Annotated in this window: 48 protein-coding genes (2 of these 48 cut by a window edge); 20 read left to right on the forward strand and 28 right to left on the reverse strand. The window is 54.8% G+C overall.

All coding sequences use genetic code 11. From position 1 onward, the window contains the following. A protein-coding gene (locus tag ACYVHX_RS10480; RefSeq protein WP_460671576.1) for a MarR family winged helix-turn-helix transcriptional regulator crosses the window boundary here: on the reverse strand, nucleotides 1–176 show its beginning. It extends 292 nt beyond the left edge of the window; the window shows 176 of its 468 coding nt (coding positions 1–176); the start codon lies at nucleotides 174–176; its stop codon lies beyond the left edge, outside the window. 127 nt (nucleotides 177–303) lie between these two features. Then, a complete protein-coding gene (locus ACYVHX_RS10485; protein ID WP_460671577.1) occupies nucleotides 304–1,344 on the reverse strand; it encodes an oxidoreductase in 1,041 nt (346 codons plus the stop codon). 175 nt (nucleotides 1,345–1,519) lie between these two features. Between ACYVHX_RS10485 and ACYVHX_RS10490 the strand changes: the two genes are divergently transcribed. The 3 genes from ACYVHX_RS10490 to ACYVHX_RS10500 all read left to right on the forward strand — a co-directional run bounded on the left by ACYVHX_RS10490 (nucleotide 1,520) and on the right by ACYVHX_RS10500 (nucleotide 4,602). Next, complete coding sequence (locus ACYVHX_RS10490) at nucleotides 1,520–2,191, forward strand: hypothetical protein (RefSeq protein WP_460671578.1); 672 nt, start codon at nucleotides 1,520–1,522, stop codon at nucleotides 2,189–2,191. Nucleotides 2,192–2,380: 189 nt separating this feature from the next. Next, nucleotides 2,381–3,670 (forward strand): Gfo/Idh/MocA family protein, encoded by a 1,290-nt coding sequence (locus tag ACYVHX_RS10495; RefSeq protein WP_460671579.1) that lies wholly within the window; start codon nucleotides 2,381–2,383, stop codon nucleotides 3,668–3,670. A 5-nt stretch (nucleotides 3,671–3,675) separates the two neighbouring features. Then, the gene (locus ACYVHX_RS10500) at nucleotides 3,676–4,602 is read left to right on the forward strand and encodes a sugar phosphate isomerase/epimerase family protein (RefSeq protein ID WP_460671580.1); all 927 of its coding nucleotides are present in this window, start codon (nucleotides 3,676–3,678) and stop codon (nucleotides 4,600–4,602) included. 114 nt (nucleotides 4,603–4,716) lie between these two features. Here ACYVHX_RS10500 and ACYVHX_RS10505 read toward each other — a convergent pair whose 3' ends face one another. The 6 genes from ACYVHX_RS10505 to ACYVHX_RS10530 form a co-directional block, all read right to left on the reverse strand. Then, the gene (locus ACYVHX_RS10505) at nucleotides 4,717–6,324 is read right to left on the reverse strand and encodes a M28 family metallopeptidase (RefSeq protein ID WP_460671581.1); all 1,608 of its coding nucleotides are present in this window, start codon (nucleotides 6,322–6,324) and stop codon (nucleotides 4,717–4,719) included. Nucleotides 6,325–6,429: 105 nt separating this feature from the next. Continuing rightward, on the reverse strand, nucleotides 6,430–9,138 hold the full coding sequence (locus ACYVHX_RS10510) for a TonB-dependent receptor (protein ID WP_460671582.1): 2,709 nt from the start codon (nucleotides 9,136–9,138) through the stop codon (nucleotides 6,430–6,432). Between the two features lie 241 nt (nucleotides 9,139–9,379). Next, the gene (locus ACYVHX_RS10515) at nucleotides 9,380–10,372 is read right to left on the reverse strand and encodes an aspartate-semialdehyde dehydrogenase (protein ID WP_460671583.1); all 993 of its coding nucleotides are present in this window, start codon (nucleotides 10,370–10,372) and stop codon (nucleotides 9,380–9,382) included. Nucleotides 10,373–10,486: 114 nt separating this feature from the next. Further along, nucleotides 10,487–11,131, reverse strand: a complete 645-nt coding sequence (locus ACYVHX_RS10520; RefSeq protein ID WP_460671584.1) for a hypothetical protein — start codon at nucleotides 11,129–11,131, stop codon at nucleotides 10,487–10,489. 148 nt (nucleotides 11,132–11,279) lie between these two features. After that, on the reverse strand, nucleotides 11,280–12,914 hold the full coding sequence (locus ACYVHX_RS10525; protein ID WP_460671585.1) for a sodium/sugar symporter: 1,635 nt from the start codon (nucleotides 12,912–12,914) through the stop codon (nucleotides 11,280–11,282). Between the two features lie 146 nt (nucleotides 12,915–13,060). Beyond that, nucleotides 13,061–14,530 carry a TonB-dependent receptor gene (locus tag ACYVHX_RS10530; RefSeq protein ID WP_460671586.1) on the reverse strand — a complete coding sequence of 490 codons (1,470 nt, stop codon included), beginning with the start codon at nucleotides 14,528–14,530 and terminating at the stop codon, nucleotides 13,061–13,063. Between the two features lie 88 nt (nucleotides 14,531–14,618). Between ACYVHX_RS10530 and ACYVHX_RS10535 the strand changes: the two genes are divergently transcribed. Continuing rightward, on the forward strand, nucleotides 14,619–15,008 hold the full coding sequence (locus ACYVHX_RS10535; protein ID WP_460671587.1) for a gamma-glutamylcyclotransferase family protein: 390 nt from the start codon (nucleotides 14,619–14,621) through the stop codon (nucleotides 15,006–15,008). Between the two features lie 146 nt (nucleotides 15,009–15,154). On the opposite strand, the gene ACYVHX_RS10540 is transcribed toward ACYVHX_RS10535, so the two are convergent. Then, nucleotides 15,155–16,603: a S41 family peptidase gene (locus ACYVHX_RS10540; RefSeq protein WP_460671588.1), complete on the reverse strand. Its 1,449-nt coding sequence runs from the start codon at nucleotides 16,601–16,603 to the stop codon at nucleotides 15,155–15,157. 269 nt (nucleotides 16,604–16,872) lie between these two features. Here ACYVHX_RS10540 and ACYVHX_RS10545 point away from each other — a divergent pair, with 269 nt between their 5' ends. Beyond that, on the forward strand, nucleotides 16,873–17,298 hold the full coding sequence (locus ACYVHX_RS10545) for a hypothetical protein (RefSeq protein ID WP_460671589.1): 426 nt from the start codon (nucleotides 16,873–16,875) through the stop codon (nucleotides 17,296–17,298). A 64-nt stretch (nucleotides 17,299–17,362) separates the two neighbouring features. Here ACYVHX_RS10545 and ACYVHX_RS10550 read toward each other — a convergent pair whose 3' ends face one another. The 3 genes from ACYVHX_RS10550 to ACYVHX_RS10560 form a co-directional block, all read right to left on the reverse strand. Continuing rightward, nucleotides 17,363–20,851, reverse strand: a complete 3,489-nt coding sequence (locus ACYVHX_RS10550) for a PVC-type heme-binding CxxCH protein (protein ID WP_460671642.1) — start codon at nucleotides 20,849–20,851, stop codon at nucleotides 17,363–17,365. 2 nt (nucleotides 20,852–20,853) lie between these two features. Beyond that, nucleotides 20,854–22,095 (reverse strand): GDSL-type esterase/lipase family protein, encoded by a 1,242-nt coding sequence (locus tag ACYVHX_RS10555; RefSeq protein ID WP_460671590.1) that lies wholly within the window; start codon nucleotides 22,093–22,095, stop codon nucleotides 20,854–20,856. A 95-nt stretch (nucleotides 22,096–22,190) separates the two neighbouring features. Beyond that, the gene (locus ACYVHX_RS10560; RefSeq protein ID WP_460671591.1) at nucleotides 22,191–24,089 is read right to left on the reverse strand and encodes an AAA domain-containing protein; all 1,899 of its coding nucleotides are present in this window, start codon (nucleotides 24,087–24,089) and stop codon (nucleotides 22,191–22,193) included. A 142-nt stretch (nucleotides 24,090–24,231) separates the two neighbouring features. On the opposite strand from ACYVHX_RS10560, the gene ACYVHX_RS10565 reads away from it, so the two are divergent. From ACYVHX_RS10565 to ACYVHX_RS10575, 3 genes are all read left to right on the forward strand, one after another. Continuing rightward, the gene (locus ACYVHX_RS10565) at nucleotides 24,232–24,672 is read left to right on the forward strand and encodes an SRPBCC domain-containing protein (RefSeq protein ID WP_460671592.1); all 441 of its coding nucleotides are present in this window, start codon (nucleotides 24,232–24,234) and stop codon (nucleotides 24,670–24,672) included. Between the two features lie 65 nt (nucleotides 24,673–24,737). Beyond that, nucleotides 24,738–25,622 carry an NmrA family NAD(P)-binding protein gene (locus tag ACYVHX_RS10570; RefSeq protein WP_460671593.1) on the forward strand — a complete coding sequence of 295 codons (885 nt, stop codon included), beginning with the start codon at nucleotides 24,738–24,740 and terminating at the stop codon, nucleotides 25,620–25,622. 211 nt (nucleotides 25,623–25,833) lie between these two features. Continuing rightward, entirely contained in the window at nucleotides 25,834–27,276 is a 1,443-nt protein-coding gene (locus tag ACYVHX_RS10575; protein ID WP_460671594.1) for a TonB family protein, read from the forward strand. Nucleotides 27,277–27,300: 24 nt separating this feature from the next. Here the strand turns inward: ACYVHX_RS10575 and ACYVHX_RS10580 are convergent, their stop codons facing one another. Next, nucleotides 27,301–28,203 carry a diacylglycerol/lipid kinase family protein gene (locus ACYVHX_RS10580; RefSeq protein ID WP_460671595.1) on the reverse strand — a complete coding sequence of 301 codons (903 nt, stop codon included), beginning with the start codon at nucleotides 28,201–28,203 and terminating at the stop codon, nucleotides 27,301–27,303. A gap of 74 nt (nucleotides 28,204–28,277) precedes the next feature. Between ACYVHX_RS10580 and surE the strand changes: the two genes are divergently transcribed. After that, nucleotides 28,278–29,018: a 5'/3'-nucleotidase SurE gene (gene surE, locus ACYVHX_RS10585; protein WP_460671596.1), complete on the forward strand. Its 741-nt coding sequence runs from the start codon at nucleotides 28,278–28,280 to the stop codon at nucleotides 29,016–29,018. A gap of 66 nt (nucleotides 29,019–29,084) precedes the next feature. Here surE and serS read toward each other — a convergent pair whose 3' ends face one another. The 5 genes from serS to pdhA all read right to left on the reverse strand — a co-directional run bounded on the left by serS (nucleotide 29,085) and on the right by pdhA (nucleotide 34,520). Beyond that, nucleotides 29,085–30,353 (reverse strand): serine--tRNA ligase, encoded by a 1,269-nt coding sequence (gene serS / locus ACYVHX_RS10590; RefSeq protein WP_460671597.1) that lies wholly within the window; start codon nucleotides 30,351–30,353, stop codon nucleotides 29,085–29,087. 86 nt (nucleotides 30,354–30,439) lie between these two features. Further along, complete coding sequence (locus ACYVHX_RS10595) at nucleotides 30,440–31,774, reverse strand: aspartate kinase (protein WP_460671598.1); 1,335 nt, start codon at nucleotides 31,772–31,774, stop codon at nucleotides 30,440–30,442. Between the two features lie 107 nt (nucleotides 31,775–31,881). Then, nucleotides 31,882–32,391, reverse strand: coding sequence for a 6,7-dimethyl-8-ribityllumazine synthase (ribH, locus tag ACYVHX_RS10600; RefSeq protein WP_460671599.1), 510 nt, complete (start codon nucleotides 32,389–32,391; stop codon nucleotides 31,882–31,884). A gap of 196 nt (nucleotides 32,392–32,587) precedes the next feature. Then, a complete protein-coding gene (locus ACYVHX_RS10605; RefSeq protein ID WP_460671600.1) occupies nucleotides 32,588–33,289 on the reverse strand; it encodes a tetratricopeptide repeat protein in 702 nt (233 codons plus the stop codon). A 196-nt stretch (nucleotides 33,290–33,485) separates the two neighbouring features. Next, nucleotides 33,486–34,520, reverse strand: coding sequence for a pyruvate dehydrogenase (acetyl-transferring) E1 component subunit alpha (gene pdhA, locus ACYVHX_RS10610; RefSeq protein WP_460671601.1), 1,035 nt, complete (start codon nucleotides 34,518–34,520; stop codon nucleotides 33,486–33,488). Nucleotides 34,521–34,711: 191 nt separating this feature from the next. Here pdhA and recF point away from each other — a divergent pair, with 191 nt between their 5' ends. Further along, the gene (gene recF, locus ACYVHX_RS10615) at nucleotides 34,712–35,797 is read left to right on the forward strand and encodes a DNA replication/repair protein RecF (protein WP_460671602.1); all 1,086 of its coding nucleotides are present in this window, start codon (nucleotides 34,712–34,714) and stop codon (nucleotides 35,795–35,797) included. Nucleotides 35,798–35,801: 4 nt separating this feature from the next. On the opposite strand, the gene ACYVHX_RS10620 is transcribed toward recF, so the two are convergent. Continuing rightward, nucleotides 35,802–37,343, reverse strand: a complete 1,542-nt coding sequence (locus ACYVHX_RS10620; protein WP_460671603.1) for a YifB family Mg chelatase-like AAA ATPase — start codon at nucleotides 37,341–37,343, stop codon at nucleotides 35,802–35,804. A gap of 200 nt (nucleotides 37,344–37,543) precedes the next feature. Between ACYVHX_RS10620 and galK the strand changes: the two genes are divergently transcribed. The 6 genes from galK to ACYVHX_RS10650 all read left to right on the forward strand — a co-directional run bounded on the left by galK (nucleotide 37,544) and on the right by ACYVHX_RS10650 (nucleotide 43,203). Then, nucleotides 37,544–38,737, forward strand: a complete 1,194-nt coding sequence (gene galK / locus ACYVHX_RS10625; protein ID WP_460671604.1) for a galactokinase — start codon at nucleotides 37,544–37,546, stop codon at nucleotides 38,735–38,737. Nucleotides 38,738–38,751: 14 nt separating this feature from the next. Further along, on the forward strand, nucleotides 38,752–39,618 hold the full coding sequence (locus ACYVHX_RS10630; protein WP_460671605.1) for a DUF58 domain-containing protein: 867 nt from the start codon (nucleotides 38,752–38,754) through the stop codon (nucleotides 39,616–39,618). 24 nt (nucleotides 39,619–39,642) lie between these two features. Beyond that, on the forward strand, nucleotides 39,643–40,638 hold the full coding sequence (locus ACYVHX_RS10635; RefSeq protein WP_460671606.1) for a hypothetical protein: 996 nt from the start codon (nucleotides 39,643–39,645) through the stop codon (nucleotides 40,636–40,638). Nucleotides 40,639–40,647: 9 nt separating this feature from the next. Then, on the forward strand, nucleotides 40,648–41,658 hold the full coding sequence (locus tag ACYVHX_RS10640) for a VWA domain-containing protein (protein WP_460671607.1): 1,011 nt from the start codon (nucleotides 40,648–40,650) through the stop codon (nucleotides 41,656–41,658). Nucleotides 41,659–41,755: 97 nt separating this feature from the next. Then, nucleotides 41,756–42,346 (forward strand): ribonuclease HII, encoded by a 591-nt coding sequence (locus tag ACYVHX_RS10645; protein WP_460671608.1) that lies wholly within the window; start codon nucleotides 41,756–41,758, stop codon nucleotides 42,344–42,346. A gap of 71 nt (nucleotides 42,347–42,417) precedes the next feature. After that, nucleotides 42,418–43,203 carry a hypothetical protein gene (locus ACYVHX_RS10650; RefSeq protein ID WP_460671609.1) on the forward strand — a complete coding sequence of 262 codons (786 nt, stop codon included), beginning with the start codon at nucleotides 42,418–42,420 and terminating at the stop codon, nucleotides 43,201–43,203. A 171-nt stretch (nucleotides 43,204–43,374) separates the two neighbouring features. Here ACYVHX_RS10650 and ACYVHX_RS10655 read toward each other — a convergent pair whose 3' ends face one another. The 7 genes from ACYVHX_RS10655 to ACYVHX_RS10685 form a co-directional block, all read right to left on the reverse strand. Continuing rightward, the gene (locus tag ACYVHX_RS10655; RefSeq protein ID WP_460671610.1) at nucleotides 43,375–43,893 is read right to left on the reverse strand and encodes a DUF2480 family protein; all 519 of its coding nucleotides are present in this window, start codon (nucleotides 43,891–43,893) and stop codon (nucleotides 43,375–43,377) included. Between the two features lie 5 nt (nucleotides 43,894–43,898). Further along, nucleotides 43,899–44,591, reverse strand: a complete 693-nt coding sequence (tsaB, locus tag ACYVHX_RS10660) for a tRNA (adenosine(37)-N6)-threonylcarbamoyltransferase complex dimerization subunit type 1 TsaB (RefSeq protein WP_460671611.1) — start codon at nucleotides 44,589–44,591, stop codon at nucleotides 43,899–43,901. A 92-nt stretch (nucleotides 44,592–44,683) separates the two neighbouring features. Then, nucleotides 44,684–46,345, reverse strand: coding sequence for a S41 family peptidase (locus ACYVHX_RS10665; protein ID WP_460671612.1), 1,662 nt, complete (start codon nucleotides 46,343–46,345; stop codon nucleotides 44,684–44,686). 106 nt (nucleotides 46,346–46,451) lie between these two features. Then, complete coding sequence (rnpA, locus tag ACYVHX_RS10670; protein ID WP_460671613.1) at nucleotides 46,452–46,832, reverse strand: ribonuclease P protein component; 381 nt, start codon at nucleotides 46,830–46,832, stop codon at nucleotides 46,452–46,454. Nucleotides 46,833–46,917: 85 nt separating this feature from the next. After that, nucleotides 46,918–47,085, reverse strand: a complete 168-nt coding sequence (gene rpmH / locus ACYVHX_RS10675) for a 50S ribosomal protein L34 (protein ID WP_111628991.1) — start codon at nucleotides 47,083–47,085, stop codon at nucleotides 46,918–46,920. A 125-nt stretch (nucleotides 47,086–47,210) separates the two neighbouring features. After that, complete coding sequence (locus ACYVHX_RS10680; protein ID WP_460671614.1) at nucleotides 47,211–49,850, reverse strand: ABC transporter permease; 2,640 nt, start codon at nucleotides 49,848–49,850, stop codon at nucleotides 47,211–47,213. Next, nucleotides 49,847–50,185 carry a PadR family transcriptional regulator gene (locus ACYVHX_RS10685; RefSeq protein WP_460671615.1) on the reverse strand — a complete coding sequence of 113 codons (339 nt, stop codon included), beginning with the start codon at nucleotides 50,183–50,185 and terminating at the stop codon, nucleotides 49,847–49,849. Before ACYVHX_RS10685 ends, ACYVHX_RS10680 begins: the two co-directional genes overlap by 4 nt. A gap of 261 nt (nucleotides 50,186–50,446) precedes the next feature. Between ACYVHX_RS10685 and ACYVHX_RS10690 the strand changes: the two genes are divergently transcribed. Next, the gene (locus ACYVHX_RS10690; RefSeq protein WP_460671616.1) at nucleotides 50,447–51,928 is read left to right on the forward strand and encodes a M61 family metallopeptidase; all 1,482 of its coding nucleotides are present in this window, start codon (nucleotides 50,447–50,449) and stop codon (nucleotides 51,926–51,928) included. Nucleotides 51,929–51,949: 21 nt separating this feature from the next. Here ACYVHX_RS10690 and ACYVHX_RS10695 read toward each other — a convergent pair whose 3' ends face one another. After that, nucleotides 51,950–52,204, reverse strand: a complete 255-nt coding sequence (locus ACYVHX_RS10695) for a hypothetical protein (RefSeq protein WP_460671617.1) — start codon at nucleotides 52,202–52,204, stop codon at nucleotides 51,950–51,952. Between the two features lie 161 nt (nucleotides 52,205–52,365). On the opposite strand from ACYVHX_RS10695, the gene uvrB reads away from it, so the two are divergent. After that, nucleotides 52,366–54,393, forward strand: coding sequence for an excinuclease ABC subunit UvrB (gene uvrB, locus ACYVHX_RS10700; protein WP_460671618.1), 2,028 nt, complete (start codon nucleotides 52,366–52,368; stop codon nucleotides 54,391–54,393). 54 nt (nucleotides 54,394–54,447) lie between these two features. Here the strand turns inward: uvrB and prfA are convergent, their stop codons facing one another. Then, nucleotides 54,448–55,521: a peptide chain release factor 1 gene (prfA, locus tag ACYVHX_RS10705; protein ID WP_460671619.1), complete on the reverse strand. Its 1,074-nt coding sequence runs from the start codon at nucleotides 55,519–55,521 to the stop codon at nucleotides 54,448–54,450. Nucleotides 55,522–55,693: 172 nt separating this feature from the next. Here prfA and ACYVHX_RS10710 point away from each other — a divergent pair, with 172 nt between their 5' ends. After that, nucleotides 55,694–56,272, forward strand: coding sequence for a hypothetical protein (locus ACYVHX_RS10710; protein WP_460671620.1), 579 nt, complete (start codon nucleotides 55,694–55,696; stop codon nucleotides 56,270–56,272). A 113-nt stretch (nucleotides 56,273–56,385) separates the two neighbouring features. After that, nucleotides 56,386–57,671: the 5' portion of a Gfo/Idh/MocA family protein gene (locus ACYVHX_RS10715; RefSeq protein WP_460671621.1), read on the forward strand. It continues 79 nt past the right edge of the window; 1,286 of the gene's 1,365 nt are visible here — the first part of the coding sequence; it begins with the start codon at nucleotides 56,386–56,388; its stop codon lies beyond the right edge, outside the window.

The raw sequence follows: 57,671 nt of genomic DNA on the forward strand, positions 1-57,671 counted from the left end.
ATTCCCAGCAGAGGGCCAATTTTGGTGGCGGGGGTTCCCTGTTCGAGGTCGATGTTCAGCAATACGTAGCCGATCGCCATCGTCATGTCGTAGCGGGCTGCGTAGGCATTGTACATCCGTGAGATGGCGTGCCAGCCCGTTTTAATGTGATAGTCAACGGTTTTCTCCTTTTTCATCTCCGTTCCGCGTTGTAAATCACGAACTGTAAAGCTACAATTTTTAATGGGTATTATGCAAGCATACTATCGAAGAAATAGAAACAAAACAGGATAAAACAGCAGCGTTAACGGGATTCGCCAGCCGTTACTTCGCCGTTCCGATGACGGCAATAGCGCCTTTTGCCCCAACGGCCCAGCACTGGCCGCCCGCACAGGAAATGGAGTGGAACGCCGAGTCGTCAATTTTGGTCCAGGTTTTGCCAAAATCGTCGGTATAACCGGTTCCGGATGGCCCGACGGCAATGAGCCGTTTGCCGCCCAACCGGCCAATGCCTTCTTTCAAACCGGGTGGGTTGGTGGGCGCTCCGGCGGTCCAGGTTTTGCCCGCGTCGGTGGTGATGGCCACGTTCGCCCATTCGCCTTTTTCGTTTTTATAATCGCCCCCGACGGCCATGCCGTTCTGCCCCTGCGCATCGAACCACAAGCCGAAAATTCCGGCGGTTGGCCCGGCCGGAATGGGCGTTTCGGCAACCTGCCAGTTGGCATCCTGAGCGGGCACCGAATAAATCCGCCCGTTACCGACCCCGCCCGACGCAATCCAGGCGCGCTGGTAGTTGTACGTTTTCCATTTATACCCCCTGGTAATCAGGCTGGTTCCGCTGGCCGCAAAAGCCGCTTCGCCGGTTTGCAGTAACGGGAGCTTATCGGACGAAACCCGCTTCCAGTTTTTTCCGCCGTTGGTGGTGGTCAGGATGTACCATTTGCCGTTGACCGGATCGCTGAACGCCATGCCTTCCCAGCGGTTCCAGAAGTCGATTCCGTCGAAAAACACCCCGGCCTGGCTCGTCTGGTAAGCCAGTTGCCAGGTTTTGCCGCCGTTGTTGGTTCGGTAAATCCGGGCCTGGCCTTTTTCGGCGGGACCGGCCGCCATCAGAATCGCTTCTTTCGCGCTGAAGGCGTGAACATCCCGAAAATCACAGGTTTCGGCCCCCGGCACGGTTCCGGCCTGCCAGGTCTTGCCGCCATTGGTCGTGCGGACAAACGTGCCTTTGCTGCCGCCCACCCAGACCACCTTCCGGCTCACCGCGCTCACGGCCCGGAAACTGGCGTCGGTGCCGCTGGTCTGGGGTTGCCATTGGGCCATCAGAACGGAAGGGAAAAACAGCAGGAGCCAAAGCAGTTTCATACAGAAAAAGAGCGGTTTTAACGACGGAAAATGGCAATACAGACCGGTTTTGGAAGGGAGAACCGTGCCGACGATCTATTTTTGTAAACGGCATTTCGTAAACGGTTAACCGACTTGCAACCGTTTCATGTATGTTTGTTTTCATTACCCATAACAGCAACGAATTGAACTATTTATGAAAAAGATTTTCGCCCTTATTCTAACCTTCGGCTGGAGCGTACTGACCTACGGCCAGGCCTCGGAAAATACGGTTTCGGCCAAAATTAACGGGAAAGAGTGGCAGGCCAAAGCCCAGCGGTTAAATATCCCCTTTACGGGGGTTAAATACCTGGCCATTGCCGGAATGAATGTGAGCCCGGATGTTCAGACCTGGATTCGCCTTGTGTACCTCGATCAGCTAAAACCGGGTACGTATCCGGTGATTGCCGAAAACGACCGGGAGATGGAAGCGAAATACAAAGAATCGAATGGCAACGTGATCTGGGCGCTGGTCGATTATACGGAAGAATCCAAGGGGCTGGGCCACGCGTTCCGCGACGGTGAGTCGTGGAAAGGAACCGTGACCATCACGAGCGTGACCGACAACAGCATCGAGGGCACATTTGAAGCGACATTGAAAGAAGTCAGTTACAAAAAACGGGCGCTGGCCACCATGTCCGGTTTTGGCCTGCGTCAAAATCTGGAAGACAAAGCCATCACGGCCGCTGGTGGCGGCATGCTCACCAAATCGGGCCCGCACGACCACGACAACACCAAACGCACCGAAGGCAGTGGCGAAATCACCATTACCGACGGCAAGTTCAAGGTAAGCTGGAACGCCAAAGATTCGGCGAAAAAAGGGAAATAAGACTACGAAATGCACACCACCAAACCCGCAGCATGGCTATGTTGCGGGTTTGATGCTTTCAGGCGCTCCGAATCGAAAACCGTATGGATGCAAAGCCAGTTTGGGCTTTTTGTTGACTTTCCCGCTCAGACTGGGTATATTTCAAGCTAAATTGAGCTGATTTTTGTCGAGCCCTAAACCTCCTTTCTTATGAATACTTCCCGTCGAGACGTACTGAAAATGACCGGTATGGCGCTGGCTAGTAGCGTGTTGCCTTCGGTTGCCATTTTACATCCCCAACGCGCTTTTGCCGGCACCAACACCGACACCCTGAAAGTGGGCCTGATTGGCTGCGGAGGCCGCGGCTCCGGGGCGGCTATGCAGGCCCTGAAAGCCGATCAGAACGTGGTATTGCACGCCGTTGGCGATATTTTCAGCGACAGACTGGAGGATTCGCTGACGAACCTGCGGAAAATTCACGGCGATCGCGTCAAAGTGGATCAGGAGCACAAATTCATCGGATTTGATGCGTATAAAAAGGTACTGGATTCCGGCGTCGATGTCGTTATTCTGGCCACGCCACCGCATTTCCGGCCCGAACACCTGATGGCCACCGTTGAAGCCGGAAAACACGTTTTCTGCGAAAAACCGATGGCGGTCGATGCGCCCGGTGTCCGGAAGATTCTGGAAGCGGCCAAGATTGCCAAGGAAAAGAAGATTTCGGTGATGTCGGGGTTCTGCTGGCGGTTTCACGAACCCAAGCGGGCGATCTTTGACAAAATTCAGGACGGCGCGATTGGCGACGTCATCACCGCCTATAATACCTACAACACGGGTACGGTTTGGTCACACCCGCGAAAACCGGAATGGACCGATGCCGAATACGTGTTCCGAAACTGGTATTACTACACCTGGCTGTCGGGCGACCACCTGGTTGAGCAGGCCATTCACAGCGTCGATATGATGTCGTGGGCCTTTGGCGACAAGCTGCCACTCTCGGCCGCCGGAACCGGAGGGCGACAGGTCCGCGTCGAGCCGATTTACGGCAATATTTACGATCACTTTGCCATTACGTACGAATACGAAGACGGTGCCAAAGGCTTCCATTTCAGCCGCCAGCAGGTCAATTGCGAAGGAAGTTACATGTGCGAAGCGCTGGGCACGAAAGGCCGGGCGGTGGCGAACGTGTCGCGGAATGTGCACGAAATTACCGGCCGGAAAAAGTGGAAATACAACGGCGTTGCGAACGATATGTACCAGACCGAACACGATGAGCTGTTTGCGGCCATCCGGAAAGGCGATGTCATCAATCACGGCGAAGCGATGGCCAACAGCACGCTGCTGGGCATTATGGGCCGGATGGCGGCCTATACCGGCCGGCGAATCACCTGGGACGAAGCGATGAATTCGACGGAGAAGTTGGGTCCCGACACCTATAGTTTTGAAATGACCCCGCCGGTTGTGGAAGTCGCCAAACCCGGTATCACCACCTTCTCCTGAAACCCATGCACCGTAGAGAATTCCTGAAAAACGGCTCGCTGGCCGCCGTGGGCGGTTTTGCGGCCGTCGAAGCGGCACCAACCGCGCTGAAACCGTTCGTCCACCCGCCCGCCAAAACCGTTGCCGCCCAGCCGATGGTGAAAAAAAGCCTGAAATGGGGGATGGTGAAGGAGGATTTGTCGATCCTCGACAAATTTAAACTGCTGAAGGACCTGGGCTACGACGGCGTGGAGCTGGATACGCCCAACGACCTCGATATGAAAGAGGTGCTGAACGCCCGCGACAAAACCGGCCTGGAACTGCCCGGCACGGTGAACTCGTTTCATTGGAAATCACCGCTTTCCGACCCTAATCCGGGCGTGCGGACTGCCTGTGTGGAAGCGATGAAAAAATCGTTGCAGGACACGAAACAGTACGGCGGCACCACGGTTTTGCTGGTTCCGGGCGTGGTAAAAGCCGATGTGAGCTACGAAGATGCTTACAAGCGCTGCCGGGAAGAAATCAAAAAGCTGCTGCCCGTGGCCGAAAAAACCGGGGTGAAAATTGCGTTTGAGAACGTCTGGAACAGCTTTCTGATCAGCCCGCTGGAAGCCGCCCGCTTTGTCGACGAGTTTAAGCACCCGATGGTCGGCTGGTATTTCGACGTGGGGAACATTCTGCGCTACGGCTGGCCCGCCCACTGGATCGAAACACTCGACAAGCGGATTCTGAAACTGGATTTAAAAGAATTCAGCCTGAAAAAGCAGCAGGAGGAAGGGCTGTGGAAAGGCTTCGATGTCGAATTTATGGAAGGCGACTGCAACTGGCCGGAGGTGAACAAGGCCCTTCAGAAAATCGGGTATTCGGGCTGGGCTTCGGCCGAGGTCAACGGGGGCGACCGCACCCGGCTGCTCACGATTCGCGAAAAAATGGACGCGATCTTTAAAGCCTGAAGTCGGTGTCCGGTTTTCAGTATTCGCCGGGCCGACGTTTCGGTGCGGTTCTCTGCCGTAAACTGAAACGTCGGCCCAGCGTAAACCGAACACTGAAAACCGTAAACCGAAACCCTATTTCTTCTTCCGAATGGCCTTAAACTCCGAGCCGGTTTTCCAGCCGGGGAAAGTCGTTTCGTTGCTCAGCCGGTAGCCGACGTTGAACAGCAGTTGCATGTCTTCGAGGATGCCCGACAAATCCCAGGATGATGAGTATTCGTCGGAGGGCGCGTGGTAGCGGTTCAGGTTGTGGTCTTCGAGTTGCGCTTTGCCCCAGGCTTCCCCGTTTTTCACCGAATTCACGCCGGTTTTCAGGTACAAAGCCGGAACGCCGACTTTGGCGAAATTGAAGTGATCGGAGCGGAAATAACTGCCCGCCGACGGATTGAAATCGCCCCGGATGGTCCGGCCCTGCCGGGCAGCCTCAGCCGCAGCGTAATCCTCCAGATCGGATTGCCCTTTGCCGACCAGCACCACATCTTTGGTTCGGCCAATCGGAATAAAGGCGTCCATGTTGATGTTGGCAACGGTTTTGTTGAGCGGAAAAACCGGGTGGGTCGCGTAAAATTCCGAACCCAGCAAACCCTGTTCTTCCGCCGTGACGGCCAGAAACAGAATAGAGCGAGCCGGTTTTTTCCTGAGCCTGGCAAAGGTTTCGGCCAGTTCCAGCAAAGCCGCCGTGCCCGATGCGTTGTCCGACGCGCCGTTGTAAATGGAGTCGCCTTTGATCGCTTCGCCTTTGCCCAGATGATCCCAGTGCGAACTGTAAATGATGTATTCGTTTTTACGGGTGGTGCCGGGCAGCAGGGCGAGTACATTTTTCGACATCGATCGGGTGATCTGGTTGTCGATTACGAGTGATGTCCGGATGCCCAGCGGCACGGCCTTGAAACCACGTACGCCCGCTTCCCGAAACAGTTCCGGCGACACGCCCGCGAGCTTGAACAGGCTTTTGGCCGCATCGAGCGTCAGCCAGCCTTCCATGACTGCCTTGGACCGGTTGCCGTCGGCGGTTTCCAGATACAATTTTGATTTCGAGAAACTGCTGCGCACCACCGACCAGCCGTAACTGGCGGCTCTCGATTCGTGGACAATCAGCACCCCGGCGGCTCCCTGTCGGGCGGCTTCCTCGTATTTGTAGGTCCAGCGGCCGTAGTAGGTCATGGTATTTCCTTTGAACAGGGTGCTGTCGACCAGACCCGGATCGTTGACCATCACCACCACGGTTTTGCCTTTTACATCCAGTCCCGCGTAGTCGTTCCACTTGAATTCGGGGGCAACAATGCCGTAGCCGACAAACACCAGCTCCGAGTCCGTCACTTTTGCCTGTTTCTGAACGTGCGGGGAGGTGGCCACGAAATCGTCCAGATTTTTAAGCGAAACCGTGCCGGTTTTACCCGTCAGGACGAGCGGCCCCGCCGGTTTGGAAGCGATGGTCACCATCGGCACGTCCTGAAAATAGCTCGGGCCATTGCCCGGTTGCAGCCCCGCTTTCTGAAAGGCGGTTTTCAGGTACTGGACGGTTTTTTCTTCCCCCGCCGTACCCGGTTTTCGTCCTTCGTACGCATCCGAAGCCAGCACCTGAATGTGTCTGGTAAACGCTTTACCCGCAATCGCAATACTATCGGCGGTGGCAAAAGCGGTTTGCCCGGCCAGCAGAAAACCTAAAGCAAGAAGTCGCATATCCGTATCCACGGACTTTGGTCCGTGATGCCTAATTGGTAAAATGTAGGCCCAATTTAAGCATTTCTGCGATAGAGATTGGCACAACTGCGGTCCGTAGGTGCGTTAGAACTCATTTTCGCCCGGTGTGTCATCCCGTTCGCGGTCCGAATCGCGTTCTTTTTCGCGCACCACCTGCTTGCTCAGCCGGTAACTGAAACCAATGAAACCGATGCGGCTTTCGCGTTTGTTGCGGCTGGTGGACACAAAATTGGGCCCGAAGCTTTCGTTCTGGAACTGTAGCGTGTTGAAAATATCGCTGACGCGCAGGCTAACCGTGCCCCGTCCTTTCAGGATGTTTTGTTTAACGCCCAGATCCACATTGAAGAAGCTCTTGATGGTGCCCTGCGCCACGATGAACGGCGAGCGGTAGTTGGCGGCTACCTGAATATCCGTTCCTTTTTTGGGATTCATGTTCGAGGTCACGCGGGCGGTCCAGCTCCGGTTCGTGCGGGTCAGAATGCCCGGTATATCGGCGCTGGCCTGAATGTTTCGCTGGAAAAACGAAAAGTTACCGTTTACTTTCCACCAGCGCGTAATATCCTGACTCAACACGATTTCCAGGCCGTAATTCTGCGAGCGGTTCAGGTTCAGCGAGGTTTGTTCCGTGATTCCGTCGGGTCGCAGGGTCCGGTAGCGGGTGATTTCATTGTTCGTCTGGCGGTAAAAGAGCGACGAGGTTAGGGTCGTATTTTTGCCGTACAGCAAATGGCTGATTTCAAACGAATTGATCAGTTCCGGGTTCAGGTTTGGATTTCCGAACCGGATGTTCAGCGGGTCCGACAAGTCGATGAACGGGTTCAGGTCCCAGGTCGAAGGGCGGTTGATGCGCCGGCTGTAATTGATCTGCATCTTCTGCGATTCGCTGGCGTTGTAGTTGAGGAAAACGCTGGGAAACAGGTAAATGTAGTCGCGCCGGTTTTGTATGTTCGTCGTTCGCTGGTCGGTTTCGATGGCCGTGTACTCCGTCCGTAAGCCCACCTGATAGCTGAATTTCTGAATTTCGTTGCCAAAGTTGGCGTAAGCCGCGCTCGTGCGCTCGTCGTAAATAAAGTTATTGCTGAAGATTGGATTGGGCGTCCAGGTGCCGTTCAGCAGGTTCTCAAACGTATAATCCGACGCCAGTCGCCGGTACGTGTGTTTCAAACCGGCCTCCAGTTTTTTCTTGTCTTTGACCGGTTCCACAAAATCCAGCTGCAAAACCGCCACCCGGTTTTCCCGGCCATTGTCGGCGCGCTGCTGACCAATCAGAAAGTTGGGGGTCAACAGGTTTTCGGGCAAGGTCGTTTCGTTTGTGAAACTCTGGTATTCCGTGCCCCGGTTATTCGACATAGTTGCGTCGAACGTTAGCTCACGCCCCTGTTTGTCGAACGTTCGGCGGTAGCCAAAGGCGTAGTCCAGCCCGCGCTCCGGCTCGGTTTCTTCGGTGGTCCGGATGGTCTGGCCCAGCGAAACCCGGTTTTCGTTCTGGGTATTAAACACTTCCACTTCTGTATCGCGGCTGTATTCGGGCCGGTACAAAATCGAAGCCGTGATGTTGTCGCGGGCCGACAGCGTATAGTCAAAACCAAACCGCAGGTTGTTGTTCACCCGCCGGCGAATGGCGTCGTTGCGCTGGGCCAGGTAGCTGATGGAATCCTCAAAAATGTTCTGCCGATCCGATACCCGGTATTGAAACCGCTGGTCCGCCCGGAAATTGTAGCTGCTGAACAGGTTCAGTTTCTTAAACCGCGAATTCAGGTTGATCGACGCGTTGTATTTGTCGCGCGTTCCGACGTTGAGCTGCACGTTGCCGTTAAAACCGGGTCCGCGTTCTTTTTTCAAGACAATGTTGATAATTCCGGCGGCTCCGTCGGCATCGAAGCGCGACGAAGGATTGGTAATCATCTCAATGCGTTCGATGTTGCTGGCCGGAATCTGGTCCAGAATGGCCTGGCGGTCGAGGCCGGTCAGACCCGACGGTTTTCCGTCAACCAGCACAATGACGTTGCTGCTGCCGCGCAAACTCAGCGTTCCGTCCACATCCACCGTCACCGACGGCACATTCTGCAGAATGTCAATGGCCGAACCGCCCTGCGCAATCGGCAACTGATCGACGTTCACGATCTTGCGGTCGAGCGAATATTCGTAAGCCTGCCGCTGCCCCTGAACGGTCACTTCCTGGAGTTGTTTGGCGGTTTCGGTCAATAAAATATTTCCCAGATCGACGGTCGGTTTGTCCACGCTGAGCACAATGCGCGGAATCCGCTTGGCGGCAAAACCGAGGCTCTGGATTAGGATGTAATAGGCGTCGGGGGCCAGGTTTGCGATCTGGAAAAAGCCTTTTTCGTCGGTAAGCGCGCCCGTCACCGAACTCGAATCCCGCGAGCGAAACAGGCCAATGCTGGCAAATTCGACCGGCTGATTTTTACCGGCCTGCGGAGTGATCAGTTTCCCGCTGATGCGCCCGCTCCCCAGTACGGTTTCGGTGGTCGTGGGCCGGGTGGTGGCTGGTGGTGTCTGCGGAACCCCGGTCTGCGCCGGGGTTCCGGCGGCCGGAAGTGCGGGTTGCGCGGTGGCGGCCGGGTTCAGCGAGCGAACCGTGTCCGGCCGATCGGCCACATTATACTGGGTCGTATCCGGGCGCGTCGCGGCTGCGGGCTGGGTGGTGTCCGGTTCCAGTCCAATTCCCTGAATGATGGCATTGGAAACCGGTGCGGGCTGTTGGGCATAGACGGTATTCAACACAAAACAACCGGCACAAATCATCAAAAAAGAAACCGAATACGTCTTCATTGTGTGGTAAGTAAAATTGGATCTAATCAATAGGTGTACGCACGTTTTAAAAATTCCGGAAAAAACCGTCTTTTGCCGAAAAGCCGGCTGAAACGGCTTTGCCGGCAGTTTTTTGGAATAACTACGGGAGTTATTCCGAATCTGAACGGATTTGTACGGTGTATTTCTAAGTAGAGGAGACCAGAAACAAAAAAGCCTGTCAGCCGGTAGGCCAACAGGCTTATATGCATATAACTGGATGTTAGACCAAATTGTTTGCCGCTAAATATTCCGCGATCTGAACGGCGTTGGTAGCCGCGCCTTTGCGCAGGTTATCGGCAACGATCCACAGGTTGAGCGTGTTCGACTGGCTTTCGTCGCGCCGGATCCGGCCCACGAACACCTCGTCTTTGCCGTGCGCCGTCAGCGGCATCGGGTAAAGGTAATTTTTCGGATCGTCCTGCACGATGACGCCCTCGGCTTCGCCCAGAATCCGGACGACTTCAGCTACCTCATAATCATTCTCGAACTCGATGTTGACGGCTTCGGAGTGACCGCCAATCGTCGGAATCCGGACCGTCGTGGCCGTTACCTGAATGGCGTCATCACCCATGATTTTCTTGGTTTCGTTCACCATCTTCATTTCCTCTTTCGTGTAGCCGTTGTCCAGGAAAACGTCGATGTGCGGCAACACGTTGAGGTCGATCTGGTGCGGATACACCTTCGTGGTCGATTGATCGCCCGAGCGCTCGGCGAACAACTGATCGACGGCGGCTTTACCGGTGCCGGTGACGGACTGATACGTTGAAACCACGACGCGCTTCACACCGTATTTTTTATGCAGCGGGTTCAGCACCACCACCATCTGAATGGTCGAACAGTTGGGGTTGGCGATGATTTTGTCTTCCGGCGTCAGGGTGTTGGCGTTAATTTCCGGTACGACCAGTTTTTTAGTCGGGTCCATCCGCCAGGCGGAGGAATTGTCAACCACGGTAATGCCCGCTTCGGCAAACTGCGGAGCCAGTTTGAGCGAGGTGCCGCCCCCGGCCGAGAAAATCGCAATAGCGGGTTTGGCCGCGATGGCATCCTCGAAGCTCACGATCGTAACCGGTTTACCCTTGAACGTAATCTGTTTACCCACCGAGCGTTCAGACGCGACAGGAATCAGTTCCGTTACCGGGAAGTTACGCTCTTCGAGCACTTTCAGGATTTCACCACCGACGAGGCCGGTTGCTCCAACTACTGCAATTTTCATTTTTGTACCGAATAATTAAGTGAAACGATGCTTAAAAATTGGGTGCAAAAATACGGAGAAATGCCGAGAGATCGGGGAAAGAATTGTAAAAATATCCGGATAATTCGCTCAGTGTCAAAACCGGGCGACCAGCCCCACGCCCGAATGGGTGGATTCCCAGCGCGGTTCGAGCCGGATCGAAACGTCGTTATTCCGCAGCGATTTGTTGTAGTACTGAACGGAACGGCGGAAATGAAAACCGGGCATGCGAATCAGCGAGCCCACCAGAACCAGGCTCAGACCAGTTGCCAGGGTCGCAACACCACCTTTGCGGACTTCTTTTCGCGGCTCCGAATTCGCGTAAGGATTTCCGTAATAAACCATGCCGTTGCCGTACCAGGCGCCGTTGTAGTAGGTTAGGTTTTTAGGAATGTCGCTTTGGGAGGGCACTTCTTTCGGAATGGCCGTGATGATCATGCCCACCAGCGTGGTGACGCTACCGACCGCCAGCAGACCCGTTCCTAATTCGCGCCCGCCTTTGAACTGGCGGTATTCCCGAATCGCGTCCGGATCGCCGGATGCCAGGATGTACTGGCCTAACTCGGTTGGCCGGCGGACTTCGATGCCGTCGTATAAATAGTTGGATGACGAATGTGTGCGGTACCCGTATTGGGTATAAACCGGAACCGAATTAGTAACGGTTTCGATGGGTTTCAACGGTTGCGATTGTGCCCAGACTCCCACAGGCCACGCCAGTAATAAAAAGTACAGAGTTTTCATCGTCAAGATTTTTTAAGGAAATCTACGTAAGAACGCTGTATATATGATTAAAGTTTGATTATATTTTTATTAGAACGGATTTAATTATGCCGTGGTGTTCGCCAAAAAACCGGTTCGTGGTGATTATCGAGTTTAGCCGTGGAATTAATCACCAGAAGTTGCTGTATAAAACCGCCAGAACCGCCAGGATGACGGCCGAGCCAGCAATGAACGACGGTGTGACGCGAAACATTTTCCGGTCGATTTCCAGGCCCTTTTCGTTGTGGTGGCTGGCCGGATCGGTCAGCGTGACGACCACCATCAGGGCTACATCCAGGCAAAATACCCACATGGTCCGGTGCAAAAACGGAATTTCGCCCGCCTGACCGCCAAACACCGCCATCACTTCCGGCCAGAATTTAAGCAAAACCGACAGCGGAATGCTCAGAATCGCTGCGGTCAGAGCCGCCCGGGTGGTGGTGCGTTTCCAGAAAAAACCGAGCAGGAAAATGGCAAAGACGCCCGGCGAAACAAAATTGGTGTACTCCTGAATATATTGATAGACCTGATCGAACGACCGCAGCATGGGCGCGATAACGATGGCAATGGCAAACGCGACCACCACCGCGTACCGGCCCACCCGCACCAGTTTCTGTTCCGACGCATCTTTGTCGAAAAATTTCTTGTAAATGTCGAGCGTGAAAATGGTCGAGATGCTGTTGCACTTGCCCGCCAGCGACGCCACCACGGCCGCCGTCAGAGCCGCAAACGCCAGGCCTTTCATGCCCGTTGGCAGGAGGTTCATCAAAACCGGGTACGCATTGTCGGGCCGGGCCGCACCGTTGACGGTCATGGCCTCCTGGAACGTGCCGTTTTTGTAGAGCACATAGGCCGCAATGCCGGGAATCACCACAATGAGCGGAATCAGCAGCTTCAGAAAAGCAGCAAAGAGAATTCCGCTCCGGGCGGTTTTCAGGTCGGCGCCCAGCGCCCGCTGCACAATGTATTGATTACAGCCCCAGTACGACAGGTTATTCACCCACATCCCGCCCGTCACCAGCGCCATCCCGGGCAGGGTATAGTAATGCGGGTGGCCTTCGGGAAAGTACATGTGAAAATGTGAATCGGCTTCGGTGCGGAGCGAGAGCAGGCCGTTCCAGACACCCGACAGCCCGAGTTTTTCGGAAACCAGTTGGAGAGCGAGGTAGGTAACAACCAAACCGCCACAAATAAGCACAATAACCTGAATAACATCGGTATAGCCAATGACTTTCATGCCCCCCAGCGTGATGATGATGGCAAAAAGGGCCAGCCCGATGGTGCAGGTGGTGAACGAAATACCGGCCAGCGATTCGATGGCAATGGCCCCCAGGTACAGAATGGACGTCAGGTTGACCAGCACATAAACCACCAGCCAGAAGATGGCCAGAATCGTGCTGACGGTATCGTTGTACCGCTGCGCCAGAAACTGCGGCATGGTGTAAATGTGATTTTTCAGGTAAATCGGGATGAAATAAACCGCCACGATAATCAGCACGGCAGCCGCAATCCATTCGTAGGAAGAAATGGCCAGTCCCATCGCAAAACCGGACCCGGCCATGCCGATGAAATGTTCGGCGGAAATGTTTGACGCAATCAGCGACGCGCCGATTGCCCACCACGTCAGCGATCCTTCGGCCAGAAAAAAGTCTTTGGTATTGGTTTCCGCCGATCTCCGCCGGCGGTAAATCCAGTAGCCATAGCCGGATACAACAATGAAGTACAGCAGGAACACCGCATAATCAGCGGGTTGAAGGTGGTTCATTCCTCGGTGGGTTTATGTCAAAAGAACGGCAAAATAGAACTATTTCCATTCGTTTTCAACCCCTGCCGGTTTTGATCCGCAAAACAGCCCCGCACGTAGTGCGGGGCTATCCATCGTCAACCCCTCCGGGCCTGCGGAGCCGGGGATTACTGCGGAGGAACTGCCGTGGTAGTCTGGAGCTGTGGCAACTCGGGGGTAAAGTCAACTTCGCACGGATAGCCAAACAGGCAATTGTCTTTAATGATCTTGGCAACTCCTTCGGGCACCATCGTTTCCCAGCCTTCTTCTCCGGCCTTCACCATTTGCAGCACCCGGTCGGTCGAAATGTGCAGATTTTCTTCGTTGTAATCGGTGATATCTTCGATTTTGTCGTTTGCGATGAGGTATTGGTACAGCGGTTGCAGGTTAGGCGGCAACTGAAAATCCTGACACCGGTAAATAATACCGTCGGACAGCAGCGTTGGATACACGAATAGTTTCACTTTCCGGCTAAAGAGCGTGGCAAACGATTCCAGAATGCCGCCGGGCAGATTTTTGTAGTGTTGTTCTTCAAAAATGTATTCCAGGTTCGGAATGCCCAGAATCAGGCCGATTTTCAGGCGGGTCAGGCGGGCCAGATAAGCCACCAGCCGGTAATATTCCAGAAAACTCGAGATCATCACGGTCTGGCCCAGTGAACACAGAATGTCGACCCGGTCCAGAAAATCTTTTTCATCGATGCCGTGATCGACGTTGGCGGCCAGGTTGTGCAGCGTTAGTTCGGCAATGGTCACCACCCGGCTCGGGTCAATGTCCGGTTCTTCCAGAAACTGCTTGTGTCCATTGCTGAGCATGTCGAGGTGAACGTTCGTGACGGGCCGCAGACGTCCGCGCAGCAGCAGAATATGGCGTTTGTAAAGCGCTTCCGAGGGCTGCAAAACCTTCCCGTCGGGGCCAAACAAAGCCGCATTCGTAAAACCGTTCCGGACCAGATACAGGCTCATCAGGCGGTTATCCACACTGGGGAAATCCGGACCGTCGAACCGGATCATGTCAATCTCGATTCGGTCCGGCGACAAATCGTCCATCAGCGAGAGCAGCAGCGTTTCCGGCGATTTGTAGTAATAATAACAGCCGTAAATCAGGTTGACGCCGATCACGCCGAGCGCCTGTTGCTGCAAAACGTTCTCGTTGTCCCGCATCCGGACGTGGATGATGACATCATTGTACGGCGCTTTGGGTTCGAGTTGAAACCGCAGCCCAATCCAGCCGTGCGATTCGTTGGTTTTCTGGTAATTAAGCGCCACAACGGTATTCGCAAAAGCAAAAAACGTGGTCGTATCACCACGTTGTTCGGCCAGTCGCTTCTCCATCAGGCTGTATTCTTTGCTGAGCATCTTCACCAGCCGCGATTCAACCACGTAGCGACCACTTTCTTCGTGGCCGTAAATCGCGTCGCTGAACGTCATATCATAGGCCGACATGGTTTTGGCAATGGTGCCCGACGCCCCCCCAGCTTTAAAAAACATGGCTGCGGTTTCCTGGCCGGCCCCGATTTCGGCAAAGGAGCCGTAAATCCGCCGGTCGAGGTTGATGCGCAGCGCTTTCTGTTTGGTTCCAATGGTTTTATCGTACATAGGTTGGTGAGTCTACAGGCCCGGCGTAGTGACCGGAGCTGCTTATTAAGTTAAATTTACAAAGATCATTCCGAATATTGCGTATCGAATGGCTACTTCTGAAACGCCTGCGCCCCGTCTTTTTGTTTACGGAACCTTATTAAGCGTCTCCCGACACCCGATGGCGCAACACCTTCGCCAGCACAGCCGGTGGGTTGGACCCGGTTTTTTGACCGGTCGATTGTACGATCTTGGCGCGTATCCGGGGGCGGTTTTTGACCCTACGGCCCAAAACCGGGTGCACGGTGAGGTTTACAGGCTCGAGGAATCCGGTGCCGAACGGCTGCTACAGACGCTGGATGCGTATGAGGGAGGTGAGTACGTCCGGCGGGTGGTGCCGGTGCAAACCGCTTATGGTCTGCTGGCCTGTTGGACGTATCTGTTTCATCAGCCGACCCACGCACTGCCGCTCATCGCATCCGGCCGTTTTTTTGATTAATCCGAAAAGCAAAAACCGTCCTTCGCCGACGGTTTTAAACAGAGAATGGATACCTGCAAAATGCTGAATGCCAAATGAAAAAGTAGGCTGGCGCGTTCCAAATACTTTTCCATTTGGCATTCAGCATTGTTTTAAATCCAAAACCATCAAAAGTTTACCTTTTTAAGGTCATCAAACATGTTGCTGCCTCCGGCCCGGCGTTCCACCGAGGAACCGATGGCGGGCAGTTGCGGACCGGAATCGGCCGGAAGCCGGGCGGCTCCGACACCCACAATCTGCGCCATGGCGGTACCCAGATACGTTTCTTCAAGATCGCCCAACGCTTTGACTTCCAGCGGTTCACTTTTGGCAATCGTCGGTTTGAAGCCGGTCGAATAATCCGACTGATTCTGGGCGTTGAAGGACTTGAATACAATGGGTTGCATTCCCCACTTGATGCGGCCCGTTTCGTCCGAAATGGTAATGGAGCCCACGTTTTTGCCGTACGTGGTTTCGCCAATCGTAATAACCGGCATAAACGGTTTCAAGCCGTTGATAATCAGCTCGCTGGCCGAAGCCGTTCCGCCCGTCGTCAGCACGAACACCCGCGAGAGGTTATCACCGATGTTCTGGGTTTTGGTTTGGAAACGGGTAATCAACTGCCCGGCCTCATTCTCGCTTTCGAGTTCGGCCATCACGTTCTTGTTGTATTCCATCCGGTAGTACGTCTTGGTGTTGTCGACGCCTTTGGCAATCATGCTCGCCAGTTTAACCGACGACGACACGTAACCGCCCGGATTATACCGCAGATCGAGCACCAGTTCGTTGACGCCCCGCGCCTTGAATTTGCTGAAAATCTGTTCCAGCTTCTGGTCGTAGACGGCGGTTTTGCTGCCGTTGGGGCCGGGAATAAACTGGTTGTAAACCAGATAGCCAATTCGCTTGGTGCCCATGATGTAAATCGAGTCGAGCAAAACCGGGTTTTGCTGGAAAACTTCGGCGGTTACGGTTTTCACCGTCTGGGTATCCACAATTTTACCGGCTTCCACTTTCGCCAGACCGTAATTGAAAGTCGTTGGATCGGTGGCGAGGGAAGCGTAATTGCTGGTCGTCAGTTTCTGCCCGTTGATCGACGAAATAATGTTCCCGCGTTTCAGACCGGCTTTGTAGGCCGGAGAACCGGGCAGCACATACAACACCTTGAAGATCACATCCGTTGAGCCCGACGCCCGCAGAAAATAATCGACTTCCAGACCGGTCGTTTTCTCTTCGCCACTCAGCGACGATTTCAGCTCGTCGGCGCTTTCCTGAATCCAGGAAAACCGGTCACGTTCGGTATTGGCTTTGTTCGTGTAGTCGTACAGCAGCGAGTAAAATAAAGCGCTGGGCGACAGCGTCGTGTCCGGATTTGCCGGAATCTTATCGTTCCAGTAATAAGCCTCCCGCATATTTTCCAGAATCCAGTTGTTAACCGACTGGTCTGCTTTTGAAGGCGTGCCGTCAACGGGCGATTGGGGGGTAACGGCCGGGTCAGTGGTGCAGGCTGTCATCCAAAAACCGGCACCTATTGCTACGACCCAGGCAAATGATCGCAGATTGAACAAGAGAAGTTTCATTAAGTTGATTATGAAGTATAACTATAACAATGATCCTAACGGGTTAGTGCCATTTTTATTTTAATAATCCTATTTCTGAGCGCTTATTTACACGTTTTTGCGGGATCGCAAACCCGTTCAGAAGACCCGGTTTTTTGAATTCCCGTCCCCCGCTCATCCACCTTTTAATCCGCTTGTAGAATTTGATGGTTATGCAAGGTAGTGGGTTTTGCATAGTATCCTTAAAACCTTGATATTGAGCCATCATTCACTCCTAACCAAGAAGGCGCATGAAAATATTCCTAACGCTGGTGGTACTGATTACCAGTGCTACCGTCAGTCTCGCGCAATGTGATAAAGCGGTAAAATTGAAAACCTCGAAAACGGAATACCTGGACGGCAGCGGCACGGTTCAGCGCACAGTCGATGAGCAAAGCACCATTGACATCGGAAAAACGGCGGTAACGATCAGACCGGGCAATACCGACCGCGTCATGAACGGCACGGTTCAGTCGGCCACCTGCAACTGGACGGTTCCGTACAAAACCGGGAAGTCGGTGATCAAGGCGTTGTTTAAAGAACCGTCGGGCGAGGAGAATCATGCCACGATAACCGTCGAAGGAAAAGACGGAAAAACAACGTTTCTGATGGAAATAGCCGAACGGCCGGATCGGAAAATTCGCGTTACGGCTGATACGTTTGAAGAAGCAAAATGACGGTCAAATGCCCGACTGAATTAAAAAGAAAAGCCAGCTTCAACGCTGGCTTTTCTTTTTGCGGTTACCGACCCATCACGAGCCGCGTTTGGGCCGGGGCCGTTTCCGCATCCTGAAGCTGAATATTCAGCGATCCGGTTTTTTGCACATTTCGGTCGATGGCCAGCGTAATGGCATGAACACCGGGCGGCAGATCGGCCACCACACCCTGGCTGGTGAGTTTGAGCGGTTTTTGACCCATCCAGGCCGCCACCCCGGCGGTGGAGCTGAACGCCAGATTGACGTTTCCTTTGCTGAGGACCTCAATCTCAAACCGGGCGAAGGTATAGCGTTTGCCGGCGTTCGCTTCCACAATGGAAAGCTCATCGAGCGGCAGATCGCCGGCTACTTTGCTGTAGGCCGGTTGCCAGGAGATTTTAGCGTTGTCTTTCGCGACGTAGCCGACGCCTTCGGCCTGAATTTTCCGGGTCAGCTCCTTCGTCGCAAACGCCGTATTCCAGCGACGGACAAACCGGGCGTTGGGCACGCGGAATTTCCCGGATTCGCCCATTTTCGACAGAAAACCGATCAGGTCAATAAACTCCTGTTTATCCAGACTGGCCGTCAGTCCCGCGGGCATCAGCGACCCCGGCACTTTTTCGACGGTATTGATCTGGCTTTTCGGCACCGACACTTCCTGGCCGGAAATATCGCGCAGCACAATGTCCGACGTGCCGTTGCTGACGATGTAGCCCATCAGTTCGCTGCCGTCTTTTTTGGCCAGCCGTTGTAATTCGTAGCCTTCCTTGATCGACTGATTCGGATACAAAATGGAGCGGGTGATGGTTTCAACCGGCGAACTGGTACCGAGGCTGCTCAAATCCGGGCCGATGCGCCCCCCGGCCCCACCAATGGCGTGGCAGGTCTGGCAGGTCAGGGCGGTTTTTCGGAAAACCAGCTCGCCTTTCACCGGATCGGCGGTTTCCTGCACCAACCGCGCCAGGCCGCTGATGTCCTGATTGCTGAGTTCCTGGGGCATTTTTTCGGCGGGCAAGACCCCGCCAGAGGCTTCCAGTGCCTGCGCCAGCCGTTTGATTTCGTCCGTGTTGCGCAGGAAATACGTTACCCGGCGCTGCAGGATCTGCCGACCTTCTTTGGCCCGGTTTTCCGGTATTTTGCGGGCGTTCAGTTCGTCGGCAAGGGCCTGCGCATTGGCTTTGCTGGTCAGAAAGGCCTGATAAAAGTCGGCGGCATCGGTCTGTGCCGGTAGCGTCCGCAGCAGATCGGCACCGATTCGGGCCGCTTCGGTTGCGTTGATCGACGCCAGTTGGGCCGCGGCCGCTACGCGCAAATCGGCCGGATTTCTGGTGCTGGTCAGGTCGGCAATGGTCTTACGGGCCTGGTCGGTTTTCAGGGCCGCCAGCGCGTTCAAAGCCGCTTTCCGCGTGTTTTTATCGCCTTTCTGGGCCAGATTAACCAGTGTGCCGCTCAGGTCTTCGAGTTGCCACGAACCGATGAGCCGAATGGCGCTGGTGGCAATGGCATCGTCCTCATTTTCCATAAAACCGGTGATGCGGTTCAGGTTTTGCGCCGGTTTCGCACCCCGGCGGGCGGCTTCTTCCAGCGCGCTTAGCTGAGCACTGGTGCTTTTGGTCGCGCCGGAAGTGCTCTGAACCGCTTTGTCGAGAAGGATGGACAGGTCCGCCGGCGAACCCAGGCGGGCGATCGAACCCAAAACGTCTTTCTGGTATTCTTCCGGAATCTGGTCTTTCTGGTAAAGCTGGGCCAATTGCGAAACTGCATCCGGGCCACTCGCTGATTTGAGGGCAAAAACCGTCTTTTTCGCGTCGCCGAGGAAAGCAGGATCGGACTTTAACCGGCTGGTCCACCGGGGTTCCAGCTCCCGAACGGTTTGCCAGAGCGCGTAATCCAGAAATTCGTCCATCGGTTTGTCCAGCACCGCGAGGGCCGTCCGGGCCGCTTCGGGCGTTTGAACGTTCCGGAGTGCAAGGACGGCTTCCAGCCGAACCTGCGGGTGCGCATCGGCGACGGCTTTGGTCAGCAGGGCCGGTACATTGGCGATTTTTGAGTGCCAGAGTTCGAGCGCCCGCAACGCAGCCGCCCGCACCTGCGGACTTTGGGCATTCAGTAGGTTGAGCAGCAGCGGCTCGTTCACCACTTCGAGCGTCTGGTACGTCCAGAGGGCTTCGAGGAGATTGTGTTCGTAGCCGGCGTTGTTCTTGTCCAGATTCTGCACCCATTTCTGGAGCGCCGGAATCACTTCGTTGGCGCCACGGGCTTTCAGCACCTGTTTGGCCTGCAGGCGGGTCCAGTCTTCCGGAAGTTTCAGGGCATCAAGCAGTTCGCTGACGGAGGCTTTGCTCAAGGGCGCTTTTTTCACCAGCGGGCGGTTTTTGGCGACAATCCGCCAGATGCGGCCGTGTTGCTGGTCCCGGCGCGGATCGTGGAAATCCACTTCCCCGTGCTGAATAATGGGGTTATACCAGTCGGCCACGTAAATGGCACCGTCCGGCCCCACGGATATATCGACGGGCCGAAAGGCTACATTGTCGGTCCAGAGCAGGTCTTCCATTTGCTTGGACGCGTAGCCGCTGCCCTGTTCTTCCAGTTTAAACCGGTTGATCCGGTTGGCCCGGAAGTCGTTCGTGATGACGCTACCCTGCCAGGATTCGGGCAGATGCCGACCCGAAATCACACTTAGACCACTGTGTTTGGGCTGGCCGGGATTCAGTCCGCGCAGAATGCGGGCGGCTCCCGGGGCCGTCACGAAGGTGGCCCCGGGGAAGGCGAAATTGATGCCTTCGCCCCCCGCGCCGTCGGTCAGGAACGATTGCCCCCAGCGGTCGAACTGAAGGCCCCAGGGATTAATCAGACCGCGGGCGTAAACGTCCATGTCCAGATTCCGGGTGTTCAGTTTCCAGACGCCACCCCCTTCGAGCCGCTTGATGCCCTGCGGGGTTTCCACGTGGCTGTAAATGTAGATGGACTGGTTGAAATACAGCCGCCCTTCCGGTCCCCAGCGAAAGGTATGGATCAGGTGGTGCGTGTCGCCCGTACCGAAACCGTTCAGAATCCGGCGTCGTTTGTCGGCTTTGCCGTCGCCGTCCGTGTCGGCAAAATGCAGAATTTCCGTCGAGTTGGCGACGTAAACGCCCCCATCGCCGGGCAGAATGCCGGTGGGTGTAATGAGTCCTTCGGCAAAAACCGTCGATTTGTCGGCTTTGCCGTCGCCGTCGGTATCTTCCAGCACAAACACCTTGTCGTTGGCTTCTTCGCCGGTTTTCAGGTGCGGATAGGCCGTGCTGCTCACCACCCACAGGCGGCCGTCGGCGTCCCAGTTCATCTGGATGGGTTTGGCCACCAGCGGTTCGGCGGCAAACAGCGTCACCTCAAAACCGTCGGCAATCTTGAAGGATTCGAGTTCGCGTTTCACATCCGGATTCGGAAGGTCTTTCCGGTCATCCTGATGCACGGAAGCAGTCATCAGCAGCACGAACGGGAGAATCAGGGCGCGGATCAATCGGGGAAACCGTATTGTTTTCAGGGCTTTCATGCTCATTTCAAAAGAGAAAGGGTATAGATGCGTGATTTCGGCTGGTGATTCAGGAAGATCTGCCCTTCCAGCCATTTGATAAGGATATACTGTTCTTCCAGGCCCTTCACGTGCCGACCCTGTTCGTAAGAGCGGAAACCCAGGATGTAGGTCTGGTTCAGCGGGCGGTACTGGAAATAAAACAAGTCGTTTTTTTTCAGGATCATCTGCCGGATCTGGCCGGCCTGCTGGTAGGCCGCCCCCTGTTTAAGCGGAACGCCTTTCTGCCATTCGCTGGCCGAGGCCGTGATGACCGCTTCGTTGTCGGCCTTCAGGGTGTAAAACCCTTTTTTCAACCCGCTTATTTTCAAAACACGGACCTCCTGAATAGCCTCCCGGTTTTTTTCGGGAAGCGGGAGCGGCAGATAGCCTTCATCCAGCGTAAATTGTACGGTTGCGTTGGGCTGATCCGGCTTCAGGATTTTGGCCGGAGCGGTGGTTTCGGCGCCGTTTTTAGCCACATTGATCGTGACCATCCCGCCGTTGGCCGGTAGGCCGAGGCCTTTTTCCAGCGTAGTAGCCAGGTAATAATAACCGGTTTCGTTCAGGTGGACGCCGTTTTCCAGGATGGGCAGTTTCTGACTGATTTCCTGAATCGGTTTGAAAAGGTCGATAAACCGCTTGCCCCGCTCCGACGCGATTCTGGCAATTTCGGCCGCATACCGTTCCAGCATGGCATTGCGTTGGCTCACGTTCTGGGACGAATCAAACGCTACGACCGGGATCGGCGACAGCAGAATGGCTTTGGCGCCCAGTTGGTCAATTTTGTCGAGCAGTTTGCCTAAACCGTCCCGAAACCGGGGCAAACCGGCTTCGCCTTCCTGCGCTTCCACCCCGCCATAACCCACAAAAACCAGCGTTGGCTGGGCTTTGGTCAGTTGGTCCATCAGGTGCTGATAGGCCGTCGGTGGGTTGGTGAACGTGCTCCGCGCATCGCCAAACACGTTGTCGCCGGTCCAGCCGAGGTTGCGAAACGTCACATTCTGGTCGGGCCAGCGCGTGGTCAGCGCCAGTTCCAGATACCCGTACTGAAAATCATTCTCAAACAGCGAGTTGCCCAGAAAAACCACCCGGTCGCCGTCTTTTAATGCGAAAGGAGCGTTGGTGGTTTCTGATTTTGGCTGGGCAACCGCCAGGCCGGTGAGCAGCGAAACAAGGAGGACAACCAGGGAACCAAGCGTGGCCGGAGCCTTAAGCTTTCTCATGCATTCGTAAGGAAAGGAATCGATGGGTTTGGACTATTACGGGAAAAGGCCGTCGAGGGCTATTCCTACTGCCAAAAAGCAGGGCATTCGACCGCTCAAAGCCACTCCCAGGCGCTTTGGTAGGCGTTGAGCTGTTCGGAATACGTCACAAAATTCGCATAAAACGGCAGACTCGCCAGCGTGGCGCTGTCGCCGACGATGATCAGCTTCTTGCGGGCGCGGGTCATGGCGACGTTCATCCGGCGGATGTCCGACAAAAAACCGATGTCGCCCCCGGCATTGCTGCGGGTCATCGAAATGTAAACAATGTCGCGTTCCTGCCCCTGAAAACTGTCGATGGTGTTCACCGTAATGCTGGCCAGATACGGTTGCAAGTCGGGGTGGTGCCGCAACTGTTCGTTCAGCACGGCGAGTTGCTGCTTGTACGGCGAGATGACGGCAATGCTCGGAAAGTTTTGGGGCGAATAAAACGGGCTTAACTCCGCGACCTGCTGCGCCAGATGCCGGATCAGCAGCGCGGCTTCTTCCGGATTGGTGGAACTGGTGCCGTCGAGTTTTTCGTCAAAACCGCAGCCCGCCGTGTCGACAAACCACAGGGCGCTATCGCCCGGAAACAGCGAATGCGCCACCACCGACGGATGGGCTTTGACCTGATTGGCGTAAAACACCTGCGACGAATAGCCCATGATGTGCGCGTGCATCCGGTATTGTTCTTCCAGCAAACTGACCGCTTCCGGGTGCCGGGAAACGCACTTTTCCAGCAAGGTGGTGTTCAGGCCGTTGCGGGCGGCTTCGCTGGATTTGATGGTGGGTGGCAGCTGGCAGTGGTCGCCCGCCAGAATCACTTTCTGCGCTTTCAGGATCGGAATCCAGCAGGCCGGTTCCAGCGCCTGCCCGGCTTCGTCGATGACCACGGTATGAAAGCTGAGGGTGCGGATCAGGGCCTGATTGGAACCGACCAGCGTAGCCGTTATCACCTGCGCCCGGGTTACCAGATCATCCACAATGTACTGCTCCGTATTGGCCACCTCTTTCATGATCCGGTGGGCCTCGTCAAACAAGGCTTTCCGCTGCTCACGCTCGGCCTTCCCGAAATTCCGTTTGTACTTGTGCGCCATGTTTTTAAACTCACTGGCCTGTTTTTTCAGCTTTTTAGCTTCTTTCATCAGGCTGTGTTCGGCCATTTTGTGGTCGAGCGTGAGGGCCGTCAGGCGGTCGGAAATGCGGGCCGGATTGCCCACCCGCAGAACGTTCACCCCCTGCTCGTGGAGCTTTTCACTCAGCAGATCGACCGCCGTGTTACTGGGCGCTACTACCAGCAATTTCCGGTTGTCTTCTTTCAGCAGGACCTTGATGGCCTGCACCAGCGTGGTGGTTTTGCCGGTGCCGGGCGGGCCGTGGACGATGGCCAGTTCGTTGGCCGCCCGGATTTTATCGACCGCCCGCTGCTGGCTCTCGTTCAGTTGCGGAATGGGCAGGGGCGGCAAATCGGCCTGAAACGTCGGGGAGGACTGCCCCGTCAGAATCTGCACCAGGCGGTTTTTGGGGTCGGCGCTGAGCGTTCGGGCCAGTTTGAGGGCTTCCTGCATTTCGTCGTAACTTTTGTCGTCAAAAAGCAGTTCGACGCCCAGTTTGCCATCCCGCGACCAGTCCGGCAATTCGTCGGTTTGCAGCGTAATTTTCAGGCGGTTTCCGCTCTGGTGCGAAATGGTGCCTTCGACCCGGTCGGTTTTGGGATCGTGATTGCTGAAAAACACGGCGGGCATACCCCCCCGGAACTGGTGCGTCAGGTCGTGGTGGGTGGTGCGCTCCACTTCCACCGTCAAGTAATCGCCCCGGCTGAGTTCCGAGCCCCGGATCGCAATCGGGTACCAGGTCAGACCGTTGGCCCGGCGTTCGGCAATGGAAGTGGCTTCGGTGAGTTTACGGTATTGGTTGCGGTCTTCTTCGCGTTCAACTTTCAGCAGGTCAAGAAGGTCTTTGAAATAATCCATACCCAAAGGTAACGGTTATTCGACCGACCTGAAAAGGGATGTTCAGGAATCGAAGGCTGGCCGAATTGACCCGCAAATTGTCGCGATTCCCCCTTACTCTTGTTTTAAAATAATCCCACCTTTGTTTAAAAAACAACAGATCATGGAAAGAAAGCAATTTAAAACCGTCATCGGGGCAACCCGCGAAACCGTCTGGGCTCTTCTCTGGGGCGAAGTAACGTATCCGGAATGGACCGCGGTTTTCAACGAAGGTTCGCGGGTCGAAACCGACTGGAAAGAAGGCAGCAAGGTGCGGTTTCTGGATGCGAACAACGACGGGATTCTGTCTCAGATTGCGGCCAGTGTCCCGCCCGAATACCTGTCGTTCAAAATAGTGGGGGAAGTTAAAAAGGGCGTTGAAATTCGGGGCGAAGCGGGCAGCGAGTGGGTTGGCTCGGAAGAAAATTATACGCTCAAAACCGTAGACGGAAAAACCGAGTTAACGGTAGAGATCGATATTGTGGACGAGTACATCAACTACTTTCAGGAAAAATGGCCGAAGGCGCTGGAGAAGCTGAAAGAAATGGCTGAAAAACAGCCATAAATAAGCGTTGCCCGGTACCGTAAAAACCAGGTGTTGTCAAACCGGTAGGAACAAATACGTCAGGTATGCATATCGTATTAGGAGCGTCAGGACAAGTGGGATCGGCCGTGGTAGCCAATCTGGTGAGAGAACAACAACCGGTCAGAGGGGTAATTCGGGATCTGGAAAAAGCGGACGAGCTCCGAAACGCCGGGGCTGCGGTCGCCCTGGCCGATGTACATGATTTACCGGCTTTAACGGCCGCGCTGGCCGACGGCACCACGCTGCTGGCCCTGACGCCCGAGAGCGGCCAGGAGCAGGACGTGATCGGCGAAACGAAAGCCCTGCTGGCAAATTACCGCCGGGCCGCCGAAGCGGCTGGCATCCGGACCGTGGTGGGCCTGTCGTCGATGGGCGCGCAACACGAACACGGAACCGGCAACCTGGAAATGTCGTACTGGCTGGAACACGCGTTCGACGGGGCCGCCGTGAACACGGTTTTTGTCCGGCCGGCCTATTATTTCAGCAACTGGCTGATGTATTTGCCCGACGTTCAGAAAACGGGGGTGCTGCCGACACTTTTTCCGCCGGAGTTTTCGCTTCCGATGATCTCACCGATGGATGTGGCCGACGTGCTTGCCCGCCTGATGATCGACAACGGGCGGAAAACCGGCACCATCATCGAGGTGGAAGGCCCCGCTGCGTACACGTCAATGGATGTGGCCGACGCTTTTTCTGAAGCCCTTGGCAAACCGGTTAAAGCCAAGACGATTGACCGGAGCCAGTGGGAGCCGATGTTTCGGCAACTGGGGTTTTCGGACGACGGTATCCGGAATTTCATTGAAATGACCGATGCGGTTATTTCCGGACGGACGCTGGCGGGCCGAACGCAAGCCGGCGCCGTGAAAGGCAAAACCGCCTTGCTGGATTACATCAGAACGGCGGTTTCGGCGGCAAACCCAGCGGCTTAGCGAGAAACATATCACCTTTAGAATGGTGAATGAAAAGTGCTGATTGAAAAAGGAATATTACAGCCCGTATTTATCATGCTGTAATATTCCCTTTTCAATTCCGGCGAATCGGGAATTGAATCTGGTGAAAGACGCTATCGTTTGTCCGGAAAATACTTTCGTTTTTAGCGTATCTTTTATAAATTGTACGCCTAAAATCCTGTTTTCGGACATGAAAGGCTACGTCTCCGCATTCGTTATTCTGTTTAGTACGTTCGCGGCTCACGCTCAGACGCTTTACAAAGAGTTTGAAGTCGATTCGGCCGCGCGGCCCCTGGGCGGACTGCCATTGCTGGAAAAGTTTATCGATGTAAACCGCCGGATGCCGTACGCGGCCCAGATAAGCCGTACCAAAGGCGCGGTGATTCTGTCGGCGGTTGTGGAGCCCAACGGCACGATTTCGGACGTGCAGGTTCTTCGCAAGCTCCATCCGGATTGTGACCGTGAGGCCGTTCGGGTGCTGAGCCATTTCAATGCCTGGAAACCGGCGCTGAAAGGCGGGATGCCGGTGCGGCAGCAGTTGACGTACACGGTCCGGTTTGCTCCGGGGGCCATCAAAAGTGAGCCGGGGGCGTTCACGGCCTTTTATTCCAAAGAAGGAGCCCCCATCGCTGATGAAACCCAGGCGCTTTTTAAACTGGTTACGCCGGTTGATACGATGGGGCTGCCCAACGGCGATCCGACGGTGTATGAACTGGCCGGGGAGAAGTGGCGTAAAACGATTCAGTACTATTTCGAGAAAAAACCGTATGCCCACTCGAATGACGATGACCCGGCTTTGCCGGATTCAATTCAGGCGACCCGCTTGCTGATCAAAGATGTTTTCCTGCAACCGGAAGGCATTATTTATTCGCTTTATCCGAACGGAACCGTTCTTTCGCGGGAGCAATACAGCGATGGCAGGAAAGTGGGTGAATCGGTTTATTACTACCGCAACGGTTTGGTGAAGCGGATCGAGGAAACCCTGCAGGACGGCAAGATTCAGGAATGGTCGTGGTTTCCGAACGGGCAATTGCAGCAGGTGCTGATGAGAAAAATGGTGCCCATGGAAGGCGAAGACTCTGAGTTGTTCAGCCAGTGGGATTCGACCGGAAAGCCGCTCATTCAAAACGGCAACGGAATGGCTCGGTTTGTTTCCAGACAGGATCATAAATGGATCACCGAAACCGGCCTGGTGAAGGAACGACGCAAGGAAGGCAGCTGGAAAGGACAGTATCCGGACGGAAAACCGGCGTACCGGGAGTCGTACCAGAACGGCAAATGCGTGTCGGGCGTGGCCTATTACGGACAGGATTCGGTAGCGTACATAAATCCGGAGCAGCAGGCCGAGTTCAAAGGCGGTCTGAAAGGGCTGGGCAGTTTTCTGTCAGCCAATCTTCGGTACCCGGCCGAAGTGGCCAAGGCCAACGTTGAAGGCAAAGTGTTTGTCAGCTTTGTGGTCAGTGAAGATGGTTCCCTCTGCGATTACGAGGTCATCCGAAGTGTCCACCCGACGGTTGACAAGGAAGCCCTGCGGGTTGTCAAAGCCTCCAGCGGAAAATGGAAACCGGGCGCCATTCGGGGCCGTAATGTCCGCGTCAAGTATAATTTGCCGATCAATTTTCACCTGCAATAGCGCCCGGGGCCCGTCACGGGGCCGCTAGTGCGCACCCAGAAAGCTCAGCGCGCCTTCGTGCAGCATGATCCGGAGGTCCCGGGATTTCTTGGATTTAATGAACTGGTCGTCCAAGTGCATTTCCAGACCGTCCCACTTCATCCGGATGGTTTTGCCTTTGAGGGCGGTTCCCCAATAATCGCCTTCGACGCCGTTGAGCCGGTTTTGCACGTACGTCAGCAGGCCAACCCGCTGGTTTTCGGAAACCAGCACGATTTCAAACTGACCATCGCCGGGATCGGCGGCCGGGGCCAGCACCAGTTTGGGCCCAATCGAGCGGATGTTCATCACTTCCACCAGCAGGTAGTTGCCGGAATAATCGACGCCGTCCACTTCAATCTGGCAGGGCCGGGCTTCGTAGGACTGGACGATTTCGGCCAGCACCTCCAGCGCCACGTTCAGTTTTTCTTCCGGCGAATCGGTCGAGCGTTCCTGGTGATCTTCCATTTCTTTGATCAGGCGGGGAAACACGCCGTAGCCAATTCCTTCCAGGAAAAAATGCCGTTTGGGCAGGCCTTCCACCAGCCCGATGTCGAACGTTTTTCGCTGATCCTTGTGCCAGCTTTGCACGACGGGCCTGGGGTCGTCGATCGGAATGTTGAGCGTGCCGGCAATGTTGTTGGCGGTTCCGTTGGGCAGCAGCGCCACCGGATACGGTTTTTCGATCAGCTTCCGGTTCAGAAGCCGCTTGGCCACCTTCCGAACCGTGCCGTCGCCCCCCGCCACCACCAGAAAATCGACGTCGGTTTTCAGGTTTTTCCAGTCGTCTTTTTTCGTGGAAGCGTACCGGCAGACAAATCCCTCCGATTCGATGAGGGCCATGAGTTCCTTTTTGGAATGTTCCTCGTCACCCGCGCCGGGGTTATGTAAGAGTTGAGCGATTTTCATAAAGTCCGTTGTAACGATATATAAAACATCACCGGCGTTTTTCTGTTGGAATAAATAGACAAAATGATCATACCATGAGAATCTTAATCACCAACGATGACGGTATTTACAGCCCGGGCATTGCCGCCCTGGCCCGAATAGCTTCCCGGTTTGGCGAAGTCCGCGTGGTGGCGCCTGATGTTGAGCAGTCTTCCATGGGCCATGCCGTAACGCACTCACGGCCATTGTCTTACAAGCCGTCTCCAATCAAGTTTGAAGGCATCGAGGCCTACCGCGTCAACGGAACGCCCGCCGACTGCGTGGCCCTGGGAAGCCACATCGGCGGCCAGACGGATGTGGTTTTATCGGGAATCAACATGGGTCCGAACCTGGGCAATTCCATGTGGCATTCGGGAACGCTGGCAGCCGCCAAACAGGCGGTTTTGTTGGGCATCAAAGGAATCGCGCTGAGTACGCCGGTTGGCAAAACCGAACCGGATTTTGACCTGCTGGAACCCTACGTGGAAAAAACGCTGGAGTTGTTACTGAAAGATACGGAATTGTCGCTTTACAACGTGAATTTCCCGCCCAATCCGACCGACATCCGGTGGACGCGGCAGTCGGTTCGCCTGTACGACGGAACGGTGGTGCCGGGCATGGACCCGCTGGGCCGCAAACACTACTGGTTTACGGTAACGCCCCTGGAACCGGCGGAGGAAGGCACCGACCGCTGGGCCGTCGATAACGGGTTTGTCTCGATTACGCCTTTACGCCTTGATTTAACGGACGAACAGGCGTTGCAGAAAGCCATTGAACAACAGCCGATTACGGTTTGATCGGTATATAGCATTTAACTAAAAAAACCGCCCCTGACTTATCAGGGGCGGTTTTTTTAGTTTGGTTCAGATCGTTTCAAAACCGCAATAGGGGACCAAAACCGGTGGAATCCGGATGCCGTCCGGCGTCTGGTTGTTTTCCAGAATGGCGGCCAGAATGCGCGGCAGGGCCAGGGCCGAACCGTTCAGCGTGTGCAAAAGCTGGGTTTTACCCTCCACCCGGTGACGGAGTTTCAGCCGGTTGGCCTGGAAGGTTTCAAAGTTGGAAACCGAGCTCACCTCCAGCCAGCGTTGCTGGGCCGCCGACCAGACTTCCATGTCGTAGGTCAGCGCCGACGCAAAACCCATATCGCCCCCGCAAAGCCGCAGCACGCGGTAGGGCAATTCCAGTTTCTGGAGCAGCGACTGCACATACTGGCTCATGTCTTCCAGCGCCTGATACGATTCGTCCGGTTTTCGGATCTGCACAATTTCCACTTTATCGAACTGGTGCAGGCGGTTCAGGCCCCGGACGTGGGCGCCCCACGAACCCGCTTCGCGCCGGAAACAGGGCGTATGTCCGACGTTTTTAATCGGCAGCTGATCGTCCGCAACAATCACATCGCGGTACAGGTTGGTAATCGGCACTTCCGCCGTCGGAATCAGGTACAGTTTGTCGGCTTCGGCGTAGTACATCTGGCCCTCTTTATCGGGCAATTGCCCCGTTCCGAAACCGGAATCTTCGTTGATCAGAATGGGCGGCTGAATTTCAAAATAACCGGCTTTGAGCGCTTCATCCAGAAAAAAGTTGATCATGGCGCGCTGAATCCGGGCGCCTTTGCCCCGATAGACCGGAAAACCGGCTCCGCTGATTTTGTTGCCCAGCTCAAAGTCGATGATTCCGTATTTTTTGATCAGTTCCCAGTGGGGCAGGGCGGTTTCGGGCAACGCCGGTTTTTCGCCATGCTCCAGCACCACCTCGTTATCCTCCGCACTGCGGCCTTCCGGTACGCTGCTGTGGGGCAGGTTGGGCAGCGTTACCAACACCTCCTGCAGCTGCTGTTCGGCGGTTTTCAGGCTTTCTTCCAGTTCTTTCGAGCGCGTTTTCAGGTCGGCGGTTTCGGATTTGGCGGCTTCCGCTTCGGCCTTCTGACCGGCCTTCATGAACGCACCGATTTCTTTGGCTTTGGCGTTGGAGCGGGCCAGCACGTCGTCCAGTTCTTTCTGCGCGTCACGTCGTTGCTGATCCAGGGCCAGAACCTGTTCAACGGCGGTTTCGGCGTTGGCAAAGCGTTTCTTTTTCAGCCCCGCCAGCGTTGTTTCTTTGTTATCGCGGATAAAAGGAAGTTGCAGCATGTTATTCGGGTAATAGCTATCGGAGAGCCGTTCTTAACTTTCGTAAGACGTAATTCGGGATGGTTTCAAAAACCGCTCGCTACGTTTCAAGCTTCTTTCAAATTAAATAAGCCTTCGTTCAGGGCGTTCAGCGCTTCGGCTTTGTAGCGTCCGTGCATCAGCAGCGAGATGTTGTGCTCCGTGCCACCGTACGAAATCATCCGGATCGGAATGCCTTCCAGCGCTTTTAGAACCTGCAGGGCCACACCCGCATGATCGGCATTAAAATTACCCACAATACAGATGATGGTCTGCTCGTAATCCGGTTCTTCCAGCGTGCAGTATTCCGCCAGCTCTTCCTTGATTTTCTCCAGGTTCTCGGTATTGTCAATCGTCACCGAAACCGATACTTCGGAGGTAGCAATCAGGTCAACCGGTGTTTTGTATTTTTCAAATACCTCAAAAATCCGGCGCAGAAAACCGTAGGCATTCAGCATCCGCAGCGAGTGAATGTAGAGCGCCGTGATGCCGTCTTTTGCCGCGACGGCTTTAAACACCTGGTCGGAGGTCTTATCGGCAATGACGGTTCCGTAAGCCGCCGGGTCCATCGTGTTTTTCAACCGAACCGGAACGCCGTATTTTTGGGCGGGCGTGATGGTTGATGGGTGCAGGATTTTTGCCCCAAAATAGGCCAGCTCAGCCGCTTCTTCAAAGGTCAGCTCCCGAATCGGGAAGGTTTTCTTCACAATGCGCGGGTCATTGTTGTGCATGCCGTCGATGTCGGTCCAGATCTGAATTTCCTCCGCCCGGATGACCCCACCAATCAGCGAGGCCGTGTAGTCAGAACCACCCCGTTTCAGGTTGTCAACTTCACTCTGGCGATTGCGGCAGATAAAGCCCTGCGTAACAATGAGTTGTTTGCTGCCCTGACCATCTAATAAGGCCCGCAGTTTCTGCTCGATCACCTCCAGTTCGGGTTCCCCGTCGTCGTCGATCTGCATAAAATCCAGCGCCGGTAAGAGGGCCGAATCCTGGCCTGCTTCTTCCAGGTAAGCCTGAAACATCTGCGTGCTGAGCAACTCGCCTTTGGCCACCAGCTCTTTCTCCTGTTTCACCGTAAACGGCCGGATGTCCGTCAGCGACCGGATGGACGAAATCTCGTTTTCCACGATCTTTTGCCCCTGGGCCAGGCCGTCCGAAGTTTTATACAACTCCCGTACGAACGAATCGTAATGGGCTTTCAGGTGTTCGATTTTCTCGGTTGCTTCCGCCGACAAATCCGCTTTGGCCGATTCGGCCATCGACAGCAGGGCGTTGGTGGTACCGGACAAAGCCGACAGGACGATGATTTTTTGCGTATCATCGGCGGTAATCAGGTTGCGGATCGAATGCATCCGTTCGGGTTTGCCAACGGACGTTCCGCCAAATTTCCAGACTTGCATGGTTTAAAGAATGAGTGATTGAGTGATTGAGCGATTGCGTGAAGGGCTTCACAGGGAGCCGGTATTTGGCGGAGCTATTCACGCAATCGCTCAATCACTCAATCACATTAGATTTTAGGTGAATAACGATAAACTTGTTGCTGTAATCCTAGCATTTTTACGGCGGTCATGGCGGCTTCGTCGCCTTTGTTGCCGTGAATGCCGCCCGCGCGGTCGATGGCCTGTTGCTGGTTATTCGGCGTCAGGACGCCAAAAATAACCGGTTTTCCGGTTTGTATCCCAACCTGGGTCAATCCCTGCGCCACGGCGTGGTTGATGTAATCGTTGTGTTTGGTTTCGCCCTGAATCACACACCCGAGCGCAATGACGGCGTCGATGTCGTCGCGCTGGGCAAACCACTGCGCCCCCAGACTGAGTTCAAAACTGCCCGGAACATTGCCCCGGATGATGTTTTGAGCGGTTGCGCCGTATTGCAACAAGGTTTGATAGGCCCCTTCGAACAGGGCTTCGGTTACTTCGGCATTCCACTCGGCCACCACAATGGCAAACCGGCGTTCGCTGATGTCGGGGAGGTTATCCGTTGAAAAAACGCTTAAATTCTTTAATTCGGTGGCCATCTGAATCAGGATTTAACGGATTAATTCGATTGAGCTGATTGAAAATTGACCCTGATTTAAGACTGAAAGGCAGTTGGTGATCTTATGAATTGGTCAAATCAGCGCCCTTCGCATTCATCAGCTAAGTCAGTGGTCAAAAAAAAGGACAAAACCCCGGTTGGTTTTGTCCTTTCGCAATGGTTTGTTTCAACGCTGCTTATGACTCGCCAACCGTGCTTTCCAGTACGGATTTGTATTTCTTGGCGTTGGCCGACTCGGCAGAAGTCGGGTATTTGTCAATAATCTGGTTGTACGTGTCAATAGCTTCCTGGTTTTGCTTGTTCTGCTCGTAGGCAAGTGCCAGCTTGAGCAGGTAACCGGGCGTAAAATATTGGTTGGGCTTGTAATCAGCCGCTTTTTTGTAGTAATCAATGGCGTCGCTGTAGGCTTTCTTTTCCATGTTGGCATCACCAATCAAAGCGTACGCGCGCGCTTGCACCAACAGATCGGATGAGCTGAAACCCTTCAGTTTTTCGATGGCATCATCGTATTTACCCTGTTTCAGGAGGGCAACACCCGCGTAAAAACCGGCGAGGTTTCCGGCCGGTGCGGCACTGTATTCTTCGGAGATCGTTGCCAGACCTTCGTTGGCACCGTTGCCGTTCAGGGCTCTTTTCAGCGAATCGGCCTCCCATTCATAAACCGACGGAAACATCGCCGTTTGGGCTTCCTGATCCTGACTGTCGATCCAATACCGGTAACCGATAAAACCCGCAATGGCCAGCACAACCACGCCCAGCAGACCCAGCACCAGCTTCTGGTTCTTCTCAAAAAACAACTCCGCTTTCCCCAACGACCCCGCTAAGGCAGTGGGATCTTCCAGAAACTCCAGTTTGGAGCTTGATTGTGTCTTACTCATTTATGAATAGCCAAAATTTCGGACTGCAAATTTAGTAAATCTCTGGATAATAGAAAGCAAAAAGCTATCCAAAGTTTTGATAATAAAGGAAAAAGGGGCAAAAAAGGAGGAGAGCAGGAAGGGAGTAGAGGACGAAAGAAAGGGGTGCGGTTTCCGGCATCCTCACTTCTTTTCGTCCTCTGCTCCTTTTAAATCCTTATTCCGTGATGAACGGATAGTCTTTCTGCATGTATACGTCCTTAAACGCTTCGTCCGGTGACGGGAAAGGCGACTCTTCGGCAAACTTCACCGACTCGTCCACAATTCCCTTGATCTTCTGATCGATAGCCGCCAGGTCTTCTTCCGTGGCTAATTTCTGTTCCAGAATTGTCGCCCGCACGTTTTCGATCGGGTCGCGCTGCTTATACTGCTCAAGCTCGTCTTTCGTACGGTATTTCTGCGGGTCCGACATCGAGTGGCCCCGGTAGCGGTAGGTCCGGAATTCGAGCAGCGTGGGGCCGTCGCCTTTGCGGGCGCGTTCGGCGGCCCGGCTAACGGCTTCGTGCACCGCTTCTACGTCCATGGCATCAACCGGTTCCGACGGCATGTCGTAGGCTTCACCCAGGGTGTAGAGATCGGTCACGTTTGAAGTCCGGGCCACGGAGGTCCCCATGGCGTAACCGTTGTTCTCGATCACAAAGATCACCGGCAGCTTCCACGTCATGGCGAGGTTGAGCGCTTCGTGGAACGAGCCTTGCCGCACCGCACCGTCGCCCATGAAACACATGCACAGGTTGGTCGTCTTGTTGTATTTTTCGGCAAAGGCAATGCCAGCACCCATCGGAATCTGACCGCCCACAATGCCGTGGCCGCCCATGAAATTGACCGACTTATCGAAAATGTGCATCGAACCGCCTTTCCCTTTCGACGAGCCGGTTTGTTTGCCAAATAATTCGGCCATGATGGCTTTGGGATCGGAGCCCAGCGCCAGCGGAATACCGTGGTCGCGGTAGGCCGTGATCCATTTATCATCTTTGGTCAGGGCCGAATACGATCCTGACGAACAGGCTTCCTGTCCGATGTACAGGTGACAGAAACCCCGGATTTTCTGCTGTCCGTAGAGCTGACCGGCTTTTTCTTCAAACTTGCGTTGCAACACCATCGATTCATACCAGTACAGGTAACGCTCTTTGGGATGCTGGGTTTTGGCCGCAGCTGGCGAAGACTTAGATTTTTCCTTTACACTTGCCATATGGTTCTTTGGGCGTAAAAAAAGGATAACCGAGTGAAAAACGGAAATCGTTTCTGACACAGGCAGTTCGTCATTCCATAACAAACGACCCGTATCTTTGTTGCTTAAACACGCAGATGGTACCGATAGCCCGAGAGGCCGGAACACTACGATGCCGCGAAAATACGCATTTCCCGCTAACAACCATACCGATGTATTTGGAAAAACTCAACCTGACCAACTTCAAAAACTACGAGGAAGGGAGTTTTACATTTAGCGAGCAGATCAATTGTATTGTCGGGCCCAACGGCAGCGGAAAAACCAATCTGCTGGATGCCATCTATTTTTTATCCCTGAGCAAAAGCGCGTTTCATAATCAGGACGCGCTGAGCATTAACCACCTGAGTGATTTCTTTATCATCGACGGCGTTTTTCGGCTGGACGAAAAACCGGTTCAGATTACGTGCAGCCTGCAGCGTGGTCAGCGGAAAGTGTTGTTGTCGGACAAAAAACCGTATGAGCGCATCAGTGAACACATCGGGCGGTTTCCGGTGGTGATGCTGGCGCCCAACGATACCGATCTGGTGCGTGAACACAGCGAGGAAAGGCGGCATTTTTTTGACGGCGTGCTGTCGCAACTCGATGCCGACTATCTGCGCGACTACCTGTTTTACCACCAGATTCTGAAGCAGCGCAACGGCACCCTGAAGCTGTTTGCCGAGCGAAATTACCTGGACGAAGAACTGCTCGAAACCTACAACGAACCGCTGTTGCAACTGGCTCAGAAGATTTACCAGCGCCGAAAGCGGTTTATTGCCGAGTTTTTGCCGATTGTGCAGAAGCATTACGCTTACCTGAGCGAAGCCCGCGAAGCCGTCGATATTATTTACGAATCGGAGGTCGGCAACGAGGAGTTTCCGAAAGATTTCCGCCGAAACCGCCAGCGCGACATTCAGTTGCAACGCACCAACAAGGGCGTTCACAAAGACGATTTTGTGTTTGAAGCCAACGGCGTCGCCCTGAAAAAATTCGGTTCGCAGGGGCAGCAGAAAACCTTTGTCATTGCGCTCAAACTCGCGCAGTTTGAGCAGTTGCAGGCCGAAAAGGGCATCAAACCGATGTTGTTGCTGGACGATATTTTCGACAAACTCGACGACCGCCGGATTGATAAACTCATCACCCTGATGGAGCACCACACCTTCGGCCAGATTTTCATCACCGACGCCCGGCCCGAACGAACGAAGGACCTGCTGACCGCCGTGAAAACCGAGGTGGCCTACTTTCAGACGGAGGGTTGAGAAATCACCCCGCCCAGTTCTCCCGATCCAGACTCCGGTACTGAATGGCTTCGGCCAGGTGTTCGGTTTCGATGTGTTCACTGCCGGCCAGATCCGCAATCGTGCGCGACACTTTCAGAATCCGGTCGTAGGCGCGGGCCGACAAGCCCAGCCGTTCCATGGCGGTTTTCAGGAGCGCCAATCCGGTATCGTTAATAAGGCAAACCTGCTTCACCATCTGCGACGGCATCATGGCGTTGGAGTAAATGCCGGGTTGAAGTTCAAAGCGGATGGTTTGGATGGCCCGCGCCCGAATCACCCGCTCGCGGATCGCTTCGCTGCCTTCGGAAGGGCGGTTGGCCGTCATCTGATCAAACGAAACCGGGGTGACTTCTACGTGCAGGTCGATCCGGTCGAGCAGCGGCCCGCTGATTTTATTCAGATACCGTTGCACCACGCCCGGTCCGCAGACGCACTCTTTCTCGGGATGGTTGTAGTACCCGCACGGACAGGGGTTCATGCTGGCAATCAGCATAAAATTGGCCGGGAACTCCACGGCCCATTTGGCGCGCGAAATGCTCACTTTGCGTTCTTCCAGCGGTTGGCGCATGACCTCCAACGCCGTGCGCTTAAATTCCGGCAATTCGTCCAGAAACAGGACTCCGTTGTGCGAAAGCGAGATTTCGCCCGGTTGCGGAAAGCTGCCCCCGCCTACCAGGGCCGCATCGCTGATGGTGTGGTGCGGGGAGCGAAACGGGCGGGAGGCAATCAGCGTGGCCCGGCTGCCCAGTTTTCCGGCTACGGAATGGATTTTGGTGGTTTCCAGCGCTTCGTGCAACGTCAAGGGCGGTAAAATGGTCGGGAGCCGCTTGGCCAGCATGGTTTTTCCGGCGCCCGGCGGACCAATCATGATGACGTTGTGACCACCGGCGGCCGCAATCTCCATCGCCCGTTTGATGTTTTCCTGTCCCTGAACGTGGGCAAAATCCGCATCGTAGGCATTTTGGGTGTTGGCAAACAGTTCCCGGGTGTCGGTCACCATCGGTTCAATGGTTTTTTTGCCTTCAAAAAACGCCACCGCATCCAGCATGGTTTCGACCCCAATCACGTCGAGGTTGTTGACAATGGCGGCCTCCGGCGCGTTCTCGGCGGGTAAAACAAAGCCTTTATAGCCCTGTTTCCGGGCTTCAATGGCAATCGGTAACACGCCTTTGATGGGCCTCAGCCGCCCGTCGAGCGACAACTCGCCCATGATAACGTACTCTTCCAGTTTGCGCTCGGGGCTGATCTGTTCCGATGCTTCCAACACGCAAAGCCCGATCGGTAAATCGTACGATGAGCCCTCCTTGCGGATGTCGGCCGGGGCCAGGTTGACCACGACTTTTTGCCGGGGCATGCGGTAACCAAAAAATTTCAGCGACGATTCCACCCGCTGCTCGCTTTCCTTGATGGCGCTGTCGGGCAAACCCACTAAATGGAAATGTAAGCCCTGAGCCACAGTCACTTCAATGGTAATGATGGTTGCACTGACGCCCTGCACGGCGCTTCCGAAGGTTTTTGCCAGCATGAAAAGTGGATTTCGATTTTTAGTTAGACGATGAATCCACCAAAAGGACACATCCAAAAACCGCTTTTCAGCGTTCGATTCAGGAGGAATTTTCGGCCGAACCGACAGATTTACCGCAAGCCAGTTTGTAAACTCTGAAAAGGCCCCCAACTTTGGAGTAAAATTAGCAGTTGGATTAGCAGTCTATTTTGATAAGTACGATGATGAATTCCCAGGAGCTTTACATTGAGCGAATTAAGACGGTTTTTTACGAGGAGTTTGGTCGGGAGCCCGCCCTGCTCGTTCGGGGACCGGGTCGGATTAACCTGCTGGGTGAGCACACGGATTACAACGGCGGCCTGGTGTTGCCCGCCAGCATCGATAAAGAAATCATTTTCGCCCTGGCCCCGCGTCCCGACCAGACCGCGCGGATGGTGGCTGAAAACGTCCATCAATCGTTTTCCTGTACGCTCGACCGGCTGGAATCCTCTCCGCTGGGCTGGCCGAATTACCTGCTGGGCGTGGTCGATCAGTTGCAAAAAACCGGGTATCGGCCGGGCGGTTTTGACCTGGTCTTTGGCGGCAACATTCCGTCCGGAGCCGGTTTGTCGTCGTCGGCGGCTCTGGAGTGCGGACTGGCGTTCGGACTGAACAAACTGTTTGGTCTGGGTTTATCGACGCTCGAAATGGTTAAGCTGGGGCAACGGGCCGAAAACCTGTTTGTGGGCGTCAATTGCGGAATTATGGATCAGTTTGCTTCCATGTTCGGGCGCGATCAGTCCGTCATCCAACTGGATTGCCAATCGTTACACCACGAATATTTCCCGTTTCAAACGACGGATTATGCGCTCATTCTGTGCGATACCGGCGTGAAACATTCGCTGGGCGACACCGAATACAACACCCGGCGGCAGGAATGCGAAACCGGCGTCGCCATTCTGCAACACTACCGGCCCGATATTCGCCTGCTGCGCGACGCCACGACCGAACTGATCGACGCCCACCGCGCCGAAATGCCCGGAAAGGTGTACCAGCGCTGCCGGTATGTAACCGAAGAAATTCAGCGCGTTCGGGAAGCCTGTCAGTATTTGCTGAAGAACGATCTGGCGGCTTTCGGTCAAAAAATGTACGAAACCCACCACGGTTTGCAGCACGAATACGAAGTAAGCTGCCCGGAACTGGATTTTCTGGTCGATCAGACGCGGAGCGACGATGCGGTTTTGGGCGCCCGGATGATGGGGGGCGGTTTTGGCGGTTGCACCATCAATCTGGTAAAGCGCGAAGCCGCCGATGCCTTCGTAAACCGGATGCGGGCGGTTTACCAGCAGCAATTCAACATTGAACTGAAATGCTATCCCGTCCGGATCACGGACGGGACATCGGAGGTACTTCAGGGAGGTACTGAAGCGTTCTAAAAAGAAAAAGTACCATGCACGAGTTTCTGGCCAGGCTTTATCAATTTGAAATTCGGATCCGGAAAGCCGTCAATTCCCAGATGCGCGGCAGTTTTCGGTCCATTTTTAAAGGCTCTGGCTTGGAATTCAGTGACTTGCGTACCTACCAATACGGAGACGACGTGCGGGCCATCGACTGGAACGTGTCCTCGAAAGGCCACGGCACGTTTGTCAAGATTTTTCGGGAAGAGAAAGACCAGACGGTTTTTTTTCTGATCGACGTCAGCGCTTCGCAGGAAATCGGCACGACGGCCCGTTCGAAGCTGGATACCACCCGCGAGGTTTGCGGGGTGCTGGCGTTGTCGGCCATTAAGGAAGCCAGCCACGTCGGGATGTATTGTTTTTCGGACCAGAAAGAGAAATACCTGAAACCGTCGAACAGCATGAAGCAGGGGTATCAGCTGATTGTCAACCTGTTCAAGCTAAAACCGGAATCCGTCCGGACGAACCTGGCCGACGCGCTGCTGTTTACGCTCAACGTTCTGAAACGCCGGAGTGTGGTTTTTCTGGTGTCGGATTTCATCGATTCCGGCTACGAACACAACCTGAAAGCCCTGGCCCGGAAGCACGATCTGGTGGTCATTCACATGTACGACCAGCGGGAAACCAACCTGCCCCGGCTGGGCATCATTCCGGTTTACGACACCGAGAGCCGCCGAACGGTTTGGGTCAACACCTCGTCGCCGAATTTTCGCAACGGCATCAAACAGACCTTCCGGCAAAGCCAGCAGCAACTGGAGCGGTTTTGCAAGCAATATAACGCCAATTACGTAGCCCTCGATTCGCAGGTCGACTACGTGCCGCAACTGATCGAATTGTTCCGCGTCCGAAAAGCGCGCTGAAGAGTTACTAATGAACAATGAACGATGACTAATGAACAGGAGCTACGGGCCGTTTCCCCCAATCGGCCATTCACCAGAACCATCCGGCGGTCAATCACTCGTTATTCAGTATTCGTTATTCGCTATTCAGTATTCCTTGTTCAGTTTTCGTGGTTCATTCCTCTTCACGCTCAAGTTCCCAAAGGCCTTTTTCTGACCGATACGATTGAAATTGGAAAACCGTTTCAGTATTCGCTGAGCATTCGGCACCGGGCCAATACCGATGTCTTATTTCCGGATACGGCCCGGCATTTTGCGCCGTTTCTGGTGCGGAACCTGGCCATTTTTTCGACGAAAACCGACGCCCGGGGCAGTCTGGACAGTTCGGTGTATACGCTGATTTCGTTTGAAACCAGCCCGGCGCAAACCTTGCAGGTCCCGGTTTTTCTGCTGCGCGCCCCCACCGACTGCACCGTGGTTCGTTCCAATATCGATACCGTCCAACTGCGCGAACGGGTTCAGACCGCGCGGCCCGACACGCTCCGGCTTTCGACCGATACGCAGGTCGTGACGCTGCGCCAGCAGATGAATTACCCCCTGCTGATGACGATCGTGATGGGGTTGTGCGGGCTGGCCGGCTTGCTGTTTCTGTTTTTTGGCCGAACCATCCGAACGCGCGTCCGGCGGTTTCGGTTGTACCGGCAGTATATGGATTTTCAGCGGACGTTTAATCGCCTGACGCGCGGCATCGGCCCCGAAACCGCCCACGACGATGCCGGACGGGCGGTGGTGATCTGGAAAAAATACATGGAACGACTGGAGCGCAAACCGTTTACGTCGTTGACAACCCGCGAAATTGTGGAGCTGGTGCAGGACAACCGGCTGGCCGACGCGCTGAAAGAAATCGACGGGGTTATTTACGGCAGTGTTTATTCCGATCAGACGCAGCAATCGCTCCGCATCCTGAACGAAGTGGCCGACAGCGCCTATCGCCGGAGCAGCGTTCAACTGCTGGAAGTCCAGCCGGAAACGACGAGTTGAGGAAAATTTATGGAATGGTTTTCGTATCGATGGTTTACAATTTCGCAGTTGCGGCAGCTAACCTGGGCGCACCCGATCTATTTGTACGCCATTCCGATCATTTTGCTGCTCTTTGCGTTGCGGGTATTGCTCTCGAGCCGGTCGCAGCAGCGGCTGAACGTTGCCCTGAACCGGACGGAACTCCAGCCCACGCTGATCGGCAGCCTGCGGTATTTGCTGCCGGTTAGTTTGTTTATCAGCATTGCGCTCATTTTGGTAACGCTGGCCCGTCCCCAACGGATCCGCGAAGAACCCGAGCGCGTGGCCGAAGGCATCGACCTGATGCTGGCGATCGATATTTCGTCGTCGATGGCCGAAACCGACCTGAAACCAAACCGCCTGGAAGCCGCCAAACGGGTAGCCCGAAGTTTTGTCAAAAGCCGCCGGAACGACCGGATCGGGCTGGTGATTTTTGCCGGGGAAGCCTATTCGTTGTGTCCGCTCACCACCGACCACGATCTGCTGAACAGCTATCTCAACGAACTGGACAACAGCATGATCAAAACCTCCGGTACGGCCATTGGCAGCGCGCTGGCGGTTTGCATCAACCGGATGCGCGAATCGAACGTGAAGAGCAAAGTAACGATTTTGCTCAGCGATGGCGACAATACGGCGGGTAACCTCGACCCGGTGACGGTGGCGCGGCTGGCCAAAGCCTTCAACATCCGGATCTATACCGTGGCCATCGGAAAACCGACACTGCCCATTCAGCGGACCAACCTGACAACGGTGACCGTGGACGAAGGCATTCTGACCACCATTGCCAACATCGGCAGCGGCAGCTTTTTCCGGGCGGGCGATGCCCCGCGTTTGCAGGCGGTTTTCAACGAGATCGACCGGCTGGAAAAGGCGCCCGTCAAAACCATTGTTTACAAGGATGTCAAGGATTTTTACCGCGTTTACCTGTACTGGGCCATCGTTTTTCTGTTGCTGACCCTGTTCCTGAAGAACACTATTTTTGGAAATATACTAGAGGATTGAGGAAAAAGGAGGAGGGGAGGAAGAGAGGAATAAAGCAGCTGACGCATTTTCTCTCTCCTTTCTCCGCTCTTTCTTTCCTCCGCTTTTCTCCTCCTTTATGCTCTTTTCTTTTTACAACGAAACCGCCATTGAAGCGGGTCTGGACGAGGTTGGGCGGGGCTGTCTGGCGGGTCCGGTGGTGGCGGCTGCGGTTATTTTACCGAAAGACTATACGCACCCGGTTTTAAACGATTCGAAACAACTGAGCCGGTTTCAGCGCGCGCAGTTGCGGACGGAGATCCAGCGCGACGCCCTGGCCTGGGCCGTGGCCGAAGTATCGAACGAGGAGATTGACCAGATCAACATTCTGAAAGCCAGCTTTCTGGCGATGCACCGGGCGCTGGATCTGATTATGGCGCAGGTGGATGGCCCAAAACCGGATCATTTGCTGGTGGATGGCAACCGGTTTGTCAATTACCCGATGATTTCGCACACCTGCATTGTGAAAGGCGACACGAAATTTCTGTCGATTGCGGCCGCGTCGGTGCTGGCGAAAACCTACCGCGATGAGCTGATGGAGAAGCTATCGCTGGAGTTTCCGCACTACGGCTGGGGGCAGAACGTCGGCTATCCGACCCCCGTTCACCGCCGGGCCATTCGGGAACACGGCCCGTGCCGCTGGCACCGGATGAGCTTTCGACTGGTGTAATTTTCGGAACGTTCCAACGCTTGGCCGGCCAATGGAATCCTGTCCGTATCGGCTATTTTACCTAAATCCGTATGAAGACGATTCCGGTTTTGTTGCTCCTGCTGGTGGTACTGGCCTGCAACCGCAAAGATGATGAGGTCATTCTGGCGCGTGGGCAATCCGTGCGCCTGATCCGGCACGATTATTACGGGAATCCTGCCAATCCGGCCGCTGTCGAATCCACGCAGTACGTATACGATCCGACTAACCGCATTCAGGAAATCATCAGCAACAGAACCGACGGGAGTCTGGATAGCAAACTGGTTTTTCGCTGGCTTAGTCCGACAACGCTCCGGGTCGAGCAGTATTACACCAATCCGCCCTGGTCATCCACCCGGGTTTCCAATCTGCCCCTGAAACTGTATTCCTACAGCGAAACCTTTTACAAGACCGATACGACCATCCAGGAGCGCAAAAACTACCTGGTTACCGACAATAAAGCCGATTTCAGATCATCCAGCCAGTTTACCTACGACGCCCAAAAACGAATCAGCCGGCGGGATATTTACGATACCAATAACCGCCTAGCCTCATCCGTTACTTTTACCTACGACCAGCGGGGCAATCTGATTCAGGCGTCGGGGGATCAGGCGACGTATGAGTACGATACCGCTCCCAATCCTTACAAACCCGTCAGGATCGATACGGAAATCAGCTGGTTTATGAGCTCCAATAACATTGTAAAGATGCGGGCCGCTGACCCCACGACGGGCGCCCAGGAAGAGACGCGCTACCGCTACGAATACCGGCCCGACGGGTATCCGACCCGGATGATATACCCCGATGGCCGGAAAGAAGAGTTTACGTACAATCAGTAGGGCGGTTTTACGGTTTTCAGTTTTCAGTATACGGTTTTCGGGTTACGCCCGGACGGTGCATTCGTTGCTTAATATCGAATAATGAATAACGAATAATGAACGCTGAAGGCGTCAGTCCCGGCGGAGAGCCGCACCGCAGCGACGGCTGGGCGAAAACCGAATACCGTAAACTTATCCTTGCTTTGGGCGCTTGTACAAGGGCACGGTGCTGCACGGTTCGCCGAACAGGATGCTTTGCACAACGGGCCGCAGCCGGCGGGTGATTTCGACATAGGCCGCCGTCGGAACCGGTACGTTGCTGCACCCTTTCACCACCACGCGGCTGTCGCGGAAGTCTTCGATGTTGATGCGGGCGATGGCGTCGAAATAAAGTTTTTCTTCCAGATCCGGCAGCGAACCAAAGACAACGGTACTGGCGTGCGGTTCCAGGTGGATGGTCAGCAGCATGTACGCCCAGGTTGGCACAATGGCGTCTTCCGAACAGATCACAGCCACATTTTTTCCCGCATACTGGCTCCAGTCGTGGCTTTTCAGAAACTCCCGAAAATCTTTTTCCTTCAGAATCAGGCCCATGAACAGGTTGTCTTTCAAATCATAGACAAGCCGTTCGCCGGGATGATAATAATCTTCCAGATCCAGTGATACCAGGCCGCTTTTGGCCACGCGATTGACAATCAGTTCGGTTTCCATACCGGCTAAACAACCAACTTCTTCGGCTTGGTTCCCACAAAATCTTTCAGGTAGTACGGTTCAAAACCGGCAACATCCTCAAACCGGTTTTCCTGATAGGCAACTGCCGCCAACTGCCCCACGGTTTTGGCCGATGGGTGCATGGTTTGTTCCGGAAAAACCGCATGGGGCTGGTGCGCTAAAACCGCCCGGCATTTGGCCGCGCCGTTGCCGAAGAAGACGAGCGGTTGTTGCGCCAGCAAATCAGCAAACGAATGCTCGTCGATGATCTGCGCCGAAGTTGGCAAAATTGCCTGGCCTTCCGAATTGTAGACCGCGCAGTAGACTTCCATCCGCCGGGCGTCGAGCATGGGGCAAAGCGCATAAGACGCCGGATAAAAACCGCCGGCCTGCCGGGCCAGCGCTTCGAGCGTATCGATGGCCAGCAGCGGTTTGTCGAGCGCAAAACACAAGCCTTTCGCCGTCGAAACCCCAATCCGCAAACCCGTGTAGGAACCGGGGCCTTTGGCAACCGCCACCGCATCCAGGTCCGAAAGCTGAAAACCGCTGTGCCGGACGGTCTGCTGAATCAGGGTCGTCAGCAGGCCCGACGAGGATTTTTCGGCAAATAATTCATAACACGCCAGCAGCAAACCGTCGCGGTGCACCGCCACCGAACAAACCGTCGTGGACGTATCGAGGGAGAGAATGAGGGACATGAAAATGAATGATGAATGATGAAGGATGAATGATGAAGGAAATGTGCTGTAGCCCATTCATCGTTCATCCTTCATCCTTCATCATTACAAAACTACTGTTTTGCTTTCAGGATGGATTGGTACCGGTTCATGTCTTTGAACAGGTCGAGGGCGACTTTGATTTCGGGATCGGTCGAGAAAGAAGCTTCTTTCATGCCTTTTTGCAGGTAGTAATGACCGACGATTTCCTGTTCGAGCAGCGTTTTCAGTTCGCCTTTAAATGTTGCCAGATCAACGTCCTTGCTGTGCGACAGTTTGGTGCGCAGGGCTTTCAGCTGATCCTGAATCTGATCGAATGATTTTTCCTTTTTGGCCGAGGCTTCCAGGGTGCCCAGTTCTTTTTCCACCTGGGTGGTATAATCGTACTCCTTGTCTTTTAGCCACGCCACAAAATTCTGGTATTCGGAATCCGACAAGCTGAACTCGCGGGCGGGTTTGATGGTCGGGTGGTCGTGGCGGTATTTGATGGCGTAATCGAAAATCAACCCTTTGTTTGTCAGACTCAGGGCAATGGGCGCGGGCGAAGCCGCTTCCACCGGGACATCCGGCGTTACCCCGCCCCCGTCATACACCGGGCGACCGGCTTTGGTTTTAAAGGCGGTTTTCAGCGAATCCGGGATTTTGCCCACGCTGCCGTCGGGATTGCGGTGGCTGTAATCAATCGCCTGAATGCAACGACCGCTCGGAATGTAGTATTTGGCCGTCGTGATTTTCAGTTTGGTGTTGTACGACAGTTCGCGGGTCGTCTGCACCAGCCCTTTTCCGTACGTCAGCTGACCCACCAGAACACCCCGGTCGTAATCCTGAATGACACCCGAAACAATTTCGGCCGCCGACGCGCTCCGGCTGTTGGTCAACACCACAATCGGGATTTCCAGATCCAGGGGCGGATTCAAAGCCGTATACGTTTTATTCCATTCGGTTACTTTACCTTTCGTCGTCACAATTTCCGACTCGCGCGGCAGCCAGATGTTGGCAATGTCGATGGCCATGTTCAGCAAACCGCCCGGATTCTCACGCACGTCCAGCACCAGCTTCTTCATGCCTTTGCCCTTCAGTTCGGTGAAGGCGTTGCGCACCTCGCGCGAAGCCGTTCCGGTAAAATCCTTCAGGTCGATGTAGCCCACGTCGCCCGTAATCATGCCGGAATAAGGCACGTTGGTCATCTTGACCACATCGCGCGTGACGTTCAGGTCAATGGGGGCATTGTTGCCAAACCGCTTGACGGTCAGTTTGACGGCCGTGTTGGTTTGTCCGCGCAGCAGTTTGTCAGAATCCGCTTCCCGCCGGGTTTTAATGTCCACGCCGTCAATCTTGAGGATTTCGTCGCCAATCTGCAAGCCGGATTTTTCGGCGGGCGTTCCTTCGTAAATCATCATCACGATGCTGCGCCCCTGCCGCGACCCGATCAGCGCGCCAATGCCGTTGTAGCGCCCGGTCGTCATCGTCATGTAGTCCTCGATTTCGTCTTCCGCAAAAAAGTTGGTGTACGGGTCCAGCGACTTCAGCATGGCGTCGATGCTGGACTTCACCATGCGGTTCGGGTTCAGTTCGTCGACGTAATACAGGTTCAGTTCCTTGAACAGCGTCGCGTAAATATCCAGGTTACGGGCGATTTCGAAAAACCGGTCGTCGTTGCGGAACGAGTAAAAACCAAGGCTTCCTGCCAGGAGGGTCGCGCCCAGGGCGACGGTCAGACGTTTACGCGTAAACATAGTTTCAGGAGTTGTTTCGCGGAGCTAAGCGGAGAATAACAGCAGTAAGCGGGGTGTTTCTCCGTTGACCGCTGTTATTCTCCGCTTGACGCTGCGAAATAGTAATCTATAGACGAGCTAAAGCTAATTTCATACTTTTTTCTATCTCTTCAAACGAAATTTTCTCGCGGGCGGTATATAAAAAGACAATATAAGCGGGAGGTTGCTTTGGTTTTTCGGGAGTTCCGAACAGAAGGGCCTTGTTTTTACGGTAGGCTTCGCGGACGCGCCGGCGGATGAGGTTGCGGTCGACGGCTTTTTTGTAGTTGCGGCTGGAAACCGAAATCAGAATGGCGGGCAGCGGTTCCGTGCGTTCGGGGTCACTGGTATACAGGAGCCGAAACGGAAAAAGGTAGAACGTCCGCGTGGTCGCACTACCTTTTTGAAACAACTGTCCGATGGTTTTTTTACTGCAAAGCCGTTCGGATTTCTTGAACGTTTGCTTCATAAGCGGTTTACGGTTTATAGTTTACGGTATACGGTTTAGGTCGCTTGATCGAACCGTATACCGTAAACTATAAACCGTAAACTAATTAAATCTTAAACCGGTCGCCTTTTTTCTCGTCCGAAACCGTCAGTTTATGACGTCCTTTTGCGCGACGGGCGGCCAGAACCCGGCGGCCATTGGCAGATGCCATGCGCTCGCGGAAGCCGTGCTTATTCCGGCGCTTACGGTTCGAAGGTTGAAACGTTCTTTTCATGACTAATTATATCTTGTATGCCTGTTTTTCAAATGAGTCTGCAAAGGTAGAAAATGTTTCAGAATGAAGCAACTATACTTTCCAGATTTAGTGTTTCATGCGCAAGATTCGAACGATTGCCGGCCTTACTCGGCGCGCAGGGATTTGACCGGATCGGCCAGCGCGGCCCGCCACGAGCGGTATCCTACGGTTAGCGTCGCAATGACGAAGGTGATCAGCATCGCCAGCAGAAAAATACCGGGACCCAGCTCGATCCGGTACACAAAGTCGTTCAGCCAGTTGCTCATGACCCACCACGCCAGCGGAGCCGCCAGCCCGAAAGCCACCAGTAACAAACCGAAAAACTCTTTGCCAAATAACCACAGAATCCCGGCAACACTGGCGCCCAGCACCTTCCGGACACCGATTTCCCGGGTTTTCTGCGCGACCATAAACGAAACCAGCCCGTAGAGCCCCAGGCAGCCGATGAAAATGGCAATCCCGGCAAAGGCCTGAATCAGCCGCAGAATCATCGTGTCCAGCTTGTAATACCGGGCAATTTCCTCGTCCAGAAACTGGTACGTGAAAATGGAAGAAGGGTACATCGCCGACCAGTTTTTCTCAAGCCCGGCCAGAGTTGGTCCCAGATGGGCCGCATTGACTTTTACGGCGCAATTCAGGTAATTTTCGCTGCGTGTGGTAATGCAGAGCGGCTCAATGGCCGTATGAAACGACCGGTAGTGGAAATCTTTCATGACGCCCACGATGGTTCCTTTCCGGCCGTTGATGATCGTCGTTTTGCCAAGAACCTCCTGACTGGAAGTCAGCCGCAGGGCTTTTACGGCGGTTTCGTTCACCAGATATTCCCGAATGGTGTCCGACGGATTCAGGTTACGCCCGGCCACAATCGGAATGTCAAACGTCGACGTGTAGCGCTCGTCACCGGCTTTAATGGAGATAGGGAATTTTTCGGCTTCCGGGCGGGAATCGAACCAGATGCCGGTGCTGCCCACGTTTTCCGAAGCCGGTGCCGTATCAAAATAGGTAACGTTTTCGACGCCCGCCAACTCGGAGAATTGGGCGCCCAGCGTGTGGATTTTGGCCTTTTTATTGTCGGGAACCGGCAGCACAACGATGGCGTCTTTCCGGAAGCCCATGTTGGTTTGCTGGGAAAACCGCAGCTGGTTGGCAATGACCAGTGTGCCGATAATGAGCAGTTGTGAAATCGCGAACTGCGTAACCACCAGGCCCTTTCGCATCGAAAAACCGCCTTCCGGCCGCTGGGATACTTTGCCTTTCAGGGCCAGCACCGGCTGAAAACGGGCCAGGACCACACCGGGATACGAACCGGAGAAGAAAATCACAATCAATAAAATGACGGGTAGAAACGTGAGCAGGTAAACGTCCTGAAACGGATTGAGGGCCAGCTCAATTTCAAAAAGCCTGTTGACCGCGGGCAAAGCCAGGTAGGCCAGCAGAAAGGCCGTGCAGGTAGCCAGCCCGGCAATGAAGGCGGTTTCAGTCATGAACTGCCAGAAAAGCGTTCCCCGCTCGCTTCCCAGCACCTTCCGAACGCCAATTTCCTTGGAGCGGCCCAGCGCCTGCGCCGTCGCCAGATTGACAAAATTGACGCAGGTGGTGATGATCAGAAACAGGCCGATCAGGGCAAACGCCCAGAGGTTCTTTTTCTCGGTGTACCCTTTCAGTTTGGGGTTGAAATGCACGTCGGAAAGCGGCTGAAGTTTGAACCGGAAATACTTCGCCATGTTGGCATCGTAATATTTATCGGAGAGGGCCGACAGCGCCTGTGCATCGACCGCAGCCGGCACGACGCCCGGTTTCAGCCGGATGAAGCACTGCATCTTATCATCGACGCTGAACCACCAGTCTTTTTCCACCATCCAGGGACTGTGGTCTTTCAGGTTGCTGAAGGGAAGGTAAATTTCCGGACGAAAATCGGTGGTCGACGGAATGTCGCGGAGAACGCCCGTAACCCGAACCACCAGCGAATCATCGACGTGGAGAATCTGGCCGATGGGGTCGTCGGTTCCAAAGTATTTTTTAGCGATCCGGTCCGTCACCAAAACCGTATTGCGTTCCTGCAGGGCGGTTTTCGGATTGCCCTGTTGCAGCGGAAAATTGAAAATGTCCAGAAAAGCCGGGTCGGCAAAGGCAATCGCTTCCTGAAACCGTTTCTCCGGCGTTACCGAAATCACTCTTTTGGGCAAAAAGGCAATCCGGCCCACCTGGTCGGCAAGCGGATATTCTTTCTGAAACGCTTCGCCCAGCGGATTGGGGACGCCCGGATTATAGCGAACGTTGTCGCCGTGAAATTCGGTGTAAATCCGGTAAATCCGGTCGGCATTGGCGTGGAAGGTGTCAAAACTCAGGTGGTAGTTGATCAGCGTAAAGATCAGAATCGCGCAGCCGATCCCCAGGCTTAGGCTCAGAACGTTGATCAGGGCGTAGGCTTTGTTGCGCCGGAGTTTTCGGAGGGCCACTTTAAAAAAATTGCTAAGCATAGCCAATGGATTGGGGGTAGAGTTATCAGTCGTTTGCGGAAAAGAAGCAACAGCCGCCCGGCGCCAGAGCCGCGGGTGAAGCAGCAAAAGCCCATCCAGCAGGTACAGCAGCCGGGCCCTGGAAGCCCCGTAACGGCCCACGCGCCGGTGAAACAATTCGTCGAGATCGCCCAGGATTTCCTCCTGCAAATGCGGAGCCGTGATCCGTTTCAGCAGCTGTTCGGCCCAGCGGGGCGGCCGGGGAGTTGCGGGTTTATTTTTCATGAAAAGCCCCCGCCAAAGGCGGTTTTTGGAATTCCGTCCCACAGCCCGTTCCGGATTCGCCGGGCTTCCTGCAGGGATTGCTCACCGGCCACCGTAACCGTAAACAGGCGTTTCCGCCGACCACCCCGCTCGGCGCTGGCGTCCCCGAAGCGCGAAGCAACCAGCCCTTTTTCTTCGAGTCGCTGCATCGTGCGGTGAACGGCGCCCAGACTCATGGGCCGCTCCAGGCGCTGGCTGAGCGTTTCGACCACGGCCACGCTGTAAGCGTCGTCATAGAGCAGCGCAATCGTGAGCAGCACCAATTCCTCAAATTCACCCAGTTGCGTTCCTTTCATGCCTTCTTCAAAATCCGGTTTTATTTCTTCCTCTTTTGCATAGCAAATAACACACCAACGAATACAAAAGGCCACTACGCTTTAAAAAGGCGGTTTTTAGGAAAGTAGGCCACGGTTTTTTGTCCGTTTCTGGACATGCGTCTGTACTATAGTGGACAGTAGAGTCAGCGGCTGCAGCGAATCATTGATGCGGTTTTGCATTTCAATTGTTTCACCGTTCCGGTTAGCGGTTACAACCAAACAAGGCGTATATTCGCAGCCATGCGCTACCGTATCTCTTCCCGCCATCCCGCATCCCGGCTGATCGACGTTGAGTTTTTCCTGACCGAAATCACCACCCCGACCGTCGAGCTTCAACTCCCGGCCTGGCGCCCCGGTCGCTACGAATTGCAGAACTTCGCCAAAAACATTCAGCGGTTTGAGATTTTTGATTCGGCCGGAAAACCGCTGGCGTTTCGGAAAATTACCAAAGACCGCTGGCGGGTGCAGACCGAAGGCGTGTCGGAGCTGGTTGCCCGGTATACCTACTACAGCAATACCATCAACGCCGGAACCAGCTTTGCCGATGACCGGCTTCTGTACCTCAATCCGGTTAATTTGTGTTTGTACGCCGACGGCCGTCTGCGGGAACCCTGCACGCTGGAACTGGCGGTTCCGACCGATTGGCCGATTGCCTGCGGGTTGTCAAAAACCGCCCCCGCCCGGCTGAGCGCATCGGATTTTTACGAACTGGTGGATGGGCCGCTGATCGCGTCGCCGGATTTGCAACACGCTGCTTACGAAGTGAATGATACGGTTTTTCACGTCTGGATTCACGGCAACATCAAACCGGACTGGGAGCGGATCCGGCGCGATTTTTACCGGTTTTCGGCCGCGCAGCTCCGGCTTTTCGGCGAATTTCCGGAGAAAGAGTACCATTTTCTGACTCTGATTCTGAACACGGCGGTTTACCACGGCGTCGAACACCGCAATTCGACGGTGCTGGTGCTGGGGCCAAACGACGAGGGCGAAGGGCTGTACACGGATTTACTGGGCGTTTCGTCGCACGAATTGTTTCACGCCTGGAACATCATCCGGATTCGTCCGGCGGAATTGTTACCCTATGATTTTACCCGGGAAAATTACTTTACCACCTGTTTTGTGGCCGAGGGCGTCACCACGTATTACGGCGATCTGATGCTTCGGCGGTCGGCGGTTTTCGACGATGCCGCCTATTTTAAAGAGCTACAGGTGCTGCTGAAACGGCATTTTGAAGCCAGCGGACGGTCGTTTCAATCGCTGGCCGAATCGTCCTGGGATTTGTGGCTCGACGGCTACGACAAGGGAGTGCCGGACCGCAAGGTGTCGGTCTACCACAAGGGCGCTACCGTGGCGCTGATGTTGGATTTGTACCTTCGCCGGAAATGGAACCACGCCCGTTCGCTCGACGACGTGATGCGCCTGATGTGGGAACGATTCGGAAAACCGTTCGTGGGGTACACGCTCGAGGATTACCGCGCCGTTACGGAAGAAGTAGCCGGTGAACCGCTCGACTGGTATTACAACCGCTGCATTTTGGGCAATGAACCGCTCGAAACCCTGCTGAACGAACACCTGGCCTTTGTCGGGCTGCAACTGGAATCCGACGCCACCGATCCGGGCAGTGCGCCCGCCGTCTTTCTGGCTTCGGTTGACGATGCGGAGGGCCTGAAAAACCGGATCCGCTGGTTGGGTGAAAATCCTGACAGCGCCGAAACCGTCTGACGCTGTCAGGAGGATAAAAACTTAGTTTTTCTTCGTTGCGCGCATTTCGGGCAGGGTTTGCCCGGTATCACCCTGGGCCGCCTGCGGAGCGTCCAGCGTGTTGGTGGTGGTGTCGCCCTGGATACCCATAATGGTCGTATCGTTCGACATGGCCGAGGAGTCGGTGGTGCTTTCGGTGCTGTCCGTTTTGGAGCCGCAGCTTAAACACAAGGTGGTCAGCAGGATACCCAATCCGGCGGTCAGGCTCCGGCTGCCCATTTTCAGGTTGTTTTTCATGAGTGTAAACGTTGAGTGAATAGAACAATTGCTTAACCGGCTGCCTGAGGAGTTGTTCAGGAAACCGACGAACCGGGGCGTTCGCTAACAATCTTGCAAACGAGCCGTTATCTTCAAAACCGCCTTGTTTCCATTTGTATTTTTCCGTATCTTAGCTTGTTATGAATTTCAAGCTCACGTCAGAATTTAGACCCACCGGCGACCAGCCCAAAGCCATTGAAAAACTGGTCAACGGGATTAAGGAAGGGGAACCGTCGCAAGTGTTGCTGGGGGTTACCGGATCGGGCAAAACGTATACCGTTGCCAACGTCATCGCCCAGCTAAACCGCCCGACGCTCGTGTTGAGCCACAACAAAACGCTGGCGGCTCAGCTCTACGGCGAGTTCAAGCAGTTCTTTCCCGAAAACGCCGTTCATTATTTTATTTCGTACTACGATTATTACCAGCCCGAAGCGTTCATCGCGACGACCAATACCTACATTGAAAAGGATTTGGCCATCAACGAAGAGATCGACAAGCTGCGGCTGGCTACGGTTTCGGCCCTGATGAGCGGTCGGCGGGATATTGTCGTGATTGCCTCGGTTTCCTGTATTTACGGCGCCGGGAATCCCACCGAATACCAGAAAAGCATCGTGCGGCTGGGCGTGGGCGAGATCATCAGCCGCAACCAGTTTTTGTTTAAACTCGTCGAGATTCTCTACAGCCGGACCGAAGTGGAGTTTACGCGGGGCACGTTCCGGGTCAAGGGCGATACCGTCGATATTTTCCCCGGCTATGCCGATTTTGCGTACCGGATCATCTTCTTCGGCGATGAAATCGAGGCCATTCAGCGCATCGATCCGGCTTCGGGCAAAAAGCTGGCCGACGACCGGATGATCGCCATCTTCCCGGCGAATCTATTCGTAACGGGTCGCGACACGCTGAACATGGCGATCGGCGAAATTCAGAATGACCTGGTTTCGCAGATCCGGTATTTCCAGTCCGAATACCGGAATCTGGAAGCCGAGCGGATCAAGGAACGGACGGAGTTTGACATTGAAATGATGCGCGAACTGGGCTACTGCTCCGGCATTGAAAACTATTCGCGCTACTTCGACCGCCGGACGCCGGGCCAGCGACCGTTCTGTCTGCTCGATTATTTTCCCGACGATTTTCTGACGGTGGTGGACGAAAGCCACGTCACGATGCCGCAAATCCGGGCCATGTGGGGCGGTGACCGTTCCCGCAAGGAAGCCCTGGTGGATTACGGTTTTCGCCTGCCGTCGGCGCTGGACAACCGCCCGCTCACGTTTCAGGAATTCGAGGAACTGACCGGCGAAACCATTTATGTCAGCGCCACGCCCGCGGATTACGAACTGCGCCGGAGCGAAGGGGTCGTGGTCGAACAGCTGATTCGCCCGACGGGTTTGCTCGATCCCGAAATCCAGGTGCGCCCCAGCCTCAACCAGATCGACGATTTGCTGGAGGAAATCGACAGCCGGATCAAAAAAGGTGAACGGGTGCTGGTCACGACGCTGACCAAGCGGATGGCCGAAGAACTGAGCAAATACCTCGAACGGGTGGGCATCAAAGGACGCTACATTCACTCGGAAGTAAAGGCGCTGGATCGGGTCGAGATTCTGCGGGAGCTGCGGCTGGGCGTTTTCGATGTGCTGGTCGGCGTCAACCTGCTGCGCGAAGGGCTCGATTTGCCGGAAGTGTCGCTGGTGGCCATCATGGACGCCGACAAGGAAGGTTTCCTGCGCGACATTCGCTCGCTGATTCAGACCATTGGCCGGGCCGCCCGGAACGCCAACGGGAAGGTGCTGATGTATGCCGACCGCATCACCGGTTCGATGGAGAAAGCAATCAGCGAAACCAACCGCCGGCGGGAAATTCAGATGGCCTACAACATCGAAAACGGCATTACCCCAACGACGGTTTTAAAATCCCGCGAAGCCATCCTGGAGCAGACCCGCGTGGCCGATTCGCGCCCGGCAGCCAAGCAATACTACGTCGAACCCGAAGAATTCCGGATTGCCGCCGATCCGGTGGTGCAATACATGGGGAAAAACGACCTGGAGCAGGTCATTAAGGAAACCCAGAATAAAATGGAAAAAGCCGCCAAGGAACTGGATTTTCTCGAAGCAGCTCGTTTGCGGGATGAACTCTTTCAGCTGCGCGACCGGTTGAAAACCGCAGCGGTGTAACAGCCGGTTCCGGCCGACAAAAACCGTACGGTTTTTGTCGGCCGTTTTTTTTCATTAAGCCACGGCGGCTTCTTTCATCCGTTCGGCGTTCTCGGCGATCCGGAGCTGGTCGATAAAGTTATCAATATCGCCGTCCATCACGGTGGGCAGGTTGTACACCGTCAGGCCGATGCGGTGATCGGTAACGCGGCTTTGCGGATAATTGTAAGTCCGGATCTTGTCGGAACGGTCACCGCTGCCCACCATCGACTTGCGCTGCGAACTGATCTCGTCGTTGTGTTTCTGCAACTCGATTTCGTACAGACGCGACCGCAAAACCGTCAGGGCTTTCTCGGTATTCTTAATCTGCGAACGTTCATCCTGACACTGCACCACCAGCCCCGACGGAAGGTGCGTCAGCCGAACCGCCGAATACGTGGTGTTGACCGACTGACCACCCGCGCCCGACGAACAGAACGTATCTTTCCGAATGTCGTTCATGTTGATCTGAACGTCTACTTCTTCGGCTTCGGGCAAAACCGCCACGCTGGATGCCGACGTGTGAATCCGTCCCTGCGACTCGGTGGCCGGAACGCGCTGCACCCGGTGAACGCCGGATTCAAACTTGAGTTTGCCGTAGACATCCTCGCCCTCCACCTGAACAATAATTTCCTTGTAACCGCCCGAGGTTCCTTCCGTATAATCCATGAGCGACATCCGCCAGCCCATGCGGTCGCACAGGCGCTGGTACATCCGGAAGAGGTCGCCGGCAAAAATAGAGGCTTCGTCGCCCCCGGTTCCGGCCCGGATTTCCAGAATAACGTTTTTACTGTCGTTGGGATCTTTCGGAATCAGCATTTCTTTCAACACCTCTTCCATAGGCTCCCGTTGCGGTTGCAGTTCGTCGAGTTCGGCTTTGGCCAGTTCGCGCAAATCCTCGTCGCGTTCGGTCGCCAGCAGTTCCTTCGCGCCCTCAATGTCCAGCAACAGTTTTTTGTACTGCTGGTACTGTTTGACGATTTTGTCGAGGTCTTTGTATTCCTTGCTCAGCTTGGTGTATTTCTTCTGATCCGAAACGATTTCGGGCATCATGATTTGCTGAGAAACCTCCTCAAACCGCTCTTTTATAACTTCTAATTGGTCAACCATTGTCTAAAATAGATTCGGGACAAGTGATAAACGACAGGGTCCGGCCGTATTGCAAGACAAATCTACGAAAATTCGGTCAGTCAACGGTTCCGCCGTACATTTGTCAACGAAACAACCGCTTCCGTCGTTATCCGGATAGATGACAAGAATTTATCACACTAAGTTCCTCGCAATGAACCGCATCTTCGCACTGCTCGTCTTTCTTCCGGGTCTGGCTTTTTTCTCTGGCTGCTCGCCCGACCGCAACCAGAACACGAAGGAACTGGCGCAGGAAATGAACGACCGGAAAATCAAGCGGGTCACGGATGCGCAGCTGACCACCACCGTCGATGAATGGGGCAAAGCGCTCGTCAAAACCGCCCGAAAAGCCCTGACCGCGGAACTGACGAAAAAACCGGGTAGTCCGGCGCCCTGCTCGCTCGACGGGATCCCGGTGATTCAGAAACTGGAGAGCCAATACGCCGTTACCATCGACCTGCTGAGCGCCAGGGATACGGCCAATGCGGTTCTGGACGCCAAGGAGCGGGAATTACTGGCGGCTTATCGCTACAACGCCCTCAACAACCTGGAGCAGATCGACAACATCCAGAAAGTCAACGACACGCTCTTTGTCTACAATTCGCCGGTTTCGACCGACGACCCAATCTGCAAAACCTGCACGGACCAGGCCGCCCTGCCGTTTGTGATCTGGCGGGTGGTTTTCAAAAAACGGGAAGTCATCCGGCGAATCAATCCGAAAAAGCTCCAGTGATGCGGGTACGGCCGGAATGGTACGAAAATACGATTAAATAGTACTACCGAAACAACCATTTCGTATTTTTGAACGAAACGATTCCATCCCTTAACAAACGTACAAATTCACGCATGAGCAATCTGAACAACAAGGCAGATCAGTCGGTTAGCCGGCGCGGTTTTGTCAAAGCCTCGTCGCTGGCGCTGGCCGGAGTGACCATTGTGCCCCGGCACGTATTGGGCGGAAAACGGTCCGACGGGTCGAGGTTTATTGCGCCTTCCGATAAACTGAACGTGGCGGGTGTCGGCATCGGCGGCATGGGCAAAAGCAACCTCAACGCCCTGGCGCCCACCGAAAACATCGTGGCCCTCTGCGACATCGATGAAAAATACGCGGCACCGGTTTTTGAAAAATACCCGAACGCCAAGCGCTACAAGGACTACCGCAAGATGCTGGAAGCCCAGAAAGACATCGACGGGGTGGTGGTGGCCACGCCCGATCACCTGCACGGCGTGATTGCGTCGGCGGCCATGAAACTGGGCAAACACGTTTACGTGCAAAAACCGCTGACCGTGACGGTTTGGGAATCCCGCGAACTGGCCCGGCTGGCGAAGGAAAACCCGAAAGTAGTGACCCAGATGGGCAATCAGGGCCACTCGAACGACGACGCCCGACTGATCAACGAGTGGATTGCCGACGGCGCCATCGGCAAGGTGCAGGAAGTCCACGTCTGGACCAACCGCCCCATCTGGCCGCAGGGCATGGACGTACCGAAAGACGCCGAAGATGCTCCCTCGACCCTGGATTGGGAATTGTTTCTGGGACCCGCTCCGCACCGGCCCTACCACTCGGCTTACACGCCCTTCAAATGGCGCGGCTGGGTCGATTACGGCGCCGGGGCCCTGGGCGACATGGGTGCTCACCTGGTCGATCACCCGTACTGGGCGCTGGGTCTGAATCCGCCGATCAGCGTGGAAGCCTCCTCAACGCCGTTTAACAAACAAAGCTATCCGATGGCGTCGATGGTGACGTACGAATTTGAGACGAAAGACAAGAAAAATCCGCTCGTCATGACCTGGTACGACGGCGGGATTCTGCCGCCCAAACCGCTGGAGTTTGGCGACGGTCCCGTGCCGAAGGGTGGCGGGGTCCTGTACATCGGCACGAAAGGCAAGCTGTTCCACGAAACGTACGGTTCCAAACCGCGTCTGCTGCCGCAGGAACGGATGGATTCCTACAAAAAACCGGCCCAGACGATTCCGCGCGTGGGCATGAGCCACGAACGCAACTGGGCCGAAGCCTGCAAAGGCAACGGCAAGGCGGTTTCGCCCTTCGAATACGCCGGTCCGCTGTGCGAAAGTATGCTGCTGGGCATCGTGGCGCTCTACAAACAAGGCACGAAACTGAACTGGGACAC

This window comes from Larkinella ripae, from assembly GCF_054780775.1.

Bases quoted from the DNA above. Each gene is read 5' to 3' on its own strand.
- ACYVHX_RS10485 (WP_460671577.1), bottom strand. From the start codon at position 1,344: ATGAAACTGCTTTGGCTCCTGCTGTTTTTCCCTTCCGTTCTGATGGCC.
- ACYVHX_RS10490 (WP_460671578.1), top strand. From the start codon at position 1,520: ATGAAAAAGATTTTCGCCCTTATTCTAACCTTCGGCTGGAGCGTACTG.
- ACYVHX_RS10495 (WP_460671579.1), top strand. From the start codon at position 2,381: ATGAATACTTCCCGTCGAGACGTACTGAAAATGACCGGTATGGCGCTG.
- ACYVHX_RS10500 (WP_460671580.1), top strand. From the start codon at position 3,676: ATGCACCGTAGAGAATTCCTGAAAAACGGCTCGCTGGCCGCCGTGGGC.
- ACYVHX_RS10505 (WP_460671581.1), bottom strand. From the start codon at position 6,324: ATGCGACTTCTTGCTTTAGGTTTTCTGCTGGCCGGGCAAACCGCTTTT.
- ACYVHX_RS10510 (WP_460671582.1), bottom strand. From the start codon at position 9,138: ATGAAGACGTATTCGGTTTCTTTTTTGATGATTTGTGCCGGTTGTTTT.
- ACYVHX_RS10515 (WP_460671583.1), bottom strand. From the start codon at position 10,372: ATGAAAATTGCAGTAGTTGGAGCAACCGGCCTCGTCGGTGGTGAAATC.
- ACYVHX_RS10520 (WP_460671584.1), bottom strand. From the start codon at position 11,131: ATGAAAACTCTGTACTTTTTATTACTGGCGTGGCCTGTGGGAGTCTGG.
- ACYVHX_RS10525 (WP_460671585.1), bottom strand. From the start codon at position 12,914: ATGAACCACCTTCAACCCGCTGATTATGCGGTGTTCCTGCTGTACTTC.
- ACYVHX_RS10530 (WP_460671586.1), bottom strand. From the start codon at position 14,530: ATGTACGATAAAACCATTGGAACCAAACAGAAAGCGCTGCGCATCAAC.
- ACYVHX_RS10535 (WP_460671587.1), top strand. From the start codon at position 14,619: ATGGCTACTTCTGAAACGCCTGCGCCCCGTCTTTTTGTTTACGGAACC.
- ACYVHX_RS10540 (WP_460671588.1), bottom strand. From the start codon at position 16,603: ATGAAACTTCTCTTGTTCAATCTGCGATCATTTGCCTGGGTCGTAGCA.
- ACYVHX_RS10545 (WP_460671589.1), top strand. From the start codon at position 16,873: ATGAAAATATTCCTAACGCTGGTGGTACTGATTACCAGTGCTACCGTC.
- ACYVHX_RS10550 (WP_460671642.1), bottom strand. From the start codon at position 20,851: ATGAAAGCCCTGAAAACAATACGGTTTCCCCGATTGATCCGCGCCCTG.
- ACYVHX_RS10555 (WP_460671590.1), bottom strand. From the start codon at position 22,095: ATGAGAAAGCTTAAGGCTCCGGCCACGCTTGGTTCCCTGGTTGTCCTC.
- ACYVHX_RS10560 (WP_460671591.1), bottom strand. From the start codon at position 24,089: ATGGATTATTTCAAAGACCTTCTTGACCTGCTGAAAGTTGAACGCGAA.
- ACYVHX_RS10565 (WP_460671592.1), top strand. From the start codon at position 24,232: ATGGAAAGAAAGCAATTTAAAACCGTCATCGGGGCAACCCGCGAAACC.
- ACYVHX_RS10570 (WP_460671593.1), top strand. From the start codon at position 24,738: ATGCATATCGTATTAGGAGCGTCAGGACAAGTGGGATCGGCCGTGGTA.
- ACYVHX_RS10575 (WP_460671594.1), top strand. From the start codon at position 25,834: ATGAAAGGCTACGTCTCCGCATTCGTTATTCTGTTTAGTACGTTCGCG.
- ACYVHX_RS10580 (WP_460671595.1), bottom strand. From the start codon at position 28,203: ATGAAAATCGCTCAACTCTTACATAACCCCGGCGCGGGTGACGAGGAA.
- surE (WP_460671596.1), top strand. From the start codon at position 28,278: ATGAGAATCTTAATCACCAACGATGACGGTATTTACAGCCCGGGCATT.
- serS (WP_460671597.1), bottom strand. From the start codon at position 30,353: ATGCTGCAACTTCCTTTTATCCGCGATAACAAAGAAACAACGCTGGCG.
- ACYVHX_RS10595 (WP_460671598.1), bottom strand. From the start codon at position 31,774: ATGCAAGTCTGGAAATTTGGCGGAACGTCCGTTGGCAAACCCGAACGG.
- ribH (WP_460671599.1), bottom strand. From the start codon at position 32,391: ATGGCCACCGAATTAAAGAATTTAAGCGTTTTTTCAACGGATAACCTC.
- ACYVHX_RS10605 (WP_460671600.1), bottom strand. From the start codon at position 33,289: ATGAGTAAGACACAATCAAGCTCCAAACTGGAGTTTCTGGAAGATCCC.
- pdhA (WP_460671601.1), bottom strand. From the start codon at position 34,520: ATGGCAAGTGTAAAGGAAAAATCTAAGTCTTCGCCAGCTGCGGCCAAA.
- recF (WP_460671602.1), top strand. From the start codon at position 34,712: ATGTATTTGGAAAAACTCAACCTGACCAACTTCAAAAACTACGAGGAA.
- ACYVHX_RS10620 (WP_460671603.1), bottom strand. From the start codon at position 37,343: ATGCTGGCAAAAACCTTCGGAAGCGCCGTGCAGGGCGTCAGTGCAACC.
- galK (WP_460671604.1), top strand. From the start codon at position 37,544: ATGATGAATTCCCAGGAGCTTTACATTGAGCGAATTAAGACGGTTTTT.
- ACYVHX_RS10630 (WP_460671605.1), top strand. From the start codon at position 38,752: ATGCACGAGTTTCTGGCCAGGCTTTATCAATTTGAAATTCGGATCCGG.
- ACYVHX_RS10635 (WP_460671606.1), top strand. From the start codon at position 39,643: ATGACTAATGAACAGGAGCTACGGGCCGTTTCCCCCAATCGGCCATTC.
- ACYVHX_RS10640 (WP_460671607.1), top strand. From the start codon at position 40,648: ATGGAATGGTTTTCGTATCGATGGTTTACAATTTCGCAGTTGCGGCAG.
- ACYVHX_RS10645 (WP_460671608.1), top strand. From the start codon at position 41,756: ATGCTCTTTTCTTTTTACAACGAAACCGCCATTGAAGCGGGTCTGGAC.
- ACYVHX_RS10650 (WP_460671609.1), top strand. From the start codon at position 42,418: ATGAAGACGATTCCGGTTTTGTTGCTCCTGCTGGTGGTACTGGCCTGC.
- ACYVHX_RS10655 (WP_460671610.1), bottom strand. From the start codon at position 43,893: ATGGAAACCGAACTGATTGTCAATCGCGTGGCCAAAAGCGGCCTGGTA.
- tsaB (WP_460671611.1), bottom strand. From the start codon at position 44,591: ATGTCCCTCATTCTCTCCCTCGATACGTCCACGACGGTTTGTTCGGTG.
- ACYVHX_RS10665 (WP_460671612.1), bottom strand. From the start codon at position 46,345: ATGTTTACGCGTAAACGTCTGACCGTCGCCCTGGGCGCGACCCTCCTG.
- rnpA (WP_460671613.1), bottom strand. From the start codon at position 46,832: ATGAAGCAAACGTTCAAGAAATCCGAACGGCTTTGCAGTAAAAAAACC.
- rpmH (WP_111628991.1), bottom strand. From the start codon at position 47,085: ATGAAAAGAACGTTTCAACCTTCGAACCGTAAGCGCCGGAATAAGCAC.
- ACYVHX_RS10680 (WP_460671614.1), bottom strand. From the start codon at position 49,850: ATGAAAAATAAACCCGCAACTCCCCGGCCGCCCCGCTGGGCCGAACAG.
- ACYVHX_RS10685 (WP_460671615.1), bottom strand. From the start codon at position 50,185: ATGAAAGGAACGCAACTGGGTGAATTTGAGGAATTGGTGCTGCTCACG.
- ACYVHX_RS10690 (WP_460671616.1), top strand. From the start codon at position 50,447: ATGCGCTACCGTATCTCTTCCCGCCATCCCGCATCCCGGCTGATCGAC.
- ACYVHX_RS10695 (WP_460671617.1), bottom strand. From the start codon at position 52,204: ATGAAAAACAACCTGAAAATGGGCAGCCGGAGCCTGACCGCCGGATTG.
- uvrB (WP_460671618.1), top strand. From the start codon at position 52,366: ATGAATTTCAAGCTCACGTCAGAATTTAGACCCACCGGCGACCAGCCC.
- prfA (WP_460671619.1), bottom strand. From the start codon at position 55,521: ATGGTTGACCAATTAGAAGTTATAAAAGAGCGGTTTGAGGAGGTTTCT.
- ACYVHX_RS10710 (WP_460671620.1), top strand. From the start codon at position 55,694: ATGAACCGCATCTTCGCACTGCTCGTCTTTCTTCCGGGTCTGGCTTTT.